The sequence below is a fragment of the Amycolatopsis sp. NPDC005003 genome (assembly GCF_053600695.1).
In genome coordinates this window covers 1-53,807 of sequence record NZ_JBSGAI010000057.1, presented here as the reverse complement: position 1 = coordinate 53,807, position 53,807 = coordinate 1, and the positions used below count along the sequence as shown (strand labels likewise).

The following is a 53,807-nucleotide window of genomic DNA, read 5'->3' as shown; positions in this document are numbered from 1 at the left end:
CGGGCGGGCTGGCCGAGCGCGTGCTCGTGATCGGCGCGGACACCTTCACCACGCTCGTCGACCCCGGCGACCGCACCACCGTGCCGATCTTCGGCGACGGCGCCGGCGCGGTGCTCCTCCGCGCGGGTGACGCCGGCGAGCCGGGCGCGTTCGGCCCGTTCGACCTGCACAGCGAGGGCGAGCACGCCGAGCTGCTGTGGGTCGAGGCCGGTGGCGCCCGGCGGCGGCTGTCGGACCAGCCGAGCGACCGCTTCCTCGCCATGCAGGGCACGGCCGTGTTCCGGCACGCCTGCGCGCGGATGGCGGAGTCGTCCCGGACGGTCCTGGACCGCGCGGGCTGGATGGTCGGCGACGTCGACCGCTTCGTCGGGCACCAGGCGAACATCCGGATCCTCCAGGCGACGGCGAAGCAGCTCGGCATGCCCGCCGACGCCGTGGTCGCCAACATCGACCGGGTCGGCAACACCAGCGCCGCGTCCATCCCGCTCGCACTGGCCGACGCCCGTGCCGACGGCACCCTCGCGCCCGGCCACCGCGTGCTGCTCAGCGCGTTCGGCGCCGGCCTCACCTGGGGTTCGACGGTGCTGACCTGGCCGGATCTGGATCAGCTCGCCTGAGGGGCCGCCGTCCAGGTCGGGGTCGCCTCCTGGCGGCCACGCAGCTCCAGCTCGCCGTGCTTCTCCCAGTGCGCGGCTTCGCCCGGCAGCGCCGCGGAGACGACGGCGTCGCTGGCGAGGACCCGTGACGGGACGGCCTTGGCGAGCTCGGTGAGCCGCGCGGCCTCGTTGACCGCGTCGCCGATCACGGTGTATTCGAGCCGGCTGCTGGTGCCGAGCTGGCCGGCGAACACCGGGCCGCTGGAGACGCCGATGCCGAGGTCGAGCTCGCCGGCCTCGCGCACCGCGTCCCGGATCGCGCGGGCCGCGGCCAGCGCGGCCGTCGGGGCGTCCGCGAGCCGGGTCGGGGCGCCGAAGATGCAGAGCGCGGCGTCGCCCTGGAACTTGTTGACCAGGCCGCCGCGGGCGTTCACCGCGGAGACGACCGCGGCGAACAGCCGGTTCAGCTTCCCCACCAGGTCCTCCGGCGGGGTGCGGTAGGCCAGCGCGGTCGAGTCGACGACGTCGACGAACAACGCCGTGACCTCGCGGACGTCGCCGGAGAGGGAAGCGCCGTACTCGAGGGCGTGCCGGGCGACCTCGGCGCCGACGTGCCTGCCGAACAGGTCCCGCATCCGCGCCTGTTCGCGCAGGCCGGAGGCGAGCTGGTTCACCGACGTCTGGAGCCTGCCGATCTCGCTGGCGTCGTCGACGTCCACGGCGACGTCGTTGTTGCCGCGCGCGATCTCGTCGAGCGCCACCCGCAGCCGGTGCAGGGGTGCCGCGACCGCCCTGGCCAGCAGTGCGGTGCCGATCGCGCCGACGCCGAGGCCGAGCACGGACAGCATGATCAGGCTCGCCGTGTGGTCGCCCGAGCCCAGCTCCGGCGGCGTGGCCATGAGCAGCACGCCGACGAACGGGACGCCGCTGGCCAGCGCCCAGGTGACGACCAGCCGGGTGAGCACGGTGACCGGGAGCGAGCCGCGCGGCGGCAGGACGTCCAGCGCGATGGTCATCACCGGCCGCGCCACCCATTCGGCCGCCAGGTAGGTGAGGCCGACGGTGGTGAGCCCGCCGAGCCCGATCACCGTGGCCGTGCCGACGGCGTCGTCGGCCGAGCCGAGCGCGCCGGCGAGCACGGTGAGGATCACGGTGCCGATCAGCCAGAGCGTGCCGCTGACCACCGCCATGTCCACCGGCAGCCGCAGCGCGCGGCGCGCCTCGCTCTCCGACGGCGGGCGGCCGAGCACGAACCAGATCGCGGTGCGGCGCTGCAGCCACGCCGTCCACAGCGTGCCGGCGAGCAGCGCCGCGGCGACGATGCCGGCCGCGGTCAGGCCGAGCACCCAGCCGCGGTCGCCGACGTCCTTGGGCAGGCCCTGCAGCACGAGCAGCAGGGCGACCACGCCGGAACCGGCGACGCTCGAGCCGATGCCGAGCCCGGCGAAGCCCAGGCTGGTGCGCAACACCACGCGGACGTTCTTCACGGCGATCTTGCGCACGGCGTCGATCGTACGGCCGAAAATGCGTGGCCACCGCCCGTGCCCGGTGGTTACCGTGCGGAGCATGGAGCCACTCGGCCAGGACGAGATCCGGGCCTCGTTCGTCAACTGCACGCGCGGCGAAGCCAAGGGGGTGACGCTGCCCGCCCAGCCTTCGGAAATCCCCTGGGAGCGGCGGGAGTTCCTCGGCTGGCGCGACCCGAAGGCGCCGGCGCGCGCCTACCTCGTGCTGCCCTACGGCGGCGAAGTCGTCGGGCTCGCCCTGCGTGCCGCGCCGCCCCCGAAGTCACGCCTGCGCAGCAACATCTGCGGCTTCTGCACGACGACCCACGGGCTCGCCGACATCACGCTGTTCTCCGGCAAGCGCGCCGGGAAGTCCGGCCGCGACGGCAACACGCTGGGCATCTACGCCTGCGGGAACCTCGGCTGCTGCCAGTACGTCCGGGGTGAGCTGAAGTCCGACGTCCCCCAGCCGTTCGAGACGCTCTCGCTCGAGGAGCGCATCGCGCGGCTGGAGGAAAAGCTGCACAAGTTCGTGGCGCGGGTGCTGGAGTCGCGTTAGAAGCGGTACCGCACGATGTGCGCGGTACGGGCCAGTGGCGGGAAGACCTTCAGCATCCGCAGCTGGAACCGGGTGATCGGGCCCATCCTGGCCAGCACCTCCGGGGTCGCCCAGTGTGCGGCGTCCAATGAGGACTCCAGCGTGAGGCCGCAGCGCTCGAGCTCGCGCGGGTCGTCGACACCCCAGTACAGCGTCGCGCCCGCCTTGCGCACCGGCGCGTTGAGCTTCTGGATCCTGATGGCGGTCCGGTTGAAGAGGTCGCAGATCAGCTCGCCGGACGGGAACTCGGCGGCCAGCCTGCGGAACAGTTCGGTGCCGGTCTCGGGCTTCAGGTACATCGTGAGGCCTTCGGCGACGATCAGCGTCGGCCGGTCCGAGGGCACCTGGTCGAGCCACTCGAACTCGGTCACCGACGAGGCGATGTGCGACTGGTTCGGTGCCCGGTCGTAGATCTTCTCGCGCAGTTCGATGACTTCGGGGTAGTCGACGTCGTACCAGTGCACGGTTTCCGGCGGCGCGAGGCGCTGGAACCGCGTGTCCATGCCGCAGCCCAGGTGCAGCACGATCGCGTCCGGGTGGGCGCGAAGGTACTCCGCGGCCCAGTCGTCGATCGGTTTCGCCCGCAGGACGACCGACACCGCGCGGTCCGGGGAGATGCCGATCTTGGTGAAGTCGTAGTCGATCCGGCGGACGGCGTCGTCGGCCGCCTTGTCGCCGAGGATCGGGTGGGCACTGCGGTAGTCGAGCGCGCGGCCGTAGAGCGTGGCCAGGTTGGTGGCTTTTTCTTCGGTGAAGTGGACCTTCTCCATCACGACCCCCAGAAGTTTCACAACGTTGTGAAAAGTCTAGCGCGTTTCGGGGCGGGCGGCGTAGTCGTGCGCGTACGTCTTGGCGTCCACCAGGTGCTTGAGGGTCAGCTCCCGGGCGGCGGCGGGATCGGACCGGCGGATGGCGTCGAGGATGGCGCGGTGGTCGGCGACGGCCTTGCGGATCTGCCCGGGCAGCCGCAGCGCCGCCCGGCGTTCCTCGCCGACCAGGGCGAGCACGGACCGCAGCAGCCCGGCGACGTCGTCGTTGCCCGCGTTCTGCGCGATCACCCGGTGGAACTCGGCATCGGCGGCGATGACGTGCAGCATGTCGCCGGCTTCGGCCGCCTGCGCCATCTCGGCGACGTTGTCCTCGAGCCGGCTGACGGTCTTCGGGGTGGCGTGCCGGGCCAGCCGTTCGGCGAGGGTGGGCTCGACCGTCGCCCGGAGGTCGAAGAGCTTCTCGACGAGCTGGTCGTGCTCGGTGAACCAGGTCCGCAGGGGCTGTTCCTGCTGCTCGCGGACGTAGGTGCCGGAGCCGGCGCGGATCTGGACGTACCCGATCGAGGCGAGGACGCGCAGGGCCTGCCGCAGCGAACCCCGGCTGATCCCGAGCTCTTCGCAGAGGACGCGTTCGGCGGGCAGCCGCGAGCCGGGCGGCAGGTCGCCGGAGTCGATCCGCGCCCGCAGCCGGTCGACGGTCGCGCTCCAGACCTGCTCGGTGTCCACGGGCTCATCCTCTCAGCTCACGGAATTGTCGGGGGTGGCTGCCATGATCACCGGCATGGACATCTTGGAGGCCTGGGTCCGCGGCTGGGCGGTGTCGCGGGCCACACCGGCACCGGTCACCGAGGCCGACGGCTACCGCGTCGACGTCGGCCTGCCGGGGCACCGGGTGCGCTACCTCCTGCGCTCACCGGCGGCGGTTTCCGCCCGGGCTCGAGAGGCGGCCGCACCGGGCACGTGGTTGAAGACGTGCGGCTCGCGTTCGGCGGTCCTGGCCGGCCTGACCGCCGCGTGGCGGGCGGGGGAGACGGAGTACCTGATGGCGATCGAGGGGCCGATGCCGCCGGTGGCGGTCCCACGGCCGTACTCGGTCGCGGTGTCGGGCGAGGGACCGGTTCGGGAGGTGGTCGTGTCGTGCGATGACGTCCCGGCGGCCCGCGGTCAGGTCGCGGTGGCTGCCGGTGTCGCGGTGTTCGACAAGATCGAGACGGAACCGGAGCACCGCCGCCGCGGCCTCGGCCGGGTGGTGATGCACCGGCTGGGCGAGGCGGCGGCCGCGAGCTCGGGCGTCCTGCTGGCTTCGGAGGCCGGGCGCGGGCTGTACACCGCGCTCGGCTGGCGCGTGGTGTCCGACGTCGTGCCGGCGCACGTCCCGGAAGGAGGTGCGTGACTGTCTGACCTGACACATCTGCCGCGCGGGAGTGGCCCACGATGCTTAGGCTCCGCACGTGATTGCTTCATGACGTGGTGGCACGCCCTGATCGTCGTGGTCGCGGGGGTCTGGGCGGGGACGATCAACGCCGTCGTCGGCTCCGGGACGCTCGTCACCTTCCCGGTGCTCGTCGCACTCGGCTATCCGCCCGTGACCGCCACCACCTCGAACGCCATCGGCCTCGCGCCCGGCACGCTCAGCGGCGCCTGGGGGTACCGGCACGAGCTCAGGGGCTACTGGCCGCAGACCGCCAAGTTCGCCGTCGCGTCCTTCCTCGGCGCCATCGGCGGCACCATCCTGCTGCTCTCGCTGCCGAAGGACGCCTTCGAAGCCGTCGTCCCGGTGCTCGTCGGGCTGGCCGTGATCCTCGTGATCATCCAGCCGAAGGTGTCGAAGTGGGTCGCCGAGCGGCGCGAGCAGAACGGGACCGAGCACAAACCCGGGCCGCTGCTGATGTTCTTCATCTTCCTCATCGGCATCTACGGCGGGTACTTCACCGCCGCGCAGGGCGTGATGCTGATGGCCGTGATGGGGATGCTGCTGTCCGAGCCGCTGCAGAAGCTCAACGGCGTCAAGAACGTGCTCGCCGCCGTCGTCAACCTCGTCGCCGGGGTCATCTACGCGTTCGTCGCGCCGGTCAGCTGGGCCGTCGTGCTGTGGCTGGCCGTCGGCTCGACCGCCGGCGGCTTCCTCGGCGCGAAGATCGGCCGGAAGCTGCCGCCGGCGGTACTGCGCGGCGTGATCGTGGTGATCGGCGTCGCCGCCGTCATCCAGCTGGTGGTCAAGCAGTTCGCGAAGTGAATTCGCGCGCCGCGGCCAGGAACAGGTCGTTCTCCTCGCGGGTCCCGATGGTCACGCGGACGCCGTCGCCGGCGAAGGGGCGGACCACCAGCTTGCGGTCCAGCGCGTGCTCGGCGAACGGCACCGCCTGGTCACCCAGCGGCAGCCAGACGAAGTTCGCCTGCGTCTCCGGCACCCGGTAGCCCGCCTCCAGCAGCGCCTCCCGCACCCGGCCGCGCTCGACGACGATCTCCTGGCAGCGCGCCAGGAGCTCGTCGGCCGCGTCGAGGGACGCCAGCGCGGCCACCTGGGCCAGCATGTTCACCGAGAAAGCCACGTACACCTGGCGAAGCGCGTCCGCGATCGGCTCGGGGGCCACCGCGTAACCCACGCGAAGGCCCGCCAGGCCGTACGCCTTCGAGAACGTGCGCAGCACCATGACGTTCGACCGGCTGTGCGTGTACTCGACGCCGTCGGGCACCTCGGGGTCGGTGACGAACTCCTTGTACGCCTCGTCCAGCACGATCAGCACGTGCTCGGGCACCGCGGCCATGAACCGCTCGAGCTCCGCGCGGCGCACCGCCGTGCCGGTCGGGTTGTTCGGGTTGCAGACGAAGACCACGCGCGTCCGGTCGGTGATCGCCGCGAGCATCGCGTCCAGGTCGAGCTCCTGGCCCTCGGTGATCGGCACCTTCACCGCGACGGCGTTCGCGACCTGCGTGACGATCGGGTACGCCTCGAAGGACCGCCAGCCGAAGATGACCTCGTCGCCCGGCGCGCACACCGCCTGGATCGTCTGCTGGCACAGCGAGACCGAGCCGCAGCCGATCGCGACGCGCTCCACCGGCACGTCCAGCTCGCGCGCCAGCCGCTCGCGCAGCGCCTGCGAGCCGGTGTCCGGGTAGCGGTTGATCCCCGCCGCGGCCTCGGCGATCGCCTGCGCGACGCTCGGCAGCGCACCGCCGGGCACCTCGTTGCTCGCCAGCTTGATCGCGCCTTCGATCGTCCGGCCGGGGACGTATTTCGGCAACGATTCGAGATCGGCACGCGGGGACACGGACGGCATCTTCGGCGCTCCTGGAATTCGACGGGACGACCCGCTCACCGTATCTTTTCCGCCCGCCGCCCCGCGACCGCCTTCGAGGGGCCGGGGCTTCCTCCCGTTCACCTCCAGGTGGTTGGGTGAGGCAATGACGTCGACCTCCACCGTGGACTACCCGCGCACCGACGGCGGCACCCTGCGCCTGACCTTTTCGGAACCCGAGGGCGCGCTGCGCGGCGGCTTGGTGGTGCTCCACGAGGCCGACGGCGTCACCGACGGGGTCCGGCTGCTGCTCGCCAGCCTGGCCACCGAGGGCTGGCTGACGGTCACCCCGCACCTCGAGAACGACCGCCTCACGCAGCAGGACCTGCTCGACGCGACCGACCTCACCCTCGCCTGGCTGGTCGAGCGCGGCGTCCAGGCCGACCTGCTCGGCGTGATGGGCTTCGACCTCGGCGGCACCGCGGCCCTCGTCGTCGCCTCGCACCGCAGGCTCGGTGCCGCGGTCAGCGTCGGCGGGCAGCGGGCCGCCGAACTGCCCGCGCTGGTCGAGATCGCCGGGCGGCTCACCAGCCCGTGGCTCGGCATGTACGGGGACGCCGGCGACGAGGCGGGCGGTGCCGACGTCGAGCGCCTGCGCGACGCCGCCGCGTCGGCGAAGGTCGCCACGAACGTCGTCCACTACCCGGGCGCGAACCACCGCTTCGACGCCGATCCGGGTGCCGCCGCGGAGGCCTGGCAGCGCACGCTCAACTGGTTCGACGCCCACCTGCGGTAGTCCGTCCATGCCCCCGCCACCACCCTCGCTCGAGGCGCTGTGCAGGTGTCGGCGGGCACCACCGCCGGCCCGGGTTCCATGTCGGTTTCGACCACGGTGACTTCCGGTCCCGAACGATTAGGCTCGGAGCGTGACGCACACCGCCGACGCCCCCGAAGTGCTCTGGCGCCCTGCGCCGGGCCACGTTGCCGACACCAAGATCGAAGCCTTCCGCCGGTGGCTGCGCGCCGAGCGCGGCGTCGAGGTGGACGACTACCGCGCGCTGTGGGAGTTCTCCGTCGAGCGCGGCCCGGACTTCTGGGTGGCGGTCGCGGACTTCCTCGGCGTCCGCTGGCACGACCAGCCCGGTGAGGTGCTCTCCGGCGAGATGCCGGACGCCGTCTGGTTCGAGGGCGGCACGCTGAACTACGCCGAGCACGCGCTGACCCCCGGCGTCGCGGGCGCGGCGAAGGCCGACGACGAGACGGCGGTGATCTTCCACCGCGAGGACGGTTTCGCGAGCCACCTGACGTACGGCCGGCTTCGCGCGCAGGTCGCCGCCGCCCGGGCCGCGCTGCTCGAACTCGGCGTCGGCAAGGGCGACCGGGTCGTCGCGCTGGCGCCGAACTGCCCGCAGACGCTGGTCGCGTTCCTCGCCGCGGCGAGCATCGGGGCGATCTGGTCGTCGTGCTCGCCGGACTTCGGCGTCCGCGCGGTCGCGGACCGGTTCGTCCAGATCGAGCCGAAGGTGCTGTTCGCGGTCAACGCCTACGCCTACAACGGCCGTCAGTTCGACATCCGGACGACGATCGCCGACCTCCAGGCGAAGCTGCCGTCGCTGGCCGCGACCGTGCTCGTCGAGTACGTCGGCGAAGGCCGCATGGACGGCGCTCTCGACTGGGACGAGCTGCTCGCGAAGCACGAGGGCGCGCCGCTGCTGTTCGAGCCGGTCGAGTTCGCGCACCCGCTGTGGGTGCTCTATTCGTCGGGCACCACCGGCCTGCCGAAGGGCATCGTGCACGGCCACGGCGGCATCACCCTCGAGCACCTCAAGGCCCTCGCGCTGCAGACCGACCTCGGGCCCGGCGACCGGTTCTTCTGGTTCAGCACCACCGGCTGGATGATGTGGAACTTCCTCATCTCCGGCCTGCTGGTCGGCACCACGATCGTGCTCTACGACGGCAGCCCGGGCTTCCCGGACCTGAACGCGCTGTGGCACCTGGCCGAGCAGCACCGCGTCACCTACTTCGGCACGTCGGCGCCGTTCATCCAGAGCTGCCTCAAGGCCGGCGTCAAACCTGCCGAGCGCTACGACCTGACCGGGCTGCGCGCGCTGGGCTCCACCGGCGCGCCGCTGAGCGTCGAAGGCTTCCGGTGGATCGTGAACGAGGTCGGGAAGAACGTCCAGATCTGCTCGGTCTCCGGCGGCACCGACCTGTGCGCGGCGTTCGTCGCGTCGGCACCCGACGTGCCGGTGTGGCTCGGCGAGCTGTCGTGCCCGGCGCTCGGTGCCGCGGTCAACGCCTTCGACGAGGCAGGCAAGGCCGTCGTCGAGGAGGTCGGCGAGCTGGTCATCACCAAGCCGATGCCGTCGATGCCGGTGTTCTTCTGGAACGACCCCGACGGTTCGCGCCTGCGCGAGGCGTACTTCGAGATGTACCCGGGGCTGTGGCGCCACGGGGACTGGATCCGCGTCACGAACCGCGGCTCGGCGGTGATCTACGGCCGCAGCGACTCGACGCTCAACCGCGGCGGCGTCCGGATGGGCACGGCGGAGTTCTACCGGGTCGTCGAGGGCTACGACGAGATCGCGGATTCCCTGGTCGTGGACACCTCGGCGGCCGGGAACGAAGATGGTCAGCTGATCTGTTTCGTGGTGCTGGCCGGCGGCGTCGCGCTCGAAGACGTCGAACCGCGCCTGCGGAAGGAGCTTCGTAGCGCGCTGTCACCGCGCCATGTACCCGATCGGTTCGTCGTGGTTTCCGAGATTCCTCGTACCTTGAACGGTAAGAAGTGTGAGGTACCGGTGAAGAAGATCCTCGCCGGAGTGGCTCCGGACCGGGCCGTCAGCCGGGACGCGCTGGCCAACCCGGCGGCCTTGGCGCCGTTCGTGGAGCTCGCCGGGGGGTAGATGGGGGGAAGCATGATCATCCACCACGGGTTGTACGGGTGGTGACGGGGACACGCGCGCAGATCACCTGGAAGGTGGCGGGGGCCACCACCGTGGGGGTGATCACCTGGGTGACCCGCCTGGCCGGGCTCATGACGCTGGGCTCGATCCTGATCCCCGCCGGGCGGCGCAGCCTGCGCGGGCACCTGGCCGAGTGGCTGGAGCTGCCGCAGGAGGCGACGGTCGCGGCGGCGACCGTGGCGCTGGTCATGGGCGTGCTGCTGGTGATGCTGGCCGCGGGGCTCCGGCGGCGCAAACGCCGGGCCTGGCAGCTGGCGGTCGGGGCGACGGTGCTGCTCACGGTGTCGCACCTCGGGCTCAAGCACGTCTTCGCGGCCGGCCTGGTGTCGGTGCTGCTGCTGGTGGGCCTGATCGCCAACCGGCGCTACTTCGTGGCGAAGCCGGACCCGGTGGTCGGGCGGTGGCGGGCCGCGCGCGTGTTCGGCCAGCTGGCGCTGGCCGGGTTCGTGATCAACGTCATCCTGCTGTCGGTGGCGCCGCGCGCGGCACTGGAGCCGATGGGCTTCGGCGACCGGCTCGCCGAGTCCGCGCTCGCGCTGGTCGCCGCCAGCGGGCCCGCGGTGTTCCACCAGATGTGGCTGGAGGACCTCACCGCCGCCGTCGGCCTGCTGTTCGGCCTCGCCGCGGTCCTGGTGTCGGCGTACTTCCTGCTGCGCTCGGCCGAGCCGGCGCCGCGCCTGACCGACGAGGAGGTCGAGCGGCTGCGCCGGCTGCTGGACGAGCACGGCGAGCGTGACTCCCTCGGCTACTTCGCGCTGCGGCGGGACAAGTTCGCGGTGTTCTCGAAGACGGGCAAGGCGGCGGTGACGTACCGCGTGATCGCCGGGGTGGCGCTCTGCTCGGCCGACCCGCTGGGCGACCACGAGGCCTGGCCGGGCGCGATCGAGGAATACCTGGAGGTCTGCCGCCGCGGCGGCTGGGTCCCGGCGGCGATGGGCGTGTCGGAGCTCGGCGCGACGGTCTGGGCCCGGTTCGGCCTGGAGGTGCTGGAGATCGGCGACGAAGCGGTCGTCGACGCGGCCGGGTTCACCCTGGACGGCCGCACCATGCGCGGCGTCCGCCAGGCGGCGGCCCGCACCAAGCGCGCGGGCTACAAGGTGCTGGTGCGCCGGGCCGAGGACCTGCGTCCCGGTGAGCTGGCCGAGCTGGAGGTCCTGGCGGCCACCTGGCGCGGCACGGACACCGAGCGCGGCTTCTCGATGGCGCTGGGCCGCATGGGCGACCCGGGGTCGGTGCTGGTGACGGCCGAGCAGGGCGGCCGCGTCCGCGGCGTGCTCCAGTTCGTGCCGTGGGGCAAGACGGGCCTCTCCCTGGACGTCATGCGCCGCGACCGCACGGCCGACAACGGCGTCAACGAGCTGATGATCTCGGAGCTCCTCCTGGCGGCGAGCCGACACGGCGTCACCCAGGTCTCCCTGAACTTCGCGGCGTTCCGCGCGCTGATGGAGCAGGGGCAGCGCATCGGCGCGGGCCCGGTCGCGCGCATGTCGGCGAAGGTGCTCCACTTCTTCTCGCGCTGGATCCAGATCGAGACGCTGTACCGCTTCAACGCGAAGTTCCAGCCGCGCTGGGTGCCCAGGTACCTGGTGTACCCGGGGGTCCGCGAACTCCCGCGGGTGGGCATCGCAACGTTCGAGGCGGAGGGCCTGGGCGGCCGCTCTCCACGCCTGCTCAGACTGCTGCGACGGGCATAAGGGGGGTCCCGTTCGGGGGTGATCGAGGGGTGTGTAACCTATCTGAGCAGTGGTCGTTGGGCCCAGGAGGCTTCGCCTAGTCTGGTCTATGGCGCCGCACTGCTAATGCGGTTGGGGGTAACCCCCCCTCCCGGGTTCAAATCCCGGAGCCTCCGCTGGTACCCGGTTCGCCGGGTGCTAGGTTACAACTGAACACGCGCCCGTAGCTCAGCTGGATAGAGCATCTGACTACGGATCAGAAGGTCAGGGGTTCGAATCCCTTCGGGCGCACGTCTGGTTGAGACAGCAGTACAAGGAACCCCCTGGTTTGCGCCAGGGGGTTCCTTGCTGTTTCGCCCCACGGAAATATCGGTTGTTCTACGGTGATTCCGTGGAGTCCCGCTGCAAACACGATCTGCCACCGGGGCAGTGCGCCGATTGCCTGCCGCCGCCTCCTGGTGTTCGTTCGCACGGCTACCGCACCAGCGGGGGTTCGGCCTACCACAACGACCCGGCCTGCGACTGGCTGCGGCGTGGTCAGCGCCATGCCGCCGCTCGCGGCCAGGAGACCCACGAGGCCGTGCCCATCGCCTGGGCGAGCGTGCGCCCGGGCACCCTCGAACCGTGTGAATACTGCTGCACCCCGGCATGGCTGGCTCGCCGGGCACCGGACGTCGCTCCGGCTTCGGCGCCCAAGCCGTGTCTCGTGCGGGACGGCGATGCGTGGTACCCCGGCCACCTCTCGTGGGAAGCGGCTCCGCGCGAGGATGGCCTGTGGTGGGCCAAGGTGCGGTACCGTCGGGACGGACAGGAACTGACCGTGGTCCGGAACCAGAACGCAGTGCGGCCAAGGGAGTGACGATCCGGGACTGACGTCGAGCGGGTGCGGATCGGGTGCGCTGCGTAACCGGTCTGGACCAGCAGGGCGCCGTCATCGCGCAGTGGTCTTGACCAGTGGCCACGCTCCGTGGTGACCCTTCCATCAATGGTCTGGACCACGTAACGTTTGCGCAAACGGCGCAAAACACCGCCCTGGTCCCCGCCGGCGGTGTTGGTTTCCGCCGTCCCTGCACCTGGCTCAAGGGAGAGCGATGTCCAGAAAGAGATGGCACCTCCTCGGTCTCTTCACCGCGGTCGGCGCGCTCGCGGTCGGCCTCGTCACCGTGCCGGCCAACGCCGCCGGTGGCGTCGGCGCCGCCTTCACCAAGGGCTCCGACTGGGGCACCGGGTACGAGGGCAAGTACACGATCACCAACGGCTCCGGCTCGACGTTGCCGAGCTGGACGGTCGAGTTCGACCTGCCTTCCGGCGCGAAGATCTCGTCGCTGTGGGACGGCAGCTACACCGCGTCCGGCCAGCACGTCACCGTCAAGAACACCTGGAACGGCAACGTCGGCAACGGAGGCACCGCCAGCTTCGGCTTCAACGTGGCGTACTCCGGCTCGTACGTCGCCCCGTCGAACTGCAAGCTGAACGGCGGCTCCTGCGACCCCGGCGGCGGCACCCCGACCACCACGCCGACCACCCCGACGCAGCCGACCACCACCCCGACGACGCCCACCACGCCCACCACCCCGACGACCACCACGCCGCCCCCGCCGGGCGGGCTGAAGAACGTCGGCTACTTCGTGCAGTGGGGCGTCTACGGGCGCAACTACCACGTCAAGAACATCGAGACGTCGGGCTCGGCCGGCAAGCTGACGCACATCAACTACGCGTTCGGCAACGTCAAGAACGGGCAGTGCACCGCGAACGACGACCCGTACGCCGACTACCAGAAGACCTACGACGCCGCGGGCAGCGTCGACGGCGTCGCGGACACCTGGGACCAGCCCGTCGCCGGCAACTTCAACCAGCTGCGCAAGCTGAAGAAGCTGCACCCGGGCCTCAAGGTGATCTGGTCGTTCGGCGGCTGGACCTACTCGGGCGGCTTCGGCCAGGCGTCGCAGAACGCGGCCGCCTTCGCGCAGTCCTGCTACAACTTGCTCAAGGACCCGCGCTGGGCGGACATCTGGGACGGCATCGACATCGACTGGGAGTACCCCAACTCCTGCGGCCTGTCCTGTGACACCAGCGGGGCCGCGGCCTACAAGAACCTGATGGGCGCGCTGCGGGCCAAGTTCGGCTCGTCGTTCCTGATCACCTCGGCCATCACCGCCGACGGCAGCAGCGGCGGCAAGCTCGACGTCGCCGACTACGGCGGCGCCGCGCAGTACGTCGACTGGTACAACGTGATGACCTACGACTACTTCGGTGCCTGGGCGGCACAGGGCCCGACGGCTCCGCACTCGCCGCTCACGAACTTCAGCGGCATCCCGACGCCGGGCTTCTACTCCGACGCCGCGATCCAGAAGCTGAAGAGCAAGGGCGTCCCGTCGAGCAAGCTGTTGCTGGGCATCGGGTTCTACGGCCGCGGCTGGACCGGCGTCACGCAGAGCACGCCGGGCGGCACCGCGACCGGCCCCGCGCCCGGCACGTACGAGCAGGGCATCGAGGACTACAAGGTCCTCAAGAACACCTGCCCGTCGACCGGCACGTTCGCCGGCACCGCGTACGCCAAGTGCGGCAGCAACTGGTGGAGCTACGACACCCCGGCGACCATCGGCGGGAAGATGTCCTACGCGAAGCAGCAGGGTCTCGGCGGCGCCTTCTTCTGGGAGCTCACCGGTGACACCACGGGCGGCGAGCTCATCACCGCGATGAAGAACGGCCTGTCATGAGGCGCCGGTGGTTGCCCGCACTCGGGCTGGCGGCCGCGGCCGCCACGATCGGTGCGATGTTCGTGATCGCGCCCGCGAACGCGGCGGGCGGCGTGTCCGCGACCTTCTCGAAGGGCTCCGACTGGGGCACCGGGTACGAGGGCAAGTACACGATCGCCAACGGCTCGGGCTCGACGCTCGCCACCTGGACCGTCGAGTTCGACCTGCCGTCCGGGGCGAAGATCTCGTCGCTGTGGGACGGCAGCTACACCGCGTCCGGCCAGCACGTGACGGTGAAGAACACGTGGAACGGCAATGTCGCCAACGGCGGTAGTGCGAGCTTCGGGTTCAACGTGGCGTACTCCGGTTCGTACGTGGCGCCGTCGAACTGCAAGCTGAACGGGGGTTCGTGCTCCGCCGGGGGCACACCCCCCACGACCACGACGCCTCCTACGACGACGACCCCGCCGACGACGACCCCGCCGCCCCCGCCGGGTGGCCGCGGTGCGCCGTACCTGTACATGGGCTGGGGCAGCCCGCCCAACCCGCAGACGGTGATGAACGCGACCGGCGTCAAGTGGTTCACCATGGCGTTCATCAACGCCTCCGGTGGCTGCAACCCGGCGTGGGACAGCAGCCGTCCGCTCTCGGGTAGTGCGGACGCCACGGCGATCTCGCAGATCAAGGCGGCGGGCGGCCAGGTCGTCCCGTCCTTCGGCGGCTGGAGCGGCAACAAGCTCGGGCCGAACTGCTCGACGCCGGCCGCGCTGGCCGGTGCCTACCAGCAGGTCATCAACGCCTACGGGCTGAAGGCGATCGACATCGACATCGAGAACTCCGACGAGTTCGAGAACGAGGCCGTGCAGGACCGCATCCTCGGCGCGCTGAAGATCGTCAAGCAGAACAATCCCGGGATCCAGACGATCCTGACCTTCGGCACGTCGACGACCGGCCCGAACTACTACGGCAACCGGCTCATCGACCAGTCGAAGGCGCTGGGCGCGAACGTGGACGTGTTCACGATCATGCCGTTCGACTTCGGCGGCGGCGCGAACATGTACAACAGCACGGTCAGTGCGGCGAACGGCCTGCGGGACAAGCTGAAGTCGACGTTCGGGTGGTCGGACGCCACGGCGTACGCCCACCTCGGCATCTCGGGCATGAACGGCCTGTCCGACCAGCAGGAGCTGACCGACCTGTCGACCTGGACCCAGATCACCAACTGGGCCAAGTCGAACAAGATCGCGCGCCTGGCGTTCTGGTCGGTCAACCGCGACCGGGGCTGCCCCGGCGGCGGCGTCCAGTCGGCGTGCAGCGGCATCGCCCAGAACGACTGGGACTTCACGAAGGTGACAGCGGGCTTCTGACGCTGTCGTGAACGGCCTCCTTGCCGGCTCCCCGGGCCGGCAAGGAGGCCTTCGTGTTTTCAGAGCAGCTTGACGGCGTCTCCGATCGCTTGGTCCAAAATAGACAGACCAAGCGAGATTTCCTCTTCGGACGCCGTCAGCGGCGGCGCGATCCGGAACACCCCGCCCATCCCCGGCAGCTGCACGATGTTCATGTGCAGGCCCAGTTCGAGGCAGCGCTGCGTGACTCGCGCGCCGAGCTCGTCCGAACTCTGCTTGGTCTCCTGGTCCACCACGAGTTCGAGGCCCGCGAGCAGGCCGCGGCCGCGGATGTCGCCGACGACCTCGTGGCGCCCGGCGATCTCTTCCAGGCCGCGGCGCAGCACCGACCCCAGTTCGCGGGCCCGTGCGTCGAGGCGGTCGCGGGTCAGCACGTCCAGCACCGTGTTGCCGACCGCCGCCGGGAGCGGGTCCGACACGTGCGTCGTGAAGAACAGGAACCCGCGGTCGTGCGCCTCCTGCTCGATCTCCGCGCTGGTCAGCACCGCGGCCAGCGGCAGCCCGGCGCCGAGCGTCTTGGACAGCGTCAGGATGTCCGGGACGACGCCGTCGCGCTCGAACGCGTACCAGTTCCCGGTGCGGCACAAGCCGGTCTGGGCTTCGTCGAGGATCAGCAGCATCCCGCGTTCACGGCACTTTTCGGCCAGCGCCGCGAAGTAACCCGGCGGCGGCTCGATGATCCCGCCGGAACTGAGGATCGGCTCGACCAGGCACGCGGCCAGGCTGCCGACCGACTGCGCGTCGATCAGCTCGAACCCGAAGTCCAGCTGGCGACGCCAATCCAGCTCACCGGCAGCGTCGGTGAAGTCCGGCCGGTACGCGTTCGGCGCCGGGATGGCGAAGTTGCCCGGCGCGGCCGGGCCGTAGCCGCGACGACCCGCGCTGTACGTCGCGCTCGCCGCCGCCTGCGTCATGCCGTGCCAGGACCGGGCGAAGGAGACGATCTCGTGCTTGCCGGTGACCAGCTTGGCCATCCGGACGGCGGCCTCGTTCGACTCGGCGCCGGTGGTCAGCAGCAGCGCCTTCTCCAGCGGCGCCGGCAGCGTCTCGGCCAGCCGCCGCGCCAGGTCGACGACCGGGCGGCTCAGCATGCCGCTGAACAGGTGGTCGAGCTCGCCCACCTGCCGCCGGACGGTCTCGACGATCTCCGGGTGCGCGTGCCCGAGGATCGCGCTCATCTGGCCGGACGTGAAGTCCAGGATCCGGCGGCCGTCTTCGGTGAAGACGAAACTGCCCTCGGCGTGGTCGATGATCTCGCGGGTGAAGGCGCCGCCGTAACGCACGAGGTGCCGGTCGACGTCACCCCAGAAGGTGTCAGCCATGGCTTCGACGGTAAGTCCGCGGCGAGCGACACGTCCATCTCACGATTCCGGCTTCCTTGTTCGGATTTGCCGAACAAGAATGGCGGCATGCTGAACCCGTGGCGCCTGCGGCTGCTGAGCCGGCTCGACACGCTGGGCACGGTCCGCGCGGTGGCGCAGGACGCCAACCTGAGCGCGTCCAGCGTGTCGCAGCAGCTGGCCGTGCTCGAAGCCGAAACCCGCACCCAGCTGCTGGAACGCACCGGCCGCCGGGTCCGGCTCACCCCGGCCGGGCTGATGCTGGCCCGGCGGGCGCGGGTGATCCTCGACCACATGGACACGGTGGAGGCGGAGCTGCGCAGCCTCGGCGAGGAGCCGGTCGGCCTGGTCCGGCTCGGGGCGTTCCAGAGCGCGATCCACACCTTGGCCGTCCCGGCGGTGACCCGGCTGGCGCACCCGCACCTGGAGGTCCAGCTGCTGGAGCTGGAGCCGCACGAGAGCATCCCGGCCCTGCGCGGCGGCGACGCCGACGTCATCATCACCACCACCGACTTCGTCGAGCTCCCGCTGGGCCCCGACCTCGACATCGTCCCGCTGGCGACGGACCCGATCGTGCTGGTGACGCCGCCGGACGCACCCCGCGGCCCGGCGGACCTGTCGGCCTACGCCGACGCGCCGTGGGCGCTGGACATGCCGCAGTCGTACATGGCGAACCTGACCCTGCGCCTGTGCCGCGAGTCGGGCTTCGAGCCGCGCGTGGTGTGCCGCTTCAGCAACTACCTGATGACGCTGCAGCACGTCGAGGCCGGTTTGTCGATCGCGCTGCTGCCCGGGCTGGCGGTGGACCGCCGCTACCGCGTGGCGACCCGGGAGTTGTCCACCCCGGTGACCCGCACGATCGCGGCGGTGGTCCGGCGGGGGACGCCGTTGCGCGCGGGGGTGAACGTCGTCCTCGACGCCCTGCGGCAGCCGCCGGACCTGCCGGAGTGGGTCACACTTCGGTCTTCTCCCTGACCGGCAGCTGCGGGCTCGCGCCCCACGCCAGCTCGGTGACCACCCGAACCGCGGCCGGGACCGCGGCCCGGACCGCCGCCGACAACCCGAGGCCGCCGTCGACGCACGCCGGTTCGCAGCTCAGGACCAGCACCCGGCCCGCGTCGCCGCCCAGGAGGCGGAGCAGGCGGACGACCGCGTCGCCGGGCAGGTCGTGCGTGTCCGGCGCCGAGGTGAGGGACAGCGTGCCCGGTGGCCCGCCGTGCGGGGTCGCGTCGAGCAGGATCGTCGTGTCGTAGCCGCCGGTCAGGTCGTACGCCAGGTGGACCGCCGCGATGTCGTAGTCGGCGATCTGCACCCACGGCGGCAGACCCGCCCGGTCCAGTTCCCGGAGCACTTCGACGCCGAACCCGTCGTCGTGCAGGAAGACGTTGCCAATACTCGCGACCAGGACACGTGGCCTCATTGCGCAACCTCCTGGGGTGCGCTTTCAGGCTAGAACTGTGAAGTGGATCACACAATAGGCTGTGTCATTCGGGGCTTCGCCCCGGCCGGGGGCTCCGCCACCCGGACCCCCGCAAAACGGTCAGTGTTGATGCTCCCGCTCGTCCTGCACGGTTTCCGCGCGCGCGAGCCACAGCTCGGCCTCGTGCGAAGCACCCCGCGCCCGCAGCATGCGCGCCAGGCTGAGCATGCCCTGGACGTCGCCGGTCTCGGCGGCCCGGCGGAACCACTGCTCGGCCGCCGCCAGGTCCTCGCGGTGCTCGGCGAGGTGGCCGAGGTTGGTGAGCGCCGGAATGCTGCCGTGCTCGGCGGCCTTGCGGTACCAGGCGGCGGCTTCGCCCTCGTCGCCGCGGTTGCGGGCCAGCACGCCCAGGTTGGTCATCGCCGCCGGGTCGCCGTGCTCGGCCGCCTCCAGGTACCAGGTTTCCGCCTCTTCGTGGTCGCCGCGGCGGTGCAGCAGCAGCCCGAGCCGGGTGACCGCCTCGACGTGGCCGCCGGTCGCACCCTGGCGGTACCACGATTCGGCGTCGCCCGGCCGGCCGAGCCGTTCGGCTTGCCTGCCGAGCTGGCAGGTGGCCGCGAGGTCGCCGGCCTGCACGGCGGACCGCCACCAGCGGGCCGCCTCGGCGGCCTGGCCGCGGTCGCGCAGCACGATGCCGAGGTCGATCATCGCGCCGGTGAAGCCCGCCTCGGCGGCCTGCCGCAGCCACGTCTCCGCCTCGTCGCCCTTCCCCTCTTCGCGCAGCAGACGGCCCAGCGCGGCCATCGACGGCAGGTCGCCGGTGCGGGCCGCCTCGCCGTACCAGTGCCGGGCGTCCGCGCGCTTGCCGCGGCGCTCGCAGGACTTGGCGAGGTACTGCATCCCGTGCGGCTCGCCGGCCAGCGCGGCCTCGTGGTACCAGCGATCGGCCTCGTCCTGCGCGCCGCGTTCGGCGAGGAGGTGGGCCAGCGCCGTCATCGAGACGCGGTCGCCGCCCATCGCGGCCTTGCGGTACCACGACTCGGCCTCGGCGAGCTCTCCACGCTCGCGCATCGCCTGGCCCATCCGGGCCATGGCGACGACGTTGCCGCCCTCGGCGGCTTTGCGCTGGAAGAACTCGTCGAACTTCTTGAGCCGGCCGGGCATCGGCTGCTCCCTCCGGATGGGTCCTGCTCCGGTAGTCGCAGATGATCGGCTCCATGTGACAGCTCCGCCGTGGGTGGGCGACGTCACATTCGCGCCAGGTCGTCGTGTCGGCGCGGTTGTCCCGCGTCGGCAGAGGTGAGACTACGCCGCGCGACCGTGCAGGTGAGAGGAGAAAATCGTGGCGGCCCGAGGCTTTCGGCTGAGCGTGACGCAGCGAACCCTGCTGGTAATCGCCGTACTGGCCGTCGCGCTCTTCGGGTACTGGGCGACGAGGGGCGCGGGCGCCGCCCCGCCGACGTCCGGCGCGCCGGCCCCGGTCAGCGCGGGCGACGCGCAGAAGCAGCTCGACGAGCTGACCATCGCCGCGCGGACGTCCATGGACGGCTATTCGCGCGAGAAGTTCCCGCACTGGGACAGCCAGGGGTCCGGTTGCGACACCCGCGAAGTCGTCCTCAAGCGCGACGGCAAGGACGTCAAGACCGACAAGGACTGCAAGGCGCTGTCCGGCACTTGGACCAGCGTCTACGACGACGAGACCTGGACCAAGCCGACCGACCTCGACATCGACCACATGGTCCCGCTCGGGCAGGCGTGGGCGAGCGGCGCGAAGTCGTGGACGACCGAGAAGCGCGAGCAGTTCGCCAACGACCTGACCCGGCCGCAGCTGTTCGCCGTCACCGACAACGTCAACCAGCAGAAGAGCGACAAGGCGCCCGACCAGTGGAAGCCGCCGCTGGTCGCCTTCTGGTGCACCTACGCCACCGACTGGATCGTGGTGAAGCACTACTACGGGCTCACCATCACGCAGGCCGAGAAGACCGCCTTGACCGACATGCTGCGCCGCTGCTGAGCTGGCCGCGTGACAACTTTCGCGCTCATCCACGGAGGCGGCGGCAGCGGCTGGGACTTCCACCTGCTCATCCCGGAGCTCGAGGCTCGCGGGCACGACGCGGTGGCGCCGGACCTGCCGATCACCGACCGCTCGGCCGGGCTGACGGAGTTCACCGAGACGGTGCTGGCCGCGCTGGGCGACCGCACGGACGTCGCCGTCGTCGGCCATTCGTACGGCGGGTTCACCGCGCCGCTGGTCGCGGCGAAGGTCCGGGCGCGGCTGCTGGTGTACCTGGCCGGGATGATCCCGGCGCCGGGGGAGCAGCCGGGGCAGTGGTGGGGCAACACGGGTTTCGAGGCCCCGAAGGGCCTGAGCGAGACCGAGCAGTTCTTCAACGGCGTCCCGGCGGAGCTCGCCGAGGCGTGCCAGGCGCACGGCCGCGAGCAGGTCAGCAAGGAGTGGGACGAGCCGTGGCCGCTCCCGGCCCACCCGGACGTCCCGACCCGGGTGCTGCTGGCCCGCGACGACCGGTTCTTCGTCCCGGACTTCCAGCGGCGGGTGTCCCGCGAGCGCCTCGGCGTCGAGCCGGACGAGCTCGACGGCCCGCACTGCGTGCCGCTCAGCCACCCCGGCGCGCTGGCCGACCGGTTGGTGAGCTATCTCTGATTGCGCCGATCGGCGCTTAAAGGTCTAGACCTATTGACTGTGTGGTCCAGGCCACTTACGGTCTTGACCAGCGGTGAACCCGCTTCGCGTCACCTCCACCCGGTCCCCACCACGGAGGTTCCATGCGTTTCGCGCACGTCCTCGCGCTGACGGCGCTCGCCGGCAGCCTCTTCGTCGCCCCGACGGCCTCGGCCGCGACCCTGCCCGCCTGCCGGCACTTCTACTCCGGTCCGATCCCCGACCGCCCGGTCACCGGCGGGCACGGCCCCGGCACGCTCGTCGGCGCGGTCGACGTGAGCAACCGCCTGCCCGCGCCCGGCTCGGTCAGCGGGGGACTGGGCAGCGACGGCAAGGTCACCTTCACGTTCGCCCGGGTCGCCGGCGCGAAGGCCTACCGGGCTTTCCGCAACGGTCAAGCTCTGCAGTGGATCAGCGACTGGGGCCAGCCGACGCTCACGGTCACCGACGCGAGCCCGTGTGAGAACGCGAACTACCAGCTCTACGCCATGACGGCGGAGGACAACTCCCCGGGTTCGCTCGGTCAGATCTCGACCGCGTACCGCCTCGACGGGGCGAGCCGGCTCGCCGCCTACCGCATCCCGGCCGGCACCACGCTGGACTACCGCGTCACGTCCTACAACGACGTCGCCCAGACCGCCCTGGGCTACCAGGCCGGCCCGGGCTTCTGCGCGGTCGACGCCCGGACCATCCCGTGGGGCACCCGCTTCTCCGTGCCCGGCTACGGCGAGTGCTACGCGGCGGACATCGGCAGCTGGATCAAAGACGACATCGTCGACGTCTGGCTGCCCGGGTCCCAGGCCGACGCCTGGGGCATCCAGCGCCTGACCCTCACCGTGCGGTAAAGCGTCCTGGCCGCCGAAAGGCCGTGACGGCCTCCTTGCCGACGTCCCCCATCTGCCTCGGCAAGGAGGCCCTCGCGGCGGTTACCAGCGGTCGAGGTGCAGGACCTCGTCGAGCGGCTGCCGCGCCGCCGGTTCGAACGTGTCGCCCGTGTAGAACGCCGTCGGGATCAGCGCCGCCTGGTGCACGTTCTTCGGCAGCTCCAGCACCTCCGCCGCCTCCTGCTCGTACTTCAGGTGCAGGGTCGTCCACGCCGTCCCGAGCGTCACCGAGCGGGCCGCCAGCATGTAGCTCCACACCGCCGGCAGCAGCGACGCCCACAGCCCCGCCTGGTTCCCGGACGGCAGTTCCGAGGACGCCGTCTCCAGGCAGGGGACGACCAGCACCGGGACGTCACCCATCCGGTCGGCCAGGTAGGCGACGCTGTCGCCGACGCGCTGCTGGACCGCGGCCCGCGCCGGGTCGTCCGCGAACAGCTTGCCCGCCGCGTTCGGCGAGGCCAGGTACTCGTGGCACGCCCGGCGGTAGAGCTCGCCGAGCGCCGCGCGCTGGGCCGCGTCGGTGACGACCAGCCACTGCCACCGCTGCGTGTTCGACCCGCTCGGCGCCTGGAGCGCGACCTGGACGCAGTGCTTGACCAGGTCGAGCGGCACCGGCCGCTCGAGGTCGAGGCGCTTGCGGACGGTCCGGGTGGTGGTCAGCAGCTCTTCGGGCGTCATCATCGGCCCATCATGCCGGGCTCACCAGCGGTCGTGCACCAGCGGCCGGATGAGCTCGTCGTAGGTCTCGCGGACACCCGCCAGCGCCTCGGCGGACAACGGCGGAAGCGCCGCCGCCGCGGTGTTCGCCGAAGCCTGCCCGGCGTTGCGGGCGCCCGGGATCACCGTGCTGACACCCGGCTGGTCGATGATCCAGCGCAGCGCGAACTGGGCGAGCGTCTGCCCGGACGGCACGAGCCCGCGCAGCCGCTCGACGGCCTCCAGCCCCACCTCGTACGGCACGCCGGAGAACGTCTCGCCGACGTCGAAGGCGTCGCCGTGGCGGTTGTAGTTGCGGTGGTCGTTCTCCGCGAACGTCGTCTGCGCGGTGTAGCGTCCGGACAGCAGGCCGGACGCCAGCGGCACCCGCGCGATGATCCCGGCGCCCGCCTCCGCCGCCGCGGGCAGCACGCGCTCCAGCGGCTTGAGCCGCAGGCAGTTCAGGATGATCTGGACGGAAGCCACGTGGGGCCGGGCCAGCGCCGTCAGCGCCTCTTCGCAGGTCTCGACGCTCACGCCGTACGCCTTGATGCGGCCTTCGTCGACCATCGTGTCGAGGGCGTCGTACACCGCGTCGGAGGAGTACACCGGCGTCGGCGGGCAGTGCAGCTGGACCAGGTCGAGCGTGTCCACGCCGAGGTTGCGGCGCGACCGGTCGTTCCACTCGCGGAAGTTCGCGGCGACGTAGTTCTCCGGCACCTGCTCGACCCGGCGGCCCATCTTGGTCGCCACGAAGACGTCCCCGCGCTCGGCGAGGAACCGGCCGACCAGCCGCTCGCTGCGGCCGTCGCCGTACACGTCGGCGGTGTCGAAGAAGGTGACACCGTTGTCGGCCGCCGCGTGCAGCACGCCCAGCGCGTCGTTCTCGTCGACCTCGCCCCAGTCCGCCCCGAGCTGCCAGCAGCCGAGCCCGACGACGGACACTTCGCGGCCCAGACGGGCGATCTTCCGGTTCTCCATGTCGCGATCCAAGCACACCGCCGGCGCCTATGATCGGCCGTCATGGCCATGACATCGGGTCCGGACGGGCTGGGGACCCGGATGCGGCACGTCCTGGAAATCTTCGAGACCGACGTCGCGCAGTTCCTCGCCGACATCGGCCTCGACGACTACCGCCCGCGGTACTCCCCGGTGGTGCGGGCGCTGCTCGCCCGCGGCCCGCTGGCCATCCGCGACCTGGCCGCGGAGATCGGCGTGACGCACTCGGCGGCCAGCCAGACCGTCGCGCAGATGAACCGGGCCGGCCTGGTGAGCCTGGAGCCGGGGGCCGATGCCCGGCAGCGCATCGTGTCGCTCACCGAGAAGACGCGCGGCCTGCTGCCGCTGATCGAGGCGGAGTGGACGGCGACGACCGAGGCGTCGGAGGCGCTGGAAGCCGAGCTGCCCTACCCGTTGCGCGGGGTGCTGGCGGCGATCGTCGAGGCGCTGGAGCGGAAGCCGTTCCGGCAGCGGATCTCGGAGACCGCCGCCGCGCGGGAGCTGCTGGAGCGCTGATTCAGGCGTCCGGCAGCCGGAAGACGGCCCAGACGTACTTGCCGCCGGGGCAGCGTTCGAAGCCCCAGTCCAGCGACAGCGCCTGGACCAGGACCAGCCCGCGGCTGCGCGCCTCGGCCGGGGACGGCGCCCGCAGCTCGGGCAGCATCCGGCCGGTGTCGTGCACCCGCAGCGTCAGCCGGTCCCCGAGGTACTCCAGCTCGAGCCGCTGCGGCCGCTCGCCGTGCTCGAAGGCGTTCGTGACCAGCTCCGACGTCGCCAGCAGGACGTCTTCGAGCTGCCGCTCCCGCACGCCGTGGCGCAGCAGGTACGTGCGGACCTCGTGCCGGGCCAGCGCCGGCGCCGTGACGTCGGCCGGGAGGAGCACCCTCAGCTGGGCGGCGGCCGCGGCGGCACGCTGCGGCATTCTCGACGTCGTCATCCGGTCCCCCTCCCAGTGAGTTCGGTCCCGCCCGGCAAGTACCCAAGCGGGTGTGCGGCTAATCAGGTGCCGTCGGCCAGCTCGGATTCGTCCAGGCCCGACCGCAGTTTCTTGAGCGTCGCGGCCAGCAGCCGCGACACCTGCATCTGGGACACCCCCACACGCCGGGCGATGTCCGACTGGCTCATCCCGGAGCCGAACCGCAGCGCGACGATCTTGCGCTCCCGCTCCGGCAGGCTCTCCAGCATCGGGCGCAACGCCTCGCGCAGCTCGGCCTGCCCCAGCTCGGCGTCCGGCGCCCCGAAGCGCGTGTGCGCGGCGTTCTCCAGCAGGTGGTCCAGCGAGGCGCCGTAGCGGCCCTGGCCGGCGCGGAGTCCTTCGTAGACGTCCTCGACCGGCACCCCGAGCCGCGCGGCGATCTCACTCGGCTTCGGCGCGCGCGAGAGCTGCACGGTGAGCTCCTCGCGCGCGGCGGAGATGTTCGCGTTCAGCTCCTTGAGCCGCCGCGGCACCCGCACCGACCAGCTGTTGTCCCGGAAGTGGTGCCGCAGCTCACCGGAGATGGTGGGCACGGCGAAGGCCAGGAAGTCGGTCCCCTGCGTGGGGTCGAACCGGTCGACGGCGTGGATCAGCCCGACCGTGGCGATCTGGACCAGGTCCTCCATCGCCTCGTCGCGGTTGCGGAACTTCCGCGCCAGGTTCCGCGCCAGCTCCAGGTGCGCGCGCACCAGGGTGTCGCGGACGCGTTCGCGCTCCGGCGAGTCCGACGGCAGGTCGGCGAGTCGGTTGAACAGCGCGCCGACGTCGAGGTCGTCCCCGCTGCTCCCGGCGGGATCGCTCACGAGTCCGCCGCCTGGCTTTCCCGTACCAGGTCCACGCGGGACAGGTAGCGGCCGTTCTCCGGGGTGATCGTGCGCTCGGCCGTCGTCGCGAGAGCGGTCAGCAGCTGCCACGACAGGCCGGCGTCGTCCTCGTGGTCGGCGCTGTCGGCCAGCACCGACACGGAGACCTCGATGCGCGGCCCGTTCCAGGAGAAGACACAGGTGAGCCGCCCGTCCGAGCTGGCGGGGAGCAGCAGCGAGCAGGCTTCGTCCACCGCCATCCGGAGGTCCTCGACGGCGTCGAGGTCGAAGTCCTGGCGCATCGCGATGTCGGCCACGATGGTGCGCAGCGTGGGCACGACGTGCGGGATCGCGGCCGTCCGCACCTCGATGACCTGCGCGCCTTCCGGGACGAGCGGGGCGTTGTCCTCCACGTTTGTTCCTTTCTCCGCACTCGCGCTGCCGGGGATCGGCGGTCTCTGCCACGCCCGGTCAGCGAGATGCCCGTGGGGTGAGCAAACCAAACCCGGGTTTGATCCGCTCCACCGGCGGGCATGTAGCGGTCGACATGCTGATCCTGGGAAAGGCGGGGACGACATGGCTGACGTGAGCCGGCTGCCCAACGTGGTTGCTGAAGAGTGGGAATGGCAGCTGCGCGGCTCGTGCCGGGGTGCGGACAGCAGCCTGTTCTTCCACACGGACAACGAGCGGGGTTCGGCGCGGGAGCGCCGGGAAGCGCGGGCGAAGGCGATCTGCCAGGCCTGCCCCGTCCTGGCCCAGTGCCGCGAGCACGCGATGACCGTACAGGAGCCGTACGGCATCTGGGGCGGTCTCGGCGAGATCGAGCGGCGGCAGCTCTTCCTGCGCCAGCGCAGGGCGGCGCGGAAGGCGATGAGTGCGCACTGAGCAGAGCCCTGAGCAGGCAGGATTTGATCGCTGGTGAGCAGTACACGCGAAAGGGCGGCGGCCGTGGCGGGCGCGGTCGCTTCCTGGGTTAGGGTTGGCCCCGGAGTTGCCTTGACCGTGCCCGGCGCGAGCTTTGGGAAGGCACGGTGACACGGTTGCCGCTTGAGACAACAGGCGCGTACCCGGCGCAGGAGCAGCGCCTGACGAGGAGAAACTGCATGCCCGCAGCCGACCAGAACGCCACCCCGCCCGGGTTCGGCATCACGCTGGACACCGACGCGACGGAGCCCCGGGTGGTGGTCACCGGCGAGCTCGACCTGCTGACCAGCCCGCAGCTGCAAGAAGCCCTGGCGGGGCTGATCGCGGACAAGCGCGCGCAGCGGGTCGTGGCCGATCTGACCGGGGTGACCTTCTTCGATTCCTCCGCGCTGAACGTGGTGCTCCGCGCACAACGCCAGGCCGGCGAGCAGGAAGTCGAACTCGCGGTCGTCCCGAGCCCCGCGGTGAGCCGCGTGATCGAGCTCACCGGCGTGGCCGAACACCTGAGCGTGTCGGAGGACCCTCAAGCCTGACCGCCCGCTACGGTTCCGCGGACCGATTTTCGTTCGCGGACCTGGGGGACGGCACGATGATGGGGCGGACGCACGCCCTGACCGGCTGGTGCGCGGGCTTGGCCCTGGCGCCCGCGGTCGGGGCCGGTTCGGTGCACCAGGCGGTCGTCTTCGCGGCGACCACGGCGGGGTTCGCCCTGCTGCCCGACCTCGACCACCCCGGCGCGAGCGCGTCCCGCCTCCTCGGCTGGCTGACGGGCGCGTTGTCGTGGCTGCTGCGCCGGGTTTCGGCGGGGTTCTACGCGCTGACCAAGGGGCCACGGGACGAGAAGGTCTCCGGCAAGCACCGTCACCTGTCCCACACCGTCCTGTTCGCGGGCGGCCTGGGCCTGCTGACGTCGTGGGGCACCACGGAGGGCGGCCCGTGGGCCGTGGTCGGCGTGGTCGTCTTCGGGCTGATGCTGGCCGAAGGCGCACTGGGCGACTGGCTCCTCCCGGTCAGCGGAGCCGCGGTGGCGTGGTGGTTCTTCACGGCACCACCCGATCGGGCGGGTGAACTGGCGGCCATTTCGGGCTGGCTCGGGATCGCGGTGGCGGCCGGCTGCCTGACCCACTGCCTGGGCGACGCGCTGACCGAGGCCGGCTGCCCGTTCCTGTTCCCGATCCCGATCGCCGGCGAGACGTGGTACGAGATCCGGCCACCGAAGGTACTGCGCTTCCGGACCGGCAAGAAGGTCGAGAAGCGGCTGATCTTCCCGGTGTTCGCGCTGCTCGGCGTGCTGCTGGTGCCGGGGGTGTGGGAGCACACGGTGAGCACGTTCGAGCGGCTGTTCATCCCGCCGTCGAGCCAGCAGGCGACCACGCCTTGAGCCGTCCGGCCCCGGTGCGGCCGCGGTAGCCGGTGATCTGTCCGGTTCGGACGGTGAGCGGCAGCGGAATTCTCCTGCCAGACTGGGCGTTGAATCGGAACGGTTGGCCCGCTTACGTCCCTGCGGAGCAGCCGTTCCGGTGGTCGACGAGGAGACGTGATGGAGAAGATGCGCGCCGACGCCCGGCGCAACCGGGCCAAGGTGCTGGCCGCCGCCGAAGAGGCCTTTGCCCTCGACGGCCTCGCCGTGCCGCTCGATGACATCGCGCGGCTCGCCGGTGTCGGGGCCGGGACCGTCTACCGGCACTTCCCCAGCAAGGAAGCCCTGTTCCAGGCCGTCGTCCTCGAACGCATCCAGCAGTTCGCCGAGGAGGCCCGCGCGCTCGCCGAGGCCGACGATCCCGGCGGGGTGTTCGTCGACTACTTCGTCCGCGTCATCAAGCAGGCATCGCTCAACCGGGCGATCTGTGACGCTCTCGCCGAATCGAGCGGTCACGCCTTCAAGGCCGGCGCCGGTGAAGAGTTCCGCGCCGCGCTGGCCGCGCTGCTCGCCCGCGCGCAGGCGGCCGGCGCCGTCCGCGCGGACATCGACGGCGACGACCTGCGGGCGCTCATCGTCGGCTGCCTCGCCGTCGAGCGGTACGCGCCGGGGAGCGCACACCTGGTCCGGGTGGTCATCGACGGCCTGCGGGCGTCAGGTCGCGCAGCCTCCGCAGCGGCGACCACACCATGATCGCCGCCGAGGCCAGGACGCCGGCCGCGGCGATGTGCAGGGTCGCCCGCATGCCGAGCGTGCCGGCCAGCGCACCGCCGAGCAGGCTGCCGAGGGGCACGACGCCGTAAACCAGCGTCTGCGAGATCGCGTTGACCCGCCCCAGCAGCTCCGGCGGCGTGACGGCCTGCTGGAAGCTCACGCCGAACACGCTGAGCACGATCACGCTGTAGCTGGTGAAGAAGCCGGCGAGGACGTAGCAGGTCAGTGCCCAGCCGCGGCCGGTGAACGGGTAGAGCTGGTACGCCAGGCCGAACAGCACCGCCGCACCCCACAGGGCGCGCGCCTGGCCGATCCGGTCGCCGAGCCACCGCGCGGTGAGCCCGGCGGTGACGGCGCCTGTCAGCGACGCGGTGCCGAGCACCCCGATCACCCAGGGCGAGAGCCCGAGGTCGCGGGCGAGGAAGACGATCACGATCGCCAGGTGGGCCGACTGGAAGAAGCTCGACACGGCGCCGTGCGCGCTGATCGCCAGCAGGACGCGGTCACCGCGGACCAGCCGCAGCCCTTCGCCGATCTCGCGCAGCAGTCGCCGCTCACGTGGTGCGGACCGCGTGTCGGGCGTTTCGATCCGGCGCAGCCAGAGCGCCGACCACAGGTAGCTGACGGCGTCCACGGCCAGCGCCGCCGCGACGCCGAGCGCCTGGACGATCACCCCGGCGAGGCCGGGGCCCGCGACCGCCGCCATCGACCGGTTCGTCTGGAGCCGGGCGTTGGCCTCCGGCAGCTGCCCAGGCGCCACCAGCCGCGGGACGTAGGTCTGGTGGGCGACGTCGAAGAAGACGCTGAGCACGCCCACAGCGAGGACCACGGCGAGCAGCTGGGCCATGCCGAGCACGCCGAACAGCGCGGCGACCGGGACCGAGGCGATCAGCACGGCCCGCCCGGCGTCCGCGGCGATCAGGACCGGGCGGTGGCGGATCCGGTCGCACCAGACGCCGACCTGCAGGCCGAGCACCAGGTACGGCAGCGCCTGCGCGGTCCGCAGCAGCGAGACCTCGAAGACCGGCGCGCCGAGCGCGGTGACCGCGAGCAACGGCACGGCCAGGACGTCGACCCGGCTGCCGAGCTGGCTCACGAGGTCGGCGAGCCAAAGGCGGCGGAAGTCGCGGTTCCCCAGTACCCCCATCGGGCCAAGCTGGCACATGCGTGCGATAGAAGCAAGAAACTTGAGTTCATTCCGCTCAAGGCGCACTTGGGGTAACAAGACGTAAGATCAACGCGAGTTAGTCCTCGTACCTGCGCTGCGCGTGGCGAGGGGGTGCCCGATGAGCGGCCGACCTACCTGGGGCTCCGCCGCGGTCACCGGCCTCGCGGGTTTCGCCACCGGGCTGCTCGTCGCCGCGATGCTCGTCGCCGGGCGGCCCGCTCCCCGCAGCGTCGAAGCGCCCGTGCCGCCGACCAGGACCGTTTCCGCCGTGCCCGTCACGGTGACCGAGTCCGCGCCGCCGGCCACCGTCACCTCGGTCGAGACGCCGTCGCCGACGACCACCACCAGCGTCGTCGAGGTCACCGTGCAGCCGCCGACCTCGGCGACCTCCGTCACGCCGACCTCGACTTCGCCCCCGCTGCCGCTCACCTCGATCTGGCGCGACTGAGGATGCAACCCGGCGGGCCGCCGTCGCCGTCTGGTCGGCATGCGTTACGTACTGGGGTTCGCGGTGCTCGCCGCTGTGACGACCGGGTGCGCCGGGGCGGGTGCCGGGCCGGAGCGCGCCTGCACGGCGATCGGCGTCCCGATCGGCATCAGCCTGTCCGTCCCGGCGCCGGCCGGCGTTTCGAAGGCCACGCTCGAAGCCTGCTGGCGCGGCCAGTGCGTCACGCGCGACCTCGGCCTATACCCCGAGACGTCGGCGGGCGCGACGACCTGCACGGGCACCGGCCCGGACAGCTCGTGCGGCACGTCCGTGGTCCCCACCGGCGGCCTGCACGGCTTCGCGGACATCCCGGGCCTGCCCGCCGAACCGGTCAAGGTCACCGTCCGGTTCGACGACGGGAAACCGCACACCGTCGACGTGACCCCGGCCTTCGTCGAGGCGAACGGTCCCGGCTGCGGCAAGGATGGCCCGCAGGCGCAGCTCGTGGCCGGTCCGGACCACGAGCTGCGGGTGCGTTAACCGACGTCCCGGCGTTTCCAGCCGGCCAGGCCGGCCACCAGTGCGACGACCGCGACCGCCACGAGCCAGACCAGCGGCGTCGCGGTGAACGCCTGGCCGGGGATCTTCGGCGGGTGCTGGAACGGCGAGACGTCCAGCACCACCTGCGGCAGGTTGACGATCGGACCGAACAGGCTCACCAGCAGTGCCAGCGCGCCGGCCGCCCAGGCCGCCGCGGAATAGCCCGGCAGCAGCCCGAAGATGGCCACCGCCAGCGCGACCACCACCCAGGCCGCGGGCAGCTGGACGAGCATCCCGGAGAGGGTGTCCGCGAGTGAGCCGCCGACGTCGCCGGTGCGCAGCCCGTTGGCCAGGCCCATGAACACGCCGCCGGACAGCAGCAGCGCCGCCGTGCCGAAGAACGCGAACACCAGGTGGCCGCCCGCCCAGCGCAGCCGGCCGACGCTGGTGGCGAGCACCGGCTCGAGCCGGATCGCGGTCTCCTCGCCGCGCATCCGCAGCACCGCCTGGACGCCGTACAGCGACGCCACCATGGCGAACATCCCGGCCATCGCGGCCAGGAACGCCTGCGTGAGCGCGTGGCTGCCGCCCAGCCGCTCGAAGATCTGCTGCGCTTGCGGGCTCGAGCCGACGAGGTCGCCGATGCCGCTGGCGATCGAGCCGAACACCGCGCCGACCACCGCCGTGCCGATCGTCCAGCCGAGCAGCGGGCCGCGGTGCAGCCGCCAGGCGAGCGCGAGCGGTGACCGCAGGCTCGCCGCGGCCCGGGCCGGCCCCGGTCGCGGCGGCAGGATGCCGACGCCGACGTCGCGGCGGGGCAGCAGCCAGTACGCCATCGCGCCGACGACCACGGCGAGGCCCACCGGCAGCAGGAGCACCCACCAGCGTTCCCCGGCGAACGCCCGGACCTGCTGCACCCAGCCGATCGGCGAGAGCCAGGACAGCCAGCGGGCGTCCACAGTGGAGTCGCCGGCACCGCGCAGCAGGAACGCGGCGCCGACCACGGCGGTGCCGATGCCGTTGGCGGTCCGGGAGTACTCGGCCAGCTGGACGGCGACCGCCGCAACCGCGGTGAACACCAGCCCCGACAGCGCCTCCGCCGCGCCGAAGGCGAGCGAGCCGGCCGCGGGCAGGCCGGCGCCGATCAGCGTGCCGGCCTGGATCAGCCCGGTGAGCACGCTCGCGCCGCCGGCCACCAGCAGCGCCGCCGTCAGCGCCGCGTACCGGCCGACCACCGCGGAGGCGAGCAGCTCCGCGCGCCCGGTGTCCTCCTCGGCGCGGGTGTGCCGGGTGACCGTGAAGACGACCATCAGCCCGGTGAGCAGCGCCAGGAACCCGCACATGCGCCAGGCGATGAACCCGCCGGCCGTGGTCAGGTCGAACGGCGGCCCGTAGAGCAGCGCGTACGACGGGTTGGCGTTCGCACCCGCCTGCAGGGCGAGCCGGTCGGCCACGGTCGGGTAGAACTGCGTGAACGTGTTGACCGAGCTCGCCGGGACGACGCTGAGCAGCACGATCCAGATCGGCAGGACGACGCGGTCGCGGCGCAGCGCGAGCCGGGTGAGGTGCCACGTGCCGGCCAGCTCGTGGGCCGGTGCCACGACGGCCGGGCGTTCGAGCGTCGCCGTCATTTCGCGCTCGCTTCGGTCGTGTAGTGGCGCAGGAACAGCTCCTCCAGCGTCGGCGGCTGGCTGACCAGGCTCCGGACGCCGACCTCGGTCAGCTGGCGCAGGGCTTCGTCGAGCGAGCGTGTCTCGACGTCGAAGCGGACGCGGTTGCCCTCGACATTGAGGTCGTGGACGTTCGCCAGGTTCGCGAGCCCGTTCGGCGGCCCGGCGAGCTCGGCGGTGATCGACGTCCGGGTCAGGTGGCGCAGCTCGGCGAGGGTGCCGGACTCGACCGTGCGGCCGTTGCGGATGATGCTGACCTTGTCGCACAGCGCCTCGACCTCGGCGAGGATGTGGCTGGAGAGCAGCACGGTGCGGCCCTGCTCGCGCTCCTCCTGGATGGCGTACTGGAACGTGGCTTCCATCAGCGGGTCGAGGCCGGACGTCGGTTCGTCGAGGATCAGCAGGTCGACCCGCGACGCGAGCGCGGCGACGATGGCGACCTTCTGCCGGTTGCCCTTCGAGTACGTCCTCCCCTTCTTCTTCGGGTCGAGGTCGAACCGTTCGACGAGGTCGGCGCGGCGCTTCTCGTCCAGGCCGCCGCGCAGGCGCCCGAGCAGGTCGATCACCTCGCCGCCGGAGAGGTTGGGCCAGAGGTTGACGTCGCCGGGCACGTAGGCCAGGCGGCGGTGCAGGCTCGCCGCGTCCTTCCAGGGGTCGCCGCCGAGCAGCCGGACGTCCCCCGAATCCGCGTGGAGCAGGCCGAGCAGCACCCGGACGGTGGTCGACTTCCCGGCACCGTTCGGGCCGAGGAAGCCGTGCACCTCCCCAGCGGGTACCTGCAGGTCAAGGCCGTCGAGGGCCTTGGTCCGGCCGAACGACTTGTGCAGGCCGGTGACCGAAATGGCATTTTCCATGCTTCGGAAGCTACACTTGCTTCACGAAGTTGTGAAGTTAAGAAAATGTCTAGATCGAGTGATCATGGGGGACGGGTACGGGAGGATGGGCCGATGACGACGCCTGACACGAAGCGAGATGAAGACGCCGTCCGCCGGTACGTCGAGAGCCTCGGGCTCGTGCTTTCGCAGATCGGCATGCAGCGCATGCCCGCGCGGGTGTTCGCCGCGCTGATGACCACCGACGAGGGCAGGCTCACCGCCGCCGAGCTGGCCGAGCAGCTGTCGGTCAGCCCGGCCGCCGTCTCCGGCGCGGTGCGCTTCCTCGAACAGATCGGCCTGGTGGCCAAGGAGCGTGAGCCCGGCGAGCGCCGCGACCACTACCGCCTGTACGACGACCTCTGGTACGCCACGTTCATGAAGCGCGACCGCATGATCATCATGTGGCGCGACGCGGCCGAGAACGGCATCGACGCCCTGGGTGCGGACACGCCGTCGGGCAAGCGCCTCGCCGAGATGCGCGACTTCCTGTCGTTCATGCTCGAAGAGCTCAACAACATGTACGAGCGCTGGCACAAGCTCCGCGAAGAGAAGAACGCCTAGCCGCGCCGGGCCGCGAGGCAGCGGGTGCAGCCGGACTCCTTCAGGTGCTGGCGCCAGGCCTGGTGCGGATTCGTGCTGTCGCACGTTTGCAGGTGCAGCCGGACGCCGGCGCCGGTGCCGGTGATGCACTTGCCGTTGGTCGCGCTCCGGAACATGACGTTGGACGAGCCGTTCGGGTTCTCGGAGACGACGGAGATCTGCCACTCGACGTCCCAGTAGATGGCTCGCGTTCCCGGGCATTCGGCCAGCCCGACCTCGGAACCGTCGGTCGCGCCCGGACCGGTCTCGACGCACACCGTGCCCGGCACCCCGGCCATGATCCACGCGGTGCCGGTGCCCGAGGGCACGATCTGGTACAGCTGGTTGGCGGCGCCGCTGCCGACCGGGGTCTTGCAGCCGGCCTCCTGGAGCCACCAGTACGCGTACTGGTGGTCGTACCCGGCGTCGATGCACAGCCGGGTGCTCGTGTCGGAGTACTGCAGCCACCAGACGTCGGCACCGGCGGGCGCCACCGACAAGCCCAGCAGGGTCAGGATGCTGACGAGGATGGCCGCGAAACGCATGCGCATGGTCCCCTCCGGAGTCCGGGCGCCCGCCACGTCAAGGCGTCACGGAAAGGCTGGCAGCGCGGCGTGATCCACTCCAGCCACCATCCGGCGGCAGCCGCTACAACGCGGCGAGCAACGTGTCCGCGAGCCGCTCGGCGAGGTCGGCCGGCTCGCGCTCTTCGAATGCGGCCAGGAACGCCTGCTGGAAGCACGCGCCGAGGAGCAGGGCCGCGGCCGCCTCGACGTCGGTGTCCGCGGTGATCCGGCCGAGTGCCCGCTCGGCGCGCAGGTAGTCCGCGACCCCCTGCAGGGGCAGGTGCGGGCCGTGCCCGCGCAACCGTTCCCGATGGGAGCGCAGCAGTTCCCGCGACGAGAACATCGAGACGGCGATCGGGAAGCTGTCGACGTAGAACGCCAGGCCGAGCCGGGCCAGGTGGACGAGGTTGTCCCGCAGCGGCGCCCGCCCGGGGTCCGCGGTCAGCTCGGCCAGTGCGGCGCCCAGCGCGGGCAGCTCCTCGGCCAGGACGCTGCGGAACAGGTCGGTCTTGTCGCGGAAGTGCTTGTAGAGCATCGCCTCCGAGTAGCCCGCGGTCTGCGCGATGACCTTCGTCGTCGCGTGGGCGTAGCCCTGCTCGCGCATCACCTTCGCGGCCGCGGCGACGATCTCTTCGCGGCTTCCCATAGCGGCTCCCCTGAGTGCGTTCTCAGCCTGGTTAGTGAACACTCACCCTACTGGTGAGTGTTCACTAACCGAGGAGGAGGCCCATGAAGATCACCGTGCTGGGGGCGACCGGCGGCGTCGGCGGCGAGGTCGTCAGGCAGGCACTGGACCGCGGCTGGGACGTCACGGCCGTCGTCCGCGACCCGGCCAAGCTGCGGCTGCCGGCCCGGGTCGTGGTCGCCGGGCTGCGGGACCACGACAAGCTGGCGGCCGCCGTCGAAGGCCGCGACGCGGTGATTTCCGCGGTCGGCTCCCGCGACCGCGGGCCGACCACGGTCTGCGCGGACGGCGCCCGCGCGGCGATCGAGGCCGGCGCGAAACGGCTGCTGGTGGTCAGCGCCAGCGGCATGCACACCGAGGGGGACGGCTTCTTCACGCGCTCACTCGTCAAGCCGCTGCTCAACACGTTCCTGAAGCACGGCTGGGCGGACATGCTCGCGATGGAGGCCGTGGTCGAGGCCACCGACCTGGACTGGACGATCGTCCGGCCGCCGATGCTGCTCGACGGGCCGCGCACGGGCAAGATCGTGAGCCGGCTCGACGGGAACGTCCGCACGTTCACCATCCGGCGCGCCGACGTCGCCACGTACCTGCTCGACGCCGTGGCGGACCCCACGCTGATCAGGCAGAAGGTTTCGATCGCCCACGGCTAACGTCGGTCCCATGGTGCTGCTCGCTCAAGCTCTCTACGTCAAGCGCAAGACCCCGCGGCTCCCCGGGGCGGCGGGACCGACGGAGGGACTCGTCGCGGGTGACGGCGAACCGTTCCGGCTCGCCGTGCTCGGCGAATCCACCGTGGACGGGGTCGGCGCGGCGGATCACGAGGAAGCGCTCACCGGCTGCCTCGCCCGCGAGCTGGCCCGCGACGGCCGGGCGGTGCGCTGGCAGGCCGTCGGCCGGACCGGCGCCAACGCCCGGGTCGCCCGCGCCGAGCTGGTCCCGCTGCTGTGCCCCGCCGACCTGGTCGTGATCGCCCTCGGCGTCAACGACACGATCGAGCTCCGGACGGCCGCGGGCTACCGCCGTGACCTCCTGCGCCTGGTGCTCGACGTGCGCGGGCGGCTGGGCCCGGTCGACGTCCTCCTGGCCGGGGTGCCGCCGATGTCCCGCTTCCCGGCCCTGCCGCGCCCGCTGCGGGACGTCCTTTCCGCCCGGTCGACCGCCCTCGACCGGGCGGCCGCGACCCTCGCGCGCCTCCCCGGCGTCCGGCACCTCCCGATGGATCCCGCCCTGCTCGACCCGGGCGCCTTCGCGAGCGACCGGTTCCACCCGGGCCCCGACGGCTACGCGCGCTGGGCTGGGACGTTGGCACGCGCCGTGATCAGTTAGCCGCGGTGCGTCAATCTTCAAAAAAAGTCGCCGGTTCGTGTATCTGGCGGTGCCCCCACTGCGTCCTGTGGAGCAGCCAAGCACGGAGGAACACGACAGGGGGTGTCGCGTTCGGAGTGAACGCGGTGGCCGGGAGCCGAGGGGGCTACCGGACACCGTCGGCCGGGTGCTCTTCGGGGGAGGGGACATCCGGCAGGGCCCGTTGGGGAGCGGGTCCTTGAGGGAGGGGAGTATCGGCCGGCGCGGGTCCACCCGCTCGCGTCGGCCGGTACCTCCCGCAGTGACCCCTCGTGGAAGCAGACACTGTCCGGTAGTGCACGACCGACGAAGTAAGTGACCTTGATGTATCCGAGATCCACCTGCACGCTCCTTCCCCCCGAAGGACCCGCGATACTGCCATTGCCGACTCGAAGACTCTTCCGAAGAGGGGCAGATACGGTGACCGACGTGCAAACCACAGAGGTAGATCCGCCTTGGGAGGGCCTGACCGGCGCCGAGCTGCACGCTGCGTGCATGCAGGCCGCCAGAGACGGTGACCGCCGGGCGATGGCCCGCCTCGTCGAAGAGCTGACCCCGCTCGTCTGGCACGTCGCCCGGGCCAACGGGCTCGACCGCGCGGTCGCCGAAGACGTCGTCCAGACCGTCTGGCTGGCCCTGTTCAGCCAGCTCGGCAAGCTCCGCGACCCCAAAGCCCTCGCCGCCTGGCTGATCACCACCACCCGCCGCGAGGCCACCCACCCGTTCGGCCGCCGCATGCAGCCGGTGCCGCTGAGCGACGAGGTGGCCGAAGCCATGCCGAGCACCCAACCGGCACCCGAGGACGAAGCCGTCCGCGCCGACCGCGACCGCCGGGTCTGGCGCGCCTTCGTCCGGCTGCCCCACCGCTGTCAGGAACTGCTCCGGCTGACCGTGCTCGCGGGTCGCGCGGAGTACCAGCTCGTCGCCGAGGCGCTGCGCATGCCGCGTGGCAGTGTCGGACCGACCAGGGGTCGCTGCCTCGACCAGATGCGCGATCTCCTCGCCAGTGAAGGGGGAAGCCGATGAACGACCTCGGGGCGCCGGGGGGCCAAGCCTCCTTCGGTGACGACGTACTGCTGGCCGATGTCGGCCGTTTCCTCGACGAACTGGACCCGCCACCGGGTGACCTGGTGCAGCGGGTCCAATTCGCGCTCGCCCTCGAGGACCTCGACGTCGAGGTGGCCCGCTGGGAACGGCTGGACAACCTCGCCGGCGTCCGCGGCGGCGGCACCGGCACGATCACGTTCACCGTCAGCGACCTGACGGTGATGATCAACCTGACCAAGATGGGCAAGCTCCACCGCATCGACGGCTGGCTGGTCCCGGCCGGCCAGTACGGCGTCGAGGTCCGCGTCGCCGAGCACGGCACGTCGTCGACGACGGCCGACGAAGGCGGCCGGTTCGTGCTCGACAACGTGCCACGCGGGACGACGCAGATCCTCGTGCACCTCGGCGACGTGACGTGCCGCCGGACCGTCGTGACGCCGACGGTCGTGCTTTAGCCCAGGAAGTCGGCCAGGGGGACGGGCGTCAGCCCGTCCTTCTTGGCCCGCTCCACGAAGGCCAGGTAGTCCTCTTTGAACGTCTTGCGGAAGTGCATCAGCACGATGTCGCCGGGCTTGAGCTTGTCGCCGGCCTGGAACTGGACGACCCCGTCGTTGACCGCGGCCGTCCACAGCACCGATGCGCGCATGCCGCAGGCCGCCGCCGCTTTCAGCGTGTTCTGGTCGTAGTTGCCGAACGGCGGCCGGAACAGCGACGGGCGGACCCCGAGGCTCTTCTGGAAGTCGTCGGCGTCGTCGCAGATCTCCTTGCGCTGGAACTCGTACGGCTTGCCCTTGAGGTTCGGGTGGTTCACCGTGTGGTCGCCGAGCGTCGCGCCGGTGGCGTCGAGGATCTGCTTGAAGTAGGCCTCGTGGCCCTTCACGTACTTCTCGTTCAGGAACAGCACCGGGTGGGTGCCGTTCTGCTGCATCAGCTTCAGCGCGTCCGGGTCCTGCACGGCACCGTCGTCCATGGTGAGGAAGACGTACGGCTTGTCGGTGGTGATCCGGCGGATCAGCGGCACCTGGCCGTTCTCGATCGGGGGCGCCTTCTGCTGGACCGTGCCGAACGGGTACGGCCCGGACGTCTTCACGTCGGGGGCGGCCTGTGGTGCCGGGTTCGGCTGGCTCGTCTCGGGTGCTTGCTCGTCCGGTCCGTGCGTCGAACAGGCTGTGAGCGCTAACGCCACCAGTGCCAGCCCCGCCACCACGCGCTTCATCCCGCGTCCCCTCTCTCGCGAGTGGTCGTGAAGACCACTCGAAAGAGTGACGTCGGAAGGGTGGGAAAAGTTGCGCCGGATGATCTTCTGTGGTCCGGCGCACCCAGGTCAGCGCCCGGTTTCGGCCGCCTTGACCAGCTTGGCGGAGAACAGCCGGATCACGACGCGCAGCGTCGCGGCCAACGCCGGCCCACTGCCGCGCACCGGCTCGGTGAACGAGCCCGTCCAGCGCAGGTGCGTGCCGCCGTCGGCCGTCGGCGTGAAGGACACTTCGGCGCGGTAGTCCTTGAGCGGTTTGCCGGCGGCGAAGGCGTAGACGTGCTTGCGGCCGGGCTCGTATTCAAGGGTCTCCTCGCGGATCAGCACCGGCCACATCCCGACCTCGCGAACGGCGCCGACGCCGTCCGGCTCCGCGGTACCCCGCCGCGCCCAGCGGGCCTGGACGATCAGTGGCTTTCCCCACTCCGCCCAGCGAGGGCCGTCCGCTTCGAGGGCGAACAGCGCCTCCGGCGGCGCGGTGCTCGTGCGGTTGACCTCGTAGGAGTACTTGCGACCCACCGGTAACCTCCCGCGTTGTTGACAGACTGATAACTAATCGTCTCCGGGAGCGTAGGTCAAGATGAGGGGGTGAGCACGCCGCGCCCCGACCTCGCCGCGCCGCACTGGCTGGTCCAGCTGCTGCGCAGCTCGCCGGTGCCGGTGCCGTGGAACATGGTCGCCCGGGCCGTGGCCGCGCTGACCGTGCCGCTCGCGATCGCGTACGCGGCGGGCGACATCGCCGTCGGCGCGCTCGTCTCCACCGGCGCCCTGCCCGCCGTGCTGTCCGAATCGGCCGGGCCCTACCGCTACCGCGCCCGCCGGCTGGGCGGGGCGACGCTCGCCGCGACCGCCGGTTACCTCGTCGGGCTGCTCACCGGCGGCACGCCGGCGCTGTCCGTGCCCGCGGTGATCCTGGTCGCCGCGGTGTCCGCGGTGATCAGCGCGGCCGGCAGCAACGCCTCGGTCGCCGGGCTGCAAATGCTCGTGTTCTGCGTGCTCGCCACCGGGCAGCACGCCACCGGCGTGCGCGTCGAGGTCCTCTTCGGCTGCTTCTGCCTCGGCGCCGCCTGGAGCTTCCTGGTCGCGCTCGTCACCTGGACGGTCCGCGCGACCAGCCCCGAACGCACCGCCGTCGCGCACGTCTACGTCGAGCTGGCCGCGATGCTTTCGGCGACCGACGAAGCCGTCTCGCGGGTCGGCCGCCACCGGCTGACCACGGCGATGAACACCGCCTACGACCAGCTGCTCACCGCGCGCTCCTGGCTGTCCGGCCGCGACGCCGCCTACCGGCACCTGCTCAACCTGCTCTCGGCGACGACGCCCGCCGTCGAGGCGTCGGTGGCGATGGTCAACGCCGGCCGCCGCCCCGCCCAGGAGGTCATCGACCACTTCGTCGCGCTCTCGGCGGCGGTGCTGGCCGGCCAGCCGCTGCCGCCCCCGCCACCCGCGCCGCCCGGGGACCACGACCCGGTTCTCGCCGCGCTCTACGCGGGGCTGGTCCGGATCGGCAAGGGCGACGACCGCAAGCGCCGGCAGCCGACACCGTGGCACCGCCGCCTGCGGGAGTGGGCGGGCTCGCTCGCGTCCGGTCCGCTGACCTGGATCGCCGCGCTGCGGCTGACGTTGTGCGTCGCGATCGCCGAGGTCGTCGGCCTGCTCGTGCCGCTGGAGCGGTCGTACTGGATCACCCTGACCGTCGGGATCGTGCTCAAGCCCGACTTCGGGTCCGTGTTCGGCCGCGCGGTGCTGCGCGGGATCGGCACGGTCATCGGTGTCGGGATCGGCGCCGCCGTGCTCGGCCTCGGCGCGAACGGCTGGGTGTTGGTGGTGCTCAGCGCGGTCTTCGCCGGCGGCATCGCGGTGGGGAAGGTGCGCAACTACGGCATCCAGAGCGCCTTCGTGACACCGTTGATCATCCTGCAGATGGGCCTGGCGCACACCGGGAACTGGAGCGTGGTGCTGGCGAGGCTGGTCGACACCGTGCTGGGCTGCGTGATCGTGCTCGTCTTCGGCTACCTGCTCTGGCCTGGCAGCCGGCGCCCGCGGGTGGGCGGGCGGCTGGCCGACGGCTTGGACGCGGTCGCGAAGTACGTCTCGCACGCGCTGGTCGAGGCGTCGTCGGGGGAGGCGCGGCTGGCCCGGTCGCGGGCGCGGCGCGGGGCTTACCGGGCCCTCGCGGACCTGCGGACGGCGTTCCAGCAGGCCGTCGTCGAGCCGTCCGCGCACGGACGGCAGGCGGTGGCGTGGTGGCCGGTGATCGCCGCGCAGGAGCGGGTCGCGGACGCCGTCACCGAGGTCGGCGTGACCATCGGGCGGGGTGTGCCGCCGCCGGACCCGGCCGACATCGAGCTGCTGACGGCCGCGCTGGGGGAACTCGCTTCGGCCGTCCGGGAGCAGCGGGAGCCGCGGTCGATGCCGCTGCCGGACGCCCCGCGGCTGTCCGGGGTGGTCGACCAGCTGGAGTCGGCGTTCGACGCCGTTCGCGGCCCCGACCTGGCCGAACGCGCGCCCATCGGGCTCGTCCGGCGGTTCCTGCCCTACCACAGGCGCACGTGAGGATCGTGCGGTTCAATGCACCCATGGGAATCGACTTCGAAGCGTTGAAGGGCAAGGCCGAAGAGGCCCTGCGCGAGCACAACGACAAGATCGAGGAAGGCCTCGACAAGGCCGCCGACTTCGCGAAGTCGAAGTTCGCCGGCCACGACAGCCAGATCGACACCGGCGTCGAGAAGGCGAAGGACTTCCTCAACAAGTTCGACGACACGCCGGACCGGTAGCTCCTACTGGACCTCGCCGGTCGCGATCCCGTCCGAGAGGCCGGTGATCCGGCCGCCGCGTTCCCCGAGGGCGATCAGGCCTTGCCGCGCGTCCGGCGCGGCCAGGCTGATCCGGACGCCGGCCCGTTCGACGTCCAGGCTGGCGGCAAGCGCTTGCGCGCCTTCGTATCCCGCGTTGATCGTGGCCGCGAGCCCGCCGGTCGACGCGAGCGAGCCGCGCGCGGCGCCGAGCCGGCCGAGCGCCTCGTCGACGATCGGCAGCAGCGCGTCCCGGTTGCCTTCGGTCATCGCGCGCACGAGCTGCGGGTTCGAGCCGGCGACGCGCGTGCCGTCGCGGTAGGACCCGGCGGCCAGCGACATCGCCAGCGGGCCGCCCTCGGCGCCGATCGTGGCCAGGATCGCCGCCAGCAGGTGCGGCAGGTGCGAAATCCGGGCGACGGCCTCGTCGTGGGACTCCGCGGGCAGCGGGACGACGTGCGCCCCGATGTCCAGCACAAGCTTCGCCACCTCGGCCCAGGCTTCGAGGTCGGTGTCCTCCTCGACGGCGACCACCCAGGCGGCGCCCTGGAACAGCGCGGCATCCCCGGCCAGCCAGCCGGAGTTCGACGTCCCGGCCATCGGGTGCCCGCCGACGTACCGCGTGTACGGCACGCGGCGGCGGACCGCGTCCAGTACCGGCGCTTTCACGCTGGTCACGTCGGTGAGCAGGCAGTGCGACGCGTGCTGGTTGACCAGGCGCAGCAGGTCTTCGACGGCCGGGAGCGGCACGGCGAGCACGACCATCGCGTCCTCGGCCGCGGCCCGGTGCAGGGCCGCTTCGACGTCGGTGGTGACGTCGAAGCCCGCTCTGCTGGCCGCGTCCGCGTCCACTTCGGATACCGCGGCACCCCACGCTGTGCGGCCGCTGGCGGCCGCCGCGCGCAGCAGTGACCCGCCGATCAGCCCGAGCCCGATCACGCATACGTCTCGCACGGGGCCCATCCTGCCAGTGCCGGACGCTTTCCGGGCTACAGCGCGGCGGCGAGCCGTGTCCCCTGGTCGATCGCGCGTTTCGCGTCGAGTTCCGCGGCGACGTCCGCCCCGCCGATCAGGTGCACCGGCAGCCCCGCCGCGCGCAGCTCGTCGGCCAGGTCCCGCACCGGCTCCTGACCCGCGCAAACGACGACCGTGTCGACGTCGAGGAGCCGCGGCTCGCCGTCGACGGTGATGTGCAGGCCGTCGTCGTCGATCCGCTCGTAGGTGACACCGGGCAGCTGCTCGACGCGCTTGGCCTTGAGCGCGGCCCGGTGCACCCAGCCGGACGTCTTGCCGAGCCCGGCGCCGATGCCGGACTTCTTGCGCTGCAACAGGAACACCTGCCGAGGCGACGGCTCGGGCCGCGGCGTGCCCAGCCCGCCGGGCGCCTGTTCCGGGTCGGTGACACCCCATTCGGCCAGCCACGCGTCCAGGTTCAGCGCGGGCGAACCGGCGTGCGTGAGGAACTCGCTGACGTCGACCCCGATGCCACCGGCCCCGATCACCGCGACCCGTTCGCCAACCGGCTTGCCGTGCTTGACGACGTCGACGTACGACAGCACCTTCGGGTGGTCGATCCCGGGCAGCGACGGCACGCGCGGCGCGACCCCGGTGGCCAGCACGACCTCGTCGAAGCCGGTCAGGTCGGCCGCGGACGCGCGCTTCCCGAGGTGCAGCTTCACCCCGGTCACCTCGAGCCGCCGCTGGTAGTAGCGGATGGTCTCGGCGAACTCCTCCTTGCCGGGGATCTTCCGCGCGATCCCGAACTGGCCGCCGATTTCGTCGTCGGCTTCGAACAGTTCGACGCTGTGCCCGCGTTCGGCCAGCGCGGTCGCCGCCGAGAGGCCCGCGGGCCCGGCGCCGACGACGGCGACGTGCTTCGACCGCCGCGCCGGCGAGAGCGTCAACGTCGTCTCATGGCCGGCGCGCGGGTTCACCATGCAGGACACGAGTTTGCGCTTGAAGGCGTGGTCGAGGCAGGCCTGGTTGCAGGCGATGCAGGTGTTGATCTCGTCTTCGCGGCCGGTCTCGGCCTTCCGGATCCACTCGGGATCGGCGAGGAACGGCCGGGCCATCGACACGAGGTCGGCGTCGCCGCTGGTCAAGGCTGCCTCGGCGACCTGGGGCATGTTGATCCGGTTCGAGGTGACGACCGGGATGCGCACGTGCGGCTTGAGCTTCCCGGTGACCCAGGTGAAAGCCGCGCGCGGCACCGACGTCACGATCGTCGGCACCCGGGCTTCGTGCCAGCCGATCCCGGTGTTGATGATCGTGGCGCCGGCCGCTTCGACGTCTTTCGCGAGCGCGACGACGTCCTCCCAGCGCTGGCCGCCCGGGACGAGGTCGAGCATCGAAAGCCGGTAGATGATGATGAAGTCGGCGCCGACCTTTTCCCGCGTGCGCTTGACGATCTCGACGGCGAACCGGCGGCGCTTCTCGGGCGTGCCGCCCCAGGCGTCGGTGCGCCTGTTGGTGCGCTCGGCCAGGAACTGGTTGATCAGGTAGCCCTCGGAGCCCATGATCTCGACGCCGTCATAGCCCGCTTCGCGCGCGAGAGCGGCGCAGTTCGCGAAGGCGTCGATCTGCTTGCGCACACCGCGGTTGGTCAGGCTGCGCGGCCGGAACGGGTTGATCGGCGCCTTGATGCTCGAGGCCGACACGCTCAGCGGGTGGTAGGCGTACCGGCCCGCGTGCAGGACCTGCAGCGCGATCTTGCCGCCTGCCTCGTGCACCGGCGCGGTGAGCTGCCGGTGTTCCTTGGCTTCGGCGGACGTCGTCAGCTTGGAAGCGAGCGGCAGCAGCCAGCCGGTGCGGTTCGGCGCGAAGCCGCCGGTGACGATCAGCCCGACGCCGCCGCGGGCCCGTTCGGCGTAGTACTCGGCCAGCTCGGGGAAGTGCGAAGCCCTGTCCTCGAGGCCGGTGTGCATCGAGCCCATCAGGACGCGGTTGCGCAGCGTCGTGAAGCCGAGGTCCAACGGCGACAGCAGGTTCGGGTACGGGCTCATCGGGCGTCCTTGGGGTGGAGGGCGGCGAGGACTTCGTCGAACCACTCGACCTGGCCCTCTTCGACGCGGATGCCGCCGCGCAGGACCAGGTACTGGTGCAGGTTCTGGCCGGTCAGCGCGGCCGGCGCGGGGAAGTCGCGCTTCTCGATCTGGCGGTAGACGTCGAGGCGTTCGGCGTGCTTCGCGCGGTGCCGGACGATCTCCTCGGCCACCTTCGCCGGGTCGCCGAAGGTCGCGCCGCGGATCTTCACGGCCAGCTCGACCGGCCCGGCGGCCGGGTCCGGCTCGGCCAGCCAGCGGACGAGCTCGGCGCGGCCGCCGTCGCCGACCGTGTAGACCTTCTTGTCCGGGCGGCCCGACTGCGCGACGACGTCGACGGCCACCCAGCCGGCCTCTTCCATCCGCTTCAGCACGCGGTAGATCTGCTGGTGGGTGGCGCTCCAGAAGAGCCCGATCGACTTCTCGAAGCGGCGCGTCAGCTCGTAGCCCGAACCAGCGCGCTCGGACAGCGAGACGAGGATCGCGTGCTCCAGTGCCATGGGTGGAGGGTGCTATGCAACGAGTTGCAGTGCAACGAGGCGCGCATCACGTCACCCTCGTGGGTGGGATAAATCGGGTCGACTCCGCGCGCAAAAAGACCAGGATGGGAGGAGTGCACCCGGTACTCGAACTGATCTTCGGACGGATGGCGGCGGGCAGTGTCCCGGGCGAACGCACCGACGGCCGGCGGCTCGCGCTCGCCATCGAGGGCGGCAGCAGCCGCGGCACCTACTCCAGCGGCATGGTCCTGGCGCTGGACGAACTCGGCGTGACACCGGCGTTCGACGCCGTCTACGGCTCCTCGGCCGGGGCGCTGAACGGGGCCTGGCTGCTCTGCGGCCGCTCGTCGACCGGCGTCCGGACCTGGTGGAACCCGGTGGTGATGCGCCGGATCATCAACCCGCTGCACACCCTGCGCGGCCGTGCGGTGATCGACCTCGAATACCTCGTCCACCAGGTCTATTCGGTGCTGGAGCCGATGGACTTCCCGGCGATACTGGCCAACCCGGTGACGTTCCACCCGCTGGCCACCGACGCCGACACGGGGGAGTCCACCGACCTGCACCCCTTTCTCGACGACGTCGACGCGATCAAGGTCGCGCTCGCCGCGTCGTCTTGCATGCCGGTGCTGGCCGGGCCGCCGATCCCGATGGCCGGCCGCCGGTTCGTCGACGCCGGCGTGGCCGAGCCGATCCCGTACCGCACCGCGCTCGCCCAGGGCGCGACGGACGTCCTGGTGCTGCGCACCCGGCGCGCCGACGAGCTGCCGGTGCCGCCGCCGCGGGTGCACGACGTCGTCGTGCCGCGGTTCCTGCGCCGCCAGGCGCCCGGCGCGATCGCGGCCTGGCAGGACACCTATCGGCGGGACGTCGAGGACGAGGAGACCCTGGCGAGCGACTCGCGCCTCCTGAGCATCCGCCCGCCGGCCGGCGCGCCGGACGTGGCGGTGCTGGAACGCGACCCCGCGGTGCTGCGCAAGGCCGTCGACCTGGGCAAAAGCGCTGTCCTGGACGTGCTCGAAGGGTTGCGCGAAGCCTCTTAGGGTTTGCGCGCGATGCCGCCGATCACCCGCGACTCGGACGGCGATGCGGCGAACACGGTCTGCGCGTCGGGGTGCCACGCCGGGGCGTAGACCAGGCCCGGCTCCAGCATCGGCCAGCCGCCGAAGAAGCGCTCGAACTCCGCCATCGTCCGCAGGAAGCCCGGGTTCGTCGTGGTCTCGTAGTACTCGAGCAGGTCGAGCAGCGCCTGCCGCTCGTCGTCGTTCACCGGGTTCTCGTTGGTCATCTGCGACAGCACCAGCAGCGACCCGGGGGCGAGCCGGCTCCGGTAGTACTCGAGCAGCTGGTCCGGGTTCTGCTCGTCCTTGACGAAGTGCATGACCGCGTTGATCACCAGGGCGATCGGCTCGCGCGTGTTGATGATGTCCGACGCCTTCACCCGCTCCCAGAGGTCGTCCGGCTGCAGGAAGTCCGCGGCGATCGCGTGGTGGCGCTCGGGATCGGCGGTGTCGGCGAGCAGCAACGTCGAGTGGGCCAGCGCGATCGGCTCGTTGTCGATGTAGAGCACCCGCGTGTCCAGCTCGGGAGCGGCTTCGTCGGCGACTTCGTGCACGTTGCCCGCCGTCGGCAGGCCGGAGCCGACGTCGACGAACTGCCGGATGCCCTCGCGGACGCACTGCCGGACCGCGCGGCCGAGGAACTGCCGGCTCGTCAGGCAGTAGTCGCCCATCAGCGGCAGCCGGGCCCGGACCTTCTCGGCGAACTCGCGATCGATCGCGTAGTGGGTGTTCCCGCCGATGAAGTAGTCGTAGATCCGCGCGGCCGACGGCCGGTCGAGACTGCTTTCGACGGCCTTGAGCGCGTCGTCGTGGTTGATCATGGCCACCCCTTCGTGGTCCATGCTGCCACGGAGCCGATCACGCGGGCGACAACGCCTCCCGATAGGCGTTGACCGACTCCGTCAACCGGTCCAGTTCGGCGCGCATCCGGGCGAGCCCGGCTTCGTCCAGGTTCATCGCGGTCCCGATCACGTCGGGGATGTCCCGCGCTTTCTCGTGCAGGGCCCTGCCGTTTTCGGTGAGGCTGACGCGGACCGAGCGTTCGTCGTCGGCCTGCCGGTTGCGGGTCACGAGTCCCGCTGTCTGCAGGCGCTTGAGCAGCGGCGAGAGCGTGCCCGAATCGAGGTTCAGCTCGGCGCCGAGCTCCTTCACCAGGCGGTGGTCCCGCTCCCAGAGCGCCAGCATGACCAGGTACTGGGGATAGGTCAGATCGAGGTCCTCCAGGACGACCCGGTACAGCGACGTCACCGCGCGCGACGCCGAGTAGAGCCCGAAGCAGAGCTGGTCGTCCAGCCGCAGCGATGCCATGGCGGCCTCCTCTCTCGCGTAACTGCCCATGGTCCCCGCGATCGAGCTGGACGGCAACTTAAGTGCCCTGCATCTCATTGGGCGTCAATTAGTTGTGCACAACTGAGTTGCGAGCTACCTTCGTGTCATCAGCTTCGAGCCGAGGAGGACGACATGACCGCCAACCCGCACAACCTGGCTCTCGAACCCGCCGCGCAGGCGTTCGCGGAGGCCACCGACCAGCCGCCGTACCTGTTCCAGCTGCCGCCGGAGGAGGGCCGCAAGGCCGTCGACGGTGTCCAGGACGGCGAGGTCGCCATGGCCGCCGCCGAGATCGAGGTGCTCGACGTTCCGGGCGGCCCGAACGGTGACGTCGAGACGCGGATCGTCCGCCCGGCCGGTGTTTCCGGTCCGCTTCCGGTGATCGTGTACATCCACGGCGCCGGCTGGGTGTTCGGCGACTTCCACACCCACGAGCGCCTGGTGCGCGAACTCGCCGCCGGTGTCGGCGCGGCCGTCGTCTTCCCCGAGTACAGCCGCTCGCCGGAAGCGCGCTACCCGATCGCCATCGAGGAGAACTACGCGGTGGCGAAGTGGGTGGCCGAGCACGGCGCCGAGAAGGGCCTCGACACCTCCCGCATCGCGATCGCCGGCGACTCCGTCGGCGGGAACATGACCGCGGCGCTGACCATCCTGGCCAAGCAGCGCGGCGACGTCACCTTCAAGCAGCAGGTGCTCTTCTACCCGGTGACCGACGCTTCCTTCGACACCGCGTCGTACCACGAGTTCGCCGAGGGCTACTTCCTCGGCCGTGAAGGCATGAAGTGGTTCTGGGACCAGTACACGACGGATCCCGCGCAGCGCGCGGAAATCACGGCGTCGCCGCTGCGCGCGTCGCTCGACGAGCTGGCCGGCCTGCCGCCGGCGCTGGTGATCACCGGCGAGGCGGACGTGCTTCGCGACGAGGGTGAGGCGTACGCGGCGAAGCTGCGTCAGGCCGGGGTGCCCGTCACCGCCGTCCGGTACCAGGGGATCATCCACGACTTCGTGATGGTGAACGCGCTGCGGGAGACGCACGCCGCCGAGGCCGCGATCACCCAGGCCGTCACCGTGCTGTCGCGGGCACTGGCGGAGTAGTTGAGAAAACCCTGAGCCCGCCGCACGTTGCGGCCCTATGACGGACCTCACAGGTCCGCAACGTGCGAAGGGGCTCAAACGTGATATATACGCGAGTCCCGCGATCCGGGCGCGCATTTCCGCCCGCCCGGAAGGACCGTTGCCATGCACCTCAGCCAGATCCGGCTCGACTCGCCGATCACGATGACCATCGTCGGCGTGGTCACGCTGCTGGCGATCATCGCCATCCCGTTGTTCTGGGAGCGGTGGAAACGGAAGCTGCTGTGGCGCTCGGTCACCATCCTGTGCGCGGTCGTCTCCGTCGTCGTCACCACCGGCCTGGCCGGCAACATGATCGGCGGGTTCTTCCCCACGCTCGGTTCGCTGCTCGGCACCGGCGTCTACGCGGCCGACAGCATCGACGCCGAGACGAGCGCGAACGGCGAAAACCTCGAGGTGGTCCGGGAGGTCGGTGCCGCGCACGCCAAGGAGGGCAAGGGAACCGTCGCCCACATGAAGGTGACCGGCCGGCGCACCAACCTCACCCGCGACGTGACGGTGTACCTCCCGCCGCAGCACTTCGACCCGGCCTACAAGAACCTGCGGTTCCCGGCGATCGAGTGGATCCCGAACTACCCGTCCGGGCCCGAGGTCGTCACCGACGGGTACAAGCTCCCGGACCAGCTCGACGCGGCGATCGCCAAGCGCGTGCTGCCCCCGGTCGTGGTGATCATGCCGGACCCCACCGGCGTCCCGAAGATCGGTCACGACACCGAGTGCGTCGACGAAGTCAACGGCACCGCGAACGACACGTACCTGACGGCGGACCTGCGGGAGTGGGCGCTGCAGAAGCTGCGCGTCGGCGCGGACCGCAAGGCCTGGACCTTCGCCGGCTGGTCGTCCGGCGGCTACTGCGCGATGAACCTGGTGACCCGCCACCCGCAGTGGTACGGGCAGGCGGTCAGCGTCAGCGGCTACGACCGCGCCCAGATGGACGCCGAGACGGAGAACCTCTACAAGGGCCGCCAGGACGTCGACGACGCCAACAACGTCGGCATCACGGTCCGCCTCCACCCGTCCCCGGTGGACATCCTGGCCATCTGGGGCGAGAACGAGAAGTTCGAGAGCGCGGCGGCCGAGCTGATCCGCGCCGGCGTCCGGTCCCCGGTCCGGTTTTCGGCGTGGAAGGTCCCGGACGCGGGCCACAACATGAACACCTTCAAGTCCCAGATCCCGGAGATCCTCACCTGGATCGGCGCGCACACGACACCTCCCGCCACGGCGGGCCGGCAGGTCGAGACCACCGGCGGGGTGCAGCCGTGGCCGCTGCCCCGCTCGGGCGCGGCGGGCGGGCTGGCGGACACCGACCAGTAACCGGCGCGCTCAGCGGAGCAGCGTCGAAACGATGTCCGTGACCCGCCTGGACCCGGTCGCGTAGTCGACCTTGGCGGGGTGCTCGGTCAGCACCACCACGATGAAGTGCCCGACCACGCCCGAAGTGTGCAGCATCCGCGTCGGCATGCAGCACGACCAGCCCTGCTTGACCGCCCACTGCTGCCCGGCGGCCGCGTCCGGGATGCCGAAGTACTGCCGGAAGCCGTCGGACCCGCGCTCGGTCGCGCCGGCCAGCGCGTTCAGGATCGTCGTGGACTTGTGGTCCAGCAGGTACTGGTAGATCTTCACGACGTCCGCCGCGGTGATGCGCGTGTCGCCCCAGCGGCCGGGGTCCTCGGGCGGCCGGGTGCCGGTGAGGCCCAGCTTCGTGACCCAGCCCCGGACGATCCCCGGCCCGCCGTAGGCCACCCAGAACCGGCTCGCCAGGTCGTCGTCGCTGCGGGACAGCATCCGCTGGACGTCCGCGGCCGGGCCGCCCCGGTCGAGCACGGAAAGCGCGATCAGCAGCTTCACGATCGACGCGGAGGTGTACCCGCGGTCCGGGCGCACGGAGACGGTCGTCTTGCCGCTCTCCCGGTCGAAGACGACGGCGCTCGCGGTGCCTTCGCGCATGATCTTGTCCAGCGCGGCGGCGGTCACCCGGCCCGGGTCCGCCTTGGCCGACGGCGTCGCCGTCGCCGTCGCGGACGTCGCCGGTGCCGGTGCCGCCGCCGGTGTGGCGGTCGGCGTCGCGGACGTCGTCGTGACGACCTCGGTGACCGCGATCGGCTGCGGCGCGGCGGCGGTGCTGTGACCCGCCGTCACCACCACCGCGCCGATCGCCCCCAGGCACAGCCCCACCAGGAAGATGCCGCTCAGCTTGCGCATGCACCGGATTGCCGGGAAGGCCGCGCACTGTTCGCCCGAACGGGCCGCTTTGTGGGATAGCTCTCGAAGAGGGCCCGAATCCGGAACGCAAAGCGGCCCTGCGGGCAAGCACCATCGTTTCGCGCACCGTGGTCGCGGGGTACCTCAGCGCGGTGACGGTTGTCACCACCCGCTGGGAAGGACTGGAGTCATGGTTCACGCGAAAGGCGCACGCATCCGGGTCCGAGGCCTGCAGCCGGCGCAGGTGCTGGCCGGACTGGCCGGGATCGCGTTCCTCGTCGTCGGCATCATCGGATTTTCAAGGACCGGCTTCGGCAACTTCGCCGGCCACCACGACGCCGGGTTCTGGCGGTTCTCCGCCAACCCGCTGATGAGCCTGGTCCGCGTCGTGACCGGCGTCTTCGGTCTGCTGCTCGCGTTCGGCTCGGGCCGTGCGCGGACGTTCGGCTGGCTGCTGTTCATCGGCTACGGCCTGCTGTTCGTGTGGGGCCTGATGATCGACGGCCTCATCTCGACCAACCCGTTCGCCAACGCCGGCAACCCGCTGGACCTCGAGCCCGCCGACACCTGGCTGCACCTCGGTGTCGCCGCGCTGGGCCTGCTGATCGCGGTCCTGCCGGCCCGCCGCACCATCCTGCTGCCCGAAGACGAGACGGCCGACGAGCCGGTGGTCGCCGAGCAGCGCACCGAGGTGATCGACCGGACCGACCACGTCGACGCGGGCGACCGGGTCGACGCCGCGCCGCGCCGCCGGCCGTTCCTGCGTCGCGACCACAAAGGGCGAGGCCCGGAGGTCACTCGCGAAGAGCGTCCGCCGGGCCTCGCCCACTAGGAGGTTCGGGGTGGTTCAGTAGGTGGTGCCACCGGAACCGGAGTCGTTGGTCGCCGCACCGTTGCCGGCCGGAGCCTGCTGCTGGCCGGCAGCGGTGTTCGGGTTGCTGCCGAGCTTGCAGCCGGCGGGCTCGATGACGAACCAGGTGCCGTTGACGCCCTGCCCGTTCGCATCGCCCGGCTTGGTGTCCTTCGAGAAGGTGTAGACGGGCCAGCCGCCGACGGTCACCTGCTCCGAGCCGTCCTGGCGCTTGATGCTGCCGAGCAGCTTCGAGTCGATGCCCTGCAGTTCGACCTTGCCGTTCGAGAGCACCGGCGGCCAGGTCTTGGCGCAGTCGCCGTTGCAGGCGGAGGCCTTCTTCTTGGTGTCCTTCTGGAACAGGTAGAGCGTCATCCCGTTCTGGTCGACGATGGCGTCGCCGAGGCCGTCGATCTTGCTGGCACTGAGCTTGACGCCACCGGCTTCGGAGCCGGCCGCCGCGGCCTGCCCGGCCTTCCCGCCCTTGGCGTTCGCCGCGTACCAGGCGCCACCGACGCCCTGGCCGGTCGCGTCGCCGGGCTTGGTGTCCTTGGCGTAGCGGTAGAGCGCCCACCCGCCGACGGTGATCTGCTCGGTGCCGTCGGAGCGGGTCACCTTGCCGACCTCGTTCTTGTCGACACCCTGGACTTGGACGTCCCCGGTGGCCAGCATGGGCGGCCAGGCCTTGGCGCAGTCACCGTCGCAGTTGGACTTCGGCGGCTTCGCGGTGTCCTTGTCGAACCGGTAGAGGGTCATGCCGTTCTGGTCGGTGAGCACCTGCCCGACGTTGGCGACGTCCGCGACGACCAGTTTGCTTTCGTTCGACGCCGGAGCGGCGTTGCCCACCTGACCGTTGTTGTTGGCGGCCTGGCCGCCGCCGGTGCCACCCGCCGCCGCAGGAGCGACAACCGGCTGGGCAGTCTCGGCACCCGAGCAAGCGGTGAGCACTGCCAGCCCGGCTGCCGCCGCGGCGACGGAGACGGCGATGCGCGTGCGAAGCATGGAAGTTCTCCTTGTGTCCGTTGGGGTTTCCCTGCCGCTCGGTGCGGCTGCCTGATACCCACTACACGGACCCCCCGCGAAGGCGGTTCAAAGAATTTTCCCCGAGCTTGGGGACGTGGTCTGCGGGAGATCGTCATCTGGCGCCGGCCGTGGCCGCAGCGCTTGGTGCCTGGCTGCGGCCTCGCCTTTTGTCGGGGCATCGGCGCTGGCCGAGCAGTCTTGGCGCGTGGCCGGGGCCGCGCTCTGGCCGCCATCCCGCCCCTTCGCGGCCCCCTTGCCTGCAGTGTTCGGCGCTTGGCTACAGCTCTGCCGTAGGTCGGAGCCCCACCCGGGGTCGCAGCCCCACCCTGGCCGCGGCCCCACCCTGGCCAGGGCCCCACCCCGGCCGCAGCCCCCAGCCTGGCCGCAGCCGCACCCTGGCCGCGGCCCCAGCCTGGCCGCAGCCGCACCCTGGCCGCGGCCCCAGCCCGGCCGCGGCCCCACCCTGATCGAGGCCGCGCGCTGGCCAGCTGCAGCCTCGGCCGCTAGTCCGAAGCGCCCGGCAGGCCGTCGTCGCCGGGGGTGCGGTCGGCCGGTGCGCGGTCGCCGGAGGCGCGGTCGCCCGGGGTGCGGCCGTCGAGGGCGCGGTCGACCAGGGCGCTCGCCGCGCCGGTGTAGCCGGCGGGGTCGAGCAGCTCGTCCAGCGCCGCCGCCGTGAGCACACCGGTGATGGCGGGCAGCTCGTCCAAGACCTCGCGCAGCGGCCGGTCTTCGAGCACCGCCCGCCGGGACGCCTCGCCGAGCAGTTCCTTGGCCGTCGCCTTGCCGAGCAGCGGCGCGAGCACAGCGGAGAGCCGTTCGGAGACGATCAGCCCGTGCGTCGACGCCACGTTCGCCCGCATCCGCCCGGGCTCCGCGGTGAGCCCGCGCGCCAGCTCGGCGGCGGTGTGCGCGGCGCCGCCGGTCAGCCGCAGGCACTCGCGGACCAGCTGCCACTCGGCGTGCCAGACCCCGGCCGACCGTTCGTCTTCGGCGAGCATCGACTGCGTCACCCCCGCGGCCAGCACGGGCACCTGCAGCGCGGCCGACCGGATCAGCGTCGCGAGCACCGGGTTCCGCTTGTGCGGCATCGCCGAGGAGCCGCCCCGGCCGTCGGCGGCCGGCTCGGCCACCTCGCCCAGCTCGGTCCGGCTGAGCGTCTCGACGTCGACGGCCAGCTTCCCCAGCGCCCCGGCGGTGAACGCGAGCGCGCCGACGAGATCCGCGACCGGCGTCCGCAGCGTGTGCCACGGAAGCACCGGAGCGGTCAGCCCGGTCTCCTCGGCGAAGGCCGCGGTCAGCCGTTCCGCGTAGTCGCCGGCGTCCGCATCGCGAGCCGCCGCCGATGTGCCCAGGTCTGTGGCCGGTGTGCTTGCGTCGCCCCCGCCCCCGCCCCCGCCCCCGCCCC

Annotated in this window: 58 protein-coding genes and 2 tRNA genes (1 of these 60 running past the window's edge); 33 read left to right on the top strand and 27 right to left on the bottom strand. The window is 71.5% G+C overall.

Translation table 11 applies throughout. From position 1 onward, the window contains the following. Positions 1–617: the 3' portion of a beta-ketoacyl-ACP synthase III gene (locus ACWED2_RS42145; RefSeq protein ID WP_449696104.1), read on the top strand. It extends 373 nt beyond the left edge of the window; only the last 617 of its 990 coding nucleotides appear in the window; the start codon falls outside the window, past its left edge; its stop codon occupies positions 615–617. Here ACWED2_RS42145 and ACWED2_RS42140 read toward each other — a convergent pair. After that, positions 605–2,098 carry an adenylate/guanylate cyclase domain-containing protein gene (locus tag ACWED2_RS42140; protein WP_449696103.1) on the bottom strand — a complete coding sequence of 498 codons (1,494 nt, stop codon included), beginning with the start codon at positions 2,096–2,098 and terminating at the stop codon, positions 605–607. The genes ACWED2_RS42145 and ACWED2_RS42140 overlap by 13 nt on opposite strands. Before the next feature lie 64 nt (positions 2,099–2,162). On the opposite strand from ACWED2_RS42140, the gene ACWED2_RS42135 reads away from it, so the two are divergent. After that, the gene (locus tag ACWED2_RS42135) at positions 2,163–2,660 is read left to right on the top strand and encodes an FBP domain-containing protein (RefSeq protein ID WP_449696102.1); all 498 of its coding nucleotides are present in this window, start codon (positions 2,163–2,165) and stop codon (positions 2,658–2,660) included. Here ACWED2_RS42135 and ACWED2_RS42130 read toward each other — a convergent pair. Beyond that, complete coding sequence (locus ACWED2_RS42130) at positions 2,657–3,490, bottom strand: class I SAM-dependent methyltransferase (protein ID WP_449696101.1); 834 nt, start codon at positions 3,488–3,490, stop codon at positions 2,657–2,659. The genes ACWED2_RS42135 and ACWED2_RS42130 overlap by 4 nt on opposite strands. A 15-nt stretch (positions 3,491–3,505) precedes the next feature. Next, positions 3,506–4,195 (bottom strand): FadR/GntR family transcriptional regulator, encoded by a 690-nt coding sequence (locus tag ACWED2_RS42125; RefSeq protein ID WP_449696100.1) that lies wholly within the window; start codon positions 4,193–4,195, stop codon positions 3,506–3,508. A 43-nt stretch (positions 4,196–4,238) separates the two neighbouring features. On the opposite strand from ACWED2_RS42125, the gene ACWED2_RS42120 reads away from it, so the two are divergent. Further along, positions 4,239–4,862 carry a GNAT family N-acetyltransferase gene (locus ACWED2_RS42120; protein WP_449696099.1) on the top strand — a complete coding sequence of 208 codons (624 nt, stop codon included), beginning with the start codon at positions 4,239–4,241 and terminating at the stop codon, positions 4,860–4,862. A gap of 69 nt (positions 4,863–4,931) precedes the next feature. After that, positions 4,932–5,705 carry a sulfite exporter TauE/SafE family protein gene (locus ACWED2_RS42115; RefSeq protein WP_449696098.1) on the top strand — a complete coding sequence of 258 codons (774 nt, stop codon included), beginning with the start codon at positions 4,932–4,934 and terminating at the stop codon, positions 5,703–5,705. On the opposite strand, the gene hisC is transcribed toward ACWED2_RS42115, so the two are convergent. Next, positions 5,686–6,750, bottom strand: a complete 1,065-nt coding sequence (hisC, locus tag ACWED2_RS42110) for a histidinol-phosphate transaminase (protein ID WP_449696097.1) — start codon at positions 6,748–6,750, stop codon at positions 5,686–5,688. The genes ACWED2_RS42115 and hisC overlap by 20 nt on opposite strands. Before the next feature lie 124 nt (positions 6,751–6,874). On the opposite strand from hisC, the gene ACWED2_RS42105 reads away from it, so the two are divergent. From ACWED2_RS42105 to ACWED2_RS42075, 7 genes are all read left to right on the top strand, one after another. Beyond that, the gene (locus ACWED2_RS42105; protein WP_449696096.1) at positions 6,875–7,504 is read left to right on the top strand and encodes a dienelactone hydrolase family protein; all 630 of its coding nucleotides are present in this window, start codon (positions 6,875–6,877) and stop codon (positions 7,502–7,504) included. A gap of 130 nt (positions 7,505–7,634) precedes the next feature. Further along, positions 7,635–9,614 carry an acetoacetate--CoA ligase gene (locus ACWED2_RS42100; protein WP_449696095.1) on the top strand — a complete coding sequence of 660 codons (1,980 nt, stop codon included), beginning with the start codon at positions 7,635–7,637 and terminating at the stop codon, positions 9,612–9,614. 38 nt (positions 9,615–9,652) lie between these two features. After that, positions 9,653–11,368, top strand: coding sequence for a phosphatidylglycerol lysyltransferase domain-containing protein (locus ACWED2_RS42095; RefSeq protein WP_449696094.1), 1,716 nt, complete (start codon positions 9,653–9,655; stop codon positions 11,366–11,368). A 65-nt stretch (positions 11,369–11,433) separates the two neighbouring features. Continuing rightward, a tRNA-Ser gene (locus ACWED2_RS42090) sits at positions 11,434–11,523 on the top strand. 41 nt (positions 11,524–11,564) lie between these two features. Continuing rightward, positions 11,565–11,638: transfer RNA gene (locus tag ACWED2_RS42085), tRNA-Arg, on the top strand. An 800-nt stretch (positions 11,639–12,438) separates the two neighbouring features. After that, the gene (locus ACWED2_RS42080; protein ID WP_449696093.1) at positions 12,439–14,067 is read left to right on the top strand and encodes a glycosyl hydrolase family 18 protein; all 1,629 of its coding nucleotides are present in this window, start codon (positions 12,439–12,441) and stop codon (positions 14,065–14,067) included. Then, positions 14,064–15,413: a cellulose binding domain-containing protein gene (locus ACWED2_RS42075; RefSeq protein WP_449696092.1), complete on the top strand. Its 1,350-nt coding sequence runs from the start codon at positions 14,064–14,066 to the stop codon at positions 15,411–15,413. Before ACWED2_RS42080 ends, ACWED2_RS42075 begins: the two co-directional genes overlap by 4 nt. Before the next feature lie 59 nt (positions 15,414–15,472). Here the strand turns inward: ACWED2_RS42075 and ACWED2_RS42070 are convergent, their stop codons facing one another. Beyond that, complete coding sequence (locus tag ACWED2_RS42070; RefSeq protein ID WP_449696091.1) at positions 15,473–16,774, bottom strand: aspartate aminotransferase family protein; 1,302 nt, start codon at positions 16,772–16,774, stop codon at positions 15,473–15,475. A gap of 87 nt (positions 16,775–16,861) precedes the next feature. On the opposite strand from ACWED2_RS42070, the gene ACWED2_RS42065 reads away from it, so the two are divergent. Further along, entirely contained in the window at positions 16,862–17,767 is a 906-nt protein-coding gene (locus ACWED2_RS42065) for a LysR family transcriptional regulator (RefSeq protein ID WP_449696090.1), read from the top strand. Here ACWED2_RS42065 and ACWED2_RS42060 read toward each other — a convergent pair. Together ACWED2_RS42060 and ACWED2_RS42055 are read right to left on the bottom strand one after the other, a co-directional pair. Beyond that, the gene (locus ACWED2_RS42060; protein ID WP_449696089.1) at positions 17,745–18,212 is read right to left on the bottom strand and encodes a hydrogenase maturation protease; all 468 of its coding nucleotides are present in this window, start codon (positions 18,210–18,212) and stop codon (positions 17,745–17,747) included. The genes ACWED2_RS42065 and ACWED2_RS42060 overlap by 23 nt on opposite strands. A gap of 120 nt (positions 18,213–18,332) precedes the next feature. Further along, the gene (locus ACWED2_RS42055) at positions 18,333–19,376 is read right to left on the bottom strand and encodes an SEL1-like repeat protein (protein WP_449696088.1); all 1,044 of its coding nucleotides are present in this window, start codon (positions 19,374–19,376) and stop codon (positions 18,333–18,335) included. Positions 19,377–19,554: 178 nt separating this feature from the next. Between ACWED2_RS42055 and ACWED2_RS42050 the strand changes: the two genes are divergently transcribed. The 3 genes from ACWED2_RS42050 to ACWED2_RS42040 all read left to right on the top strand — a co-directional run bounded on the left by ACWED2_RS42050 (position 19,555) and on the right by ACWED2_RS42040 (position 21,737). Then, on the top strand, positions 19,555–20,226 hold the full coding sequence (locus tag ACWED2_RS42050; RefSeq protein ID WP_449696087.1) for an HNH endonuclease family protein: 672 nt from the start codon (positions 19,555–19,557) through the stop codon (positions 20,224–20,226). 9 nt (positions 20,227–20,235) lie between these two features. Then, on the top strand, positions 20,236–20,874 hold the full coding sequence (locus ACWED2_RS42045) for an alpha/beta fold hydrolase (RefSeq protein ID WP_449696086.1): 639 nt from the start codon (positions 20,236–20,238) through the stop codon (positions 20,872–20,874). A gap of 122 nt (positions 20,875–20,996) precedes the next feature. Beyond that, complete coding sequence (locus ACWED2_RS42040; RefSeq protein WP_449696085.1) at positions 20,997–21,737, top strand: 3D domain-containing protein; 741 nt, start codon at positions 20,997–20,999, stop codon at positions 21,735–21,737. Between the two features lie 81 nt (positions 21,738–21,818). Here ACWED2_RS42040 and ACWED2_RS42035 read toward each other — a convergent pair whose 3' ends face one another. Together ACWED2_RS42035 and ACWED2_RS42030 are read right to left on the bottom strand one after the other, a co-directional pair. Further along, positions 21,819–22,457 (bottom strand): nitroreductase family protein, encoded by a 639-nt coding sequence (locus tag ACWED2_RS42035; RefSeq protein ID WP_449696084.1) that lies wholly within the window; start codon positions 22,455–22,457, stop codon positions 21,819–21,821. 18 nt (positions 22,458–22,475) lie between these two features. Continuing rightward, a complete protein-coding gene (locus tag ACWED2_RS42030) occupies positions 22,476–23,453 on the bottom strand; it encodes an aldo/keto reductase (RefSeq protein ID WP_449696083.1) in 978 nt (325 codons plus the stop codon). 42 nt (positions 23,454–23,495) lie between these two features. On the opposite strand from ACWED2_RS42030, the gene ACWED2_RS42025 reads away from it, so the two are divergent. Next, positions 23,496–23,987: a MarR family winged helix-turn-helix transcriptional regulator gene (locus ACWED2_RS42025; RefSeq protein ID WP_449696082.1), complete on the top strand. Its 492-nt coding sequence runs from the start codon at positions 23,496–23,498 to the stop codon at positions 23,985–23,987. A gap of 1 nt (position 23,988) precedes the next feature. On the opposite strand, the gene ACWED2_RS42020 is transcribed toward ACWED2_RS42025, so the two are convergent. From ACWED2_RS42020 to ACWED2_RS42010, 3 genes are all read right to left on the bottom strand, one after another. Further along, complete coding sequence (locus ACWED2_RS42020) at positions 23,989–24,408, bottom strand: ATP-binding protein (RefSeq protein WP_449696081.1); 420 nt, start codon at positions 24,406–24,408, stop codon at positions 23,989–23,991. Between the two features lie 62 nt (positions 24,409–24,470). Further along, positions 24,471–25,250: a SigB/SigF/SigG family RNA polymerase sigma factor gene (locus ACWED2_RS42015; protein WP_449696080.1), complete on the bottom strand. Its 780-nt coding sequence runs from the start codon at positions 25,248–25,250 to the stop codon at positions 24,471–24,473. Beyond that, on the bottom strand, positions 25,247–25,663 hold the full coding sequence (locus tag ACWED2_RS42010; protein ID WP_013222240.1) for an ATP-binding protein: 417 nt from the start codon (positions 25,661–25,663) through the stop codon (positions 25,247–25,249). Before ACWED2_RS42010 ends, ACWED2_RS42015 begins: the two co-directional genes overlap by 4 nt. A 163-nt stretch (positions 25,664–25,826) precedes the next feature. Between ACWED2_RS42010 and ACWED2_RS42005 the strand changes: the two genes are divergently transcribed. The 4 genes from ACWED2_RS42005 (at position 25,827) to ACWED2_RS41990 (ending at position 28,287) form a co-directional block, all read left to right on the top strand. Next, complete coding sequence (locus tag ACWED2_RS42005; protein ID WP_449696079.1) at positions 25,827–26,135, top strand: WhiB family transcriptional regulator; 309 nt, start codon at positions 25,827–25,829, stop codon at positions 26,133–26,135. A gap of 218 nt (positions 26,136–26,353) precedes the next feature. Then, positions 26,354–26,707, top strand: a complete 354-nt coding sequence (locus ACWED2_RS42000) for an STAS domain-containing protein (RefSeq protein WP_364718047.1) — start codon at positions 26,354–26,356, stop codon at positions 26,705–26,707. 59 nt (positions 26,708–26,766) lie between these two features. Next, positions 26,767–27,555, top strand: a complete 789-nt coding sequence (locus ACWED2_RS41995) for a metal-dependent hydrolase (RefSeq protein WP_449696108.1) — start codon at positions 26,767–26,769, stop codon at positions 27,553–27,555. Positions 27,556–27,714: 159 nt separating this feature from the next. Next, a complete protein-coding gene (locus ACWED2_RS41990) occupies positions 27,715–28,287 on the top strand; it encodes a TetR/AcrR family transcriptional regulator (protein WP_449696078.1) in 573 nt (190 codons plus the stop codon). Here ACWED2_RS41990 and ACWED2_RS41985 read toward each other — a convergent pair. Then, positions 28,229–29,455, bottom strand: a complete 1,227-nt coding sequence (locus tag ACWED2_RS41985; RefSeq protein ID WP_449696077.1) for an MFS transporter — start codon at positions 29,453–29,455, stop codon at positions 28,229–28,231. The genes ACWED2_RS41990 and ACWED2_RS41985 overlap by 59 nt on opposite strands. A 139-nt stretch (positions 29,456–29,594) precedes the next feature. Between ACWED2_RS41985 and ACWED2_RS41980 the strand changes: the two genes are divergently transcribed. Together ACWED2_RS41980 and ACWED2_RS41975 are read left to right on the top strand one after the other, a co-directional pair. Continuing rightward, positions 29,595–29,924 carry a hypothetical protein gene (locus ACWED2_RS41980; protein ID WP_449696076.1) on the top strand — a complete coding sequence of 110 codons (330 nt, stop codon included), beginning with the start codon at positions 29,595–29,597 and terminating at the stop codon, positions 29,922–29,924. 39 nt (positions 29,925–29,963) lie between these two features. Next, positions 29,964–30,443: a hypothetical protein gene (locus ACWED2_RS41975; protein WP_449696075.1), complete on the top strand. Its 480-nt coding sequence runs from the start codon at positions 29,964–29,966 to the stop codon at positions 30,441–30,443. On the opposite strand, the gene ACWED2_RS41970 is transcribed toward ACWED2_RS41975, so the two are convergent. Beyond that, positions 30,440–32,074, bottom strand: a complete 1,635-nt coding sequence (locus tag ACWED2_RS41970) for an ABC transporter permease (protein ID WP_449696074.1) — start codon at positions 32,072–32,074, stop codon at positions 30,440–30,442. The genes ACWED2_RS41975 and ACWED2_RS41970 overlap by 4 nt on opposite strands. Beyond that, positions 32,071–32,967: an ABC transporter ATP-binding protein gene (locus ACWED2_RS41965; protein ID WP_449696073.1), complete on the bottom strand. Its 897-nt coding sequence runs from the start codon at positions 32,965–32,967 to the stop codon at positions 32,071–32,073. The genes ACWED2_RS41970 and ACWED2_RS41965 overlap by 4 nt, the downstream gene beginning before the upstream one ends. Before the next feature lie 93 nt (positions 32,968–33,060). Between ACWED2_RS41965 and ACWED2_RS41960 the strand changes: the two genes are divergently transcribed. Beyond that, complete coding sequence (locus tag ACWED2_RS41960) at positions 33,061–33,549, top strand: GbsR/MarR family transcriptional regulator (RefSeq protein ID WP_449696072.1); 489 nt, start codon at positions 33,061–33,063, stop codon at positions 33,547–33,549. On the opposite strand, the gene ACWED2_RS41955 is transcribed toward ACWED2_RS41960, so the two are convergent. Both ACWED2_RS41955 and ACWED2_RS41950 read right to left on the bottom strand, forming a co-directional pair. Next, positions 33,546–34,118: an RICIN domain-containing protein gene (locus tag ACWED2_RS41955; protein WP_449696071.1), complete on the bottom strand. Its 573-nt coding sequence runs from the start codon at positions 34,116–34,118 to the stop codon at positions 33,546–33,548. The two genes, ACWED2_RS41960 and ACWED2_RS41955, sit on opposite strands and share 4 nt — an antisense overlap. 97 nt (positions 34,119–34,215) lie before the next feature. After that, positions 34,216–34,779 (bottom strand): TetR/AcrR family transcriptional regulator, encoded by a 564-nt coding sequence (locus ACWED2_RS41950; RefSeq protein ID WP_449696070.1) that lies wholly within the window; start codon positions 34,777–34,779, stop codon positions 34,216–34,218. 83 nt (positions 34,780–34,862) lie between these two features. On the opposite strand from ACWED2_RS41950, the gene ACWED2_RS41945 reads away from it, so the two are divergent. The 4 genes from ACWED2_RS41945 (at position 34,863) to ACWED2_RS41930 (ending at position 37,667) form a co-directional block, all read left to right on the top strand. After that, complete coding sequence (locus ACWED2_RS41945; protein ID WP_449696069.1) at positions 34,863–35,471, top strand: NAD(P)-dependent oxidoreductase; 609 nt, start codon at positions 34,863–34,865, stop codon at positions 35,469–35,471. Between the two features lie 10 nt (positions 35,472–35,481). Further along, the gene (locus ACWED2_RS41940; protein ID WP_449696068.1) at positions 35,482–36,147 is read left to right on the top strand and encodes an SGNH/GDSL hydrolase family protein; all 666 of its coding nucleotides are present in this window, start codon (positions 35,482–35,484) and stop codon (positions 36,145–36,147) included. Positions 36,148–36,585: 438 nt separating this feature from the next. Beyond that, positions 36,586–37,191, top strand: a complete 606-nt coding sequence (locus ACWED2_RS41935; protein ID WP_176173576.1) for an RNA polymerase sigma factor — start codon at positions 36,586–36,588, stop codon at positions 37,189–37,191. Further along, the gene (locus tag ACWED2_RS41930) at positions 37,188–37,667 is read left to right on the top strand and encodes a carboxypeptidase regulatory-like domain-containing protein (protein ID WP_449696067.1); all 480 of its coding nucleotides are present in this window, start codon (positions 37,188–37,190) and stop codon (positions 37,665–37,667) included. Before ACWED2_RS41935 ends, ACWED2_RS41930 begins: the two co-directional genes overlap by 4 nt. Here the strand turns inward: ACWED2_RS41930 and ACWED2_RS41925 are convergent. Together ACWED2_RS41925 and ACWED2_RS41920 are read right to left on the bottom strand one after the other, a co-directional pair. Next, positions 37,664–38,428, bottom strand: a complete 765-nt coding sequence (locus tag ACWED2_RS41925) for a polysaccharide deacetylase family protein (RefSeq protein ID WP_449696066.1) — start codon at positions 38,426–38,428, stop codon at positions 37,664–37,666. The genes ACWED2_RS41930 and ACWED2_RS41925 overlap by 4 nt on opposite strands. Before the next feature lie 108 nt (positions 38,429–38,536). Next, a complete protein-coding gene (locus ACWED2_RS41920; RefSeq protein ID WP_449696065.1) occupies positions 38,537–38,986 on the bottom strand; it encodes an SRPBCC family protein in 450 nt (149 codons plus the stop codon). Between the two features lie 69 nt (positions 38,987–39,055). On the opposite strand from ACWED2_RS41920, the gene ACWED2_RS41915 reads away from it, so the two are divergent. Further along, a complete protein-coding gene (locus tag ACWED2_RS41915; protein WP_449696064.1) occupies positions 39,056–41,023 on the top strand; it encodes an FUSC family protein in 1,968 nt (655 codons plus the stop codon). A 23-nt stretch (positions 41,024–41,046) separates the two neighbouring features. After that, on the top strand, positions 41,047–41,244 hold the full coding sequence (locus ACWED2_RS41910; protein WP_043788515.1) for an antitoxin: 198 nt from the start codon (positions 41,047–41,049) through the stop codon (positions 41,242–41,244). Positions 41,245–41,247: 3 nt separating this feature from the next. Here ACWED2_RS41910 and ACWED2_RS41905 read toward each other — a convergent pair whose 3' ends face one another. From ACWED2_RS41905 to ACWED2_RS41895, 3 genes are read right to left on the bottom strand one after another with little or no spacing between them, the layout of a single operon-like run. Next, the gene (locus tag ACWED2_RS41905; protein ID WP_449696107.1) at positions 41,248–42,201 is read right to left on the bottom strand and encodes a prephenate dehydrogenase; all 954 of its coding nucleotides are present in this window, start codon (positions 42,199–42,201) and stop codon (positions 41,248–41,250) included. A gap of 50 nt (positions 42,202–42,251) precedes the next feature. Further along, entirely contained in the window at positions 42,252–44,264 is a 2,013-nt protein-coding gene (locus ACWED2_RS41900; protein ID WP_449696063.1) for an FAD-dependent oxidoreductase, read from the bottom strand. Continuing rightward, positions 44,261–44,803, bottom strand: coding sequence for a PadR family transcriptional regulator (locus tag ACWED2_RS41895; RefSeq protein WP_449696062.1), 543 nt, complete (start codon positions 44,801–44,803; stop codon positions 44,261–44,263). Before ACWED2_RS41895 ends, ACWED2_RS41900 begins: the two co-directional genes overlap by 4 nt. A 104-nt stretch (positions 44,804–44,907) precedes the next feature. Between ACWED2_RS41895 and ACWED2_RS41890 the strand changes: the two genes are divergently transcribed. Next, positions 44,908–45,846, top strand: a complete 939-nt coding sequence (locus tag ACWED2_RS41890) for a patatin-like phospholipase family protein (RefSeq protein ID WP_449696061.1) — start codon at positions 44,908–44,910, stop codon at positions 45,844–45,846. Here ACWED2_RS41890 and ACWED2_RS41885 read toward each other — a convergent pair. Both ACWED2_RS41885 and ACWED2_RS41880 read right to left on the bottom strand, forming a co-directional pair. Further along, on the bottom strand, positions 45,843–46,685 hold the full coding sequence (locus ACWED2_RS41885; RefSeq protein ID WP_449696106.1) for an SAM-dependent methyltransferase: 843 nt from the start codon (positions 46,683–46,685) through the stop codon (positions 45,843–45,845). The genes ACWED2_RS41890 and ACWED2_RS41885 overlap by 4 nt on opposite strands. A 37-nt stretch (positions 46,686–46,722) precedes the next feature. Next, a complete protein-coding gene (locus ACWED2_RS41880) occupies positions 46,723–47,172 on the bottom strand; it encodes a MarR family winged helix-turn-helix transcriptional regulator (protein WP_449696060.1) in 450 nt (149 codons plus the stop codon). A 153-nt stretch (positions 47,173–47,325) separates the two neighbouring features. Between ACWED2_RS41880 and ACWED2_RS41875 the strand changes: the two genes are divergently transcribed. Further along, a complete protein-coding gene (locus ACWED2_RS41875) occupies positions 47,326–48,288 on the top strand; it encodes an alpha/beta hydrolase (protein ID WP_449696059.1) in 963 nt (320 codons plus the stop codon). A 144-nt stretch (positions 48,289–48,432) separates the two neighbouring features. Beyond that, positions 48,433–49,641, top strand: a complete 1,209-nt coding sequence (locus tag ACWED2_RS41870; protein WP_449696058.1) for an alpha/beta hydrolase-fold protein — start codon at positions 48,433–48,435, stop codon at positions 49,639–49,641. Positions 49,642–49,650: 9 nt separating this feature from the next. Here the strand turns inward: ACWED2_RS41870 and ACWED2_RS41865 are convergent, their stop codons facing one another. Continuing rightward, positions 49,651–50,529 (bottom strand): hypothetical protein, encoded by an 879-nt coding sequence (locus tag ACWED2_RS41865; protein WP_449696057.1) that lies wholly within the window; start codon positions 50,527–50,529, stop codon positions 49,651–49,653. A 190-nt stretch (positions 50,530–50,719) separates the two neighbouring features. On the opposite strand from ACWED2_RS41865, the gene ACWED2_RS41860 reads away from it, so the two are divergent. Beyond that, positions 50,720–51,361 (top strand): DUF4383 domain-containing protein, encoded by a 642-nt coding sequence (locus ACWED2_RS41860; RefSeq protein WP_449696056.1) that lies wholly within the window; start codon positions 50,720–50,722, stop codon positions 51,359–51,361. A gap of 15 nt (positions 51,362–51,376) precedes the next feature. On the opposite strand, the gene ACWED2_RS41855 is transcribed toward ACWED2_RS41860, so the two are convergent. Together ACWED2_RS41855 and ACWED2_RS41850 are read right to left on the bottom strand one after the other, a co-directional pair. Next, positions 51,377–52,381, bottom strand: coding sequence for an SCO0930 family lipoprotein (locus ACWED2_RS41855; protein WP_449696055.1), 1,005 nt, complete (start codon positions 52,379–52,381; stop codon positions 51,377–51,379). Between the two features lie 524 nt (positions 52,382–52,905). Next, the coding region (locus ACWED2_RS41850) for a lyase family protein (protein WP_449696054.1) at positions 52,906–53,807 on the bottom strand (902 nt) is incomplete at its 5' end.

Bases quoted from the DNA above. Each gene is read 5' to 3' on its own strand.
- ACWED2_RS41885 (WP_449696106.1), bottom strand. From the start codon at position 46,685: ATGATCAACCACGACGACGCGCTCAAGGCCGTCGAAAGCAGTCTCGAC.
- ACWED2_RS42000 (WP_364718047.1), top strand. From the start codon at position 26,354: ATGCCCGCAGCCGACCAGAACGCCACCCCGCCCGGGTTCGGCATCACG.
- ACWED2_RS41950 (WP_449696070.1), bottom strand. From the start codon at position 34,779: ATGGGAAGCCGCGAAGAGATCGTCGCCGCGGCCGCGAAGGTGATGCGC.
- ACWED2_RS42065 (WP_449696090.1), top strand. From the start codon at position 16,862: ATGCTGAACCCGTGGCGCCTGCGGCTGCTGAGCCGGCTCGACACGCTG.
- ACWED2_RS41890 (WP_449696061.1), top strand. From the start codon at position 44,908: ATGGGAGGAGTGCACCCGGTACTCGAACTGATCTTCGGACGGATGGCG.
- ACWED2_RS41955 (WP_449696071.1), bottom strand. From the start codon at position 34,118: ATGCGCATGCGTTTCGCGGCCATCCTCGTCAGCATCCTGACCCTGCTG.
- ACWED2_RS41875 (WP_449696059.1), top strand. From the start codon at position 47,326: ATGACCGCCAACCCGCACAACCTGGCTCTCGAACCCGCCGCGCAGGCG.
- ACWED2_RS41855 (WP_449696055.1), bottom strand. From the start codon at position 52,381: ATGCTTCGCACGCGCATCGCCGTCTCCGTCGCCGCGGCGGCAGCCGGG.
- ACWED2_RS41910 (WP_043788515.1), top strand. From the start codon at position 41,047: ATGGGAATCGACTTCGAAGCGTTGAAGGGCAAGGCCGAAGAGGCCCTG.
- ACWED2_RS42080 (WP_449696093.1), top strand. From the start codon at position 12,439: ATGTCCAGAAAGAGATGGCACCTCCTCGGTCTCTTCACCGCGGTCGGC.
- ACWED2_RS41985 (WP_449696077.1), bottom strand. From the start codon at position 29,455: ATGGGGGTACTGGGGAACCGCGACTTCCGCCGCCTTTGGCTCGCCGAC.
- ACWED2_RS41980 (WP_449696076.1), top strand. From the start codon at position 29,595: ATGAGCGGCCGACCTACCTGGGGCTCCGCCGCGGTCACCGGCCTCGCG.
- ACWED2_RS42070 (WP_449696091.1), bottom strand. From the start codon at position 16,774: ATGGCTGACACCTTCTGGGGTGACGTCGACCGGCACCTCGTGCGTTAC.
- ACWED2_RS41960 (WP_449696072.1), top strand. From the start codon at position 33,061: ATGACGACGCCTGACACGAAGCGAGATGAAGACGCCGTCCGCCGGTAC.
- ACWED2_RS41870 (WP_449696058.1), top strand. From the start codon at position 48,433: ATGCACCTCAGCCAGATCCGGCTCGACTCGCCGATCACGATGACCATC.
- ACWED2_RS42040 (WP_449696085.1), top strand. From the start codon at position 20,997: ATGCGTTTCGCGCACGTCCTCGCGCTGACGGCGCTCGCCGGCAGCCTC.
- ACWED2_RS42005 (WP_449696079.1), top strand. From the start codon at position 25,827: ATGGCTGACGTGAGCCGGCTGCCCAACGTGGTTGCTGAAGAGTGGGAA.
- ACWED2_RS41925 (WP_449696066.1), bottom strand. From the start codon at position 38,428: ATGAAGCGCGTGGTGGCGGGGCTGGCACTGGTGGCGTTAGCGCTCACA.
- ACWED2_RS42025 (WP_449696082.1), top strand. From the start codon at position 23,496: ATGGCCATGACATCGGGTCCGGACGGGCTGGGGACCCGGATGCGGCAC.
- ACWED2_RS42030 (WP_449696083.1), bottom strand. From the start codon at position 23,453: ATGGAGAACCGGAAGATCGCCCGTCTGGGCCGCGAAGTGTCCGTCGTC.
- hisC (WP_449696097.1), bottom strand. From the start codon at position 6,750: ATGCCGTCCGTGTCCCCGCGTGCCGATCTCGAATCGTTGCCGAAATAC.
- ACWED2_RS41995 (WP_449696108.1), top strand. From the start codon at position 26,767: ATGGGGCGGACGCACGCCCTGACCGGCTGGTGCGCGGGCTTGGCCCTG.
- ACWED2_RS42075 (WP_449696092.1), top strand. From the start codon at position 14,064: ATGAGGCGCCGGTGGTTGCCCGCACTCGGGCTGGCGGCCGCGGCCGCC.
- ACWED2_RS41940 (WP_449696068.1), top strand. From the start codon at position 35,482: ATGGTGCTGCTCGCTCAAGCTCTCTACGTCAAGCGCAAGACCCCGCGG.
- ACWED2_RS42035 (WP_449696084.1), bottom strand. From the start codon at position 22,457: ATGATGACGCCCGAAGAGCTGCTGACCACCACCCGGACCGTCCGCAAG.
- ACWED2_RS42060 (WP_449696089.1), bottom strand. From the start codon at position 18,212: ATGAGGCCACGTGTCCTGGTCGCGAGTATTGGCAACGTCTTCCTGCAC.
- ACWED2_RS41945 (WP_449696069.1), top strand. From the start codon at position 34,863: ATGAAGATCACCGTGCTGGGGGCGACCGGCGGCGTCGGCGGCGAGGTC.
- ACWED2_RS42020 (WP_449696081.1), bottom strand. From the start codon at position 24,408: ATGACGACGTCGAGAATGCCGCAGCGTGCCGCCGCGGCCGCCGCCCAG.
- ACWED2_RS42105 (WP_449696096.1), top strand. From the start codon at position 6,875: ATGACGTCGACCTCCACCGTGGACTACCCGCGCACCGACGGCGGCACC.
- ACWED2_RS41965 (WP_449696073.1), bottom strand. From the start codon at position 32,967: ATGGAAAATGCCATTTCGGTCACCGGCCTGCACAAGTCGTTCGGCCGG.
- ACWED2_RS41990 (WP_449696078.1), top strand. From the start codon at position 27,715: ATGGAGAAGATGCGCGCCGACGCCCGGCGCAACCGGGCCAAGGTGCTG.
- ACWED2_RS42135 (WP_449696102.1), top strand. From the start codon at position 2,163: ATGGAGCCACTCGGCCAGGACGAGATCCGGGCCTCGTTCGTCAACTGC.
- ACWED2_RS42120 (WP_449696099.1), top strand. From the start codon at position 4,239: ATGATCACCGGCATGGACATCTTGGAGGCCTGGGTCCGCGGCTGGGCG.
- ACWED2_RS41930 (WP_449696067.1), top strand. From the start codon at position 37,188: ATGAACGACCTCGGGGCGCCGGGGGGCCAAGCCTCCTTCGGTGACGAC.
- ACWED2_RS41900 (WP_449696063.1), bottom strand. From the start codon at position 44,264: ATGAGCCCGTACCCGAACCTGCTGTCGCCGTTGGACCTCGGCTTCACG.
- ACWED2_RS42055 (WP_449696088.1), bottom strand. From the start codon at position 19,376: ATGCCCGGCCGGCTCAAGAAGTTCGACGAGTTCTTCCAGCGCAAAGCC.
- ACWED2_RS41880 (WP_449696060.1), bottom strand. From the start codon at position 47,172: ATGGCATCGCTGCGGCTGGACGACCAGCTCTGCTTCGGGCTCTACTCG.
- ACWED2_RS42115 (WP_449696098.1), top strand. From the start codon at position 4,932: ATGACGTGGTGGCACGCCCTGATCGTCGTGGTCGCGGGGGTCTGGGCG.
- ACWED2_RS41860 (WP_449696056.1), top strand. From the start codon at position 50,720: ATGGTTCACGCGAAAGGCGCACGCATCCGGGTCCGAGGCCTGCAGCCG.
- ACWED2_RS41970 (WP_449696074.1), bottom strand. From the start codon at position 32,074: ATGACGGCGACGCTCGAACGCCCGGCCGTCGTGGCACCGGCCCACGAG.
- ACWED2_RS41975 (WP_449696075.1), top strand. From the start codon at position 29,964: ATGCGTTACGTACTGGGGTTCGCGGTGCTCGCCGCTGTGACGACCGGG.
- ACWED2_RS41895 (WP_449696062.1), bottom strand. From the start codon at position 44,803: ATGGCACTGGAGCACGCGATCCTCGTCTCGCTGTCCGAGCGCGCTGGT.
- ACWED2_RS41865 (WP_449696057.1), bottom strand. From the start codon at position 50,529: ATGCGCAAGCTGAGCGGCATCTTCCTGGTGGGGCTGTGCCTGGGGGCG.